At 42.9% G+C, this 57,671-nt stretch carries 41 protein-coding genes (2 of these 41 only partly in view); 12 read left to right on the forward strand and 29 right to left on the reverse strand.

Annotation, left to right across the window (positions count from 1 at the left end; translation table 11 throughout):
• Nucleotides 1–1,222, reverse strand: the 5' portion of a protein-coding gene (locus PSYCG_RS11120; protein ID WP_020444284.1) for a hypothetical protein. It extends 413 nt beyond the left edge of the window; 1,222 of the gene's 1,635 nt are visible here — the first part of the coding sequence; the start codon lies at nucleotides 1,220–1,222; its stop codon lies beyond the left edge, outside the window.
• 293 nt (nucleotides 1,223–1,515) lie between these two features.
• Nucleotides 1,516–4,470, reverse strand: a complete 2,955-nt coding sequence (locus PSYCG_RS11125) for a valine--tRNA ligase (protein ID WP_020444285.1) — start codon at nucleotides 4,468–4,470, stop codon at nucleotides 1,516–1,518.
• A 329-nt stretch (nucleotides 4,471–4,799) separates the two neighbouring features.
• Between PSYCG_RS11125 and PSYCG_RS11130 the strand changes: the two genes are divergently transcribed.
• Entirely contained in the window at nucleotides 4,800–5,885 is a 1,086-nt protein-coding gene (locus tag PSYCG_RS11130) for a formate/nitrite transporter family protein (protein WP_020444286.1), read from the forward strand.
• 288 nt (nucleotides 5,886–6,173) lie between these two features.
• On the opposite strand, the gene PSYCG_RS11135 is transcribed toward PSYCG_RS11130, so the two are convergent.
• From PSYCG_RS11135 to PSYCG_RS11160, 6 genes are all read right to left on the reverse strand, one after another.
• Nucleotides 6,174–7,097 (reverse strand): bile acid:sodium symporter family protein, encoded by a 924-nt coding sequence (locus tag PSYCG_RS11135; RefSeq protein WP_020444287.1) that lies wholly within the window; start codon nucleotides 7,095–7,097, stop codon nucleotides 6,174–6,176.
• A 404-nt stretch (nucleotides 7,098–7,501) separates the two neighbouring features.
• Nucleotides 7,502–8,038, reverse strand: a complete 537-nt coding sequence (locus PSYCG_RS11140; protein WP_020444288.1) for a YbjQ family protein — start codon at nucleotides 8,036–8,038, stop codon at nucleotides 7,502–7,504.
• 51 nt (nucleotides 8,039–8,089) lie between these two features.
• Nucleotides 8,090–8,554, reverse strand: a complete 465-nt coding sequence (locus PSYCG_RS11145) for a YbjQ family protein (RefSeq protein WP_020444289.1) — start codon at nucleotides 8,552–8,554, stop codon at nucleotides 8,090–8,092.
• Between the two features lie 139 nt (nucleotides 8,555–8,693).
• Nucleotides 8,694–9,251, reverse strand: a complete 558-nt coding sequence (locus PSYCG_RS11150; protein WP_020444290.1) for a UPF0149 family protein — start codon at nucleotides 9,249–9,251, stop codon at nucleotides 8,694–8,696.
• A gap of 337 nt (nucleotides 9,252–9,588) precedes the next feature.
• Entirely contained in the window at nucleotides 9,589–9,825 is a 237-nt protein-coding gene (locus PSYCG_RS11155; RefSeq protein ID WP_011281113.1) for a PA3496 family putative envelope integrity protein, read from the reverse strand.
• A 193-nt stretch (nucleotides 9,826–10,018) separates the two neighbouring features.
• Complete coding sequence (locus PSYCG_RS11160; protein WP_020444291.1) at nucleotides 10,019–11,542, reverse strand: hypothetical protein; 1,524 nt, start codon at nucleotides 11,540–11,542, stop codon at nucleotides 10,019–10,021.
• 451 nt (nucleotides 11,543–11,993) lie between these two features.
• On the opposite strand from PSYCG_RS11160, the gene serB reads away from it, so the two are divergent.
• From serB to hemJ, 6 genes are all read left to right on the forward strand, one after another.
• Nucleotides 11,994–13,196, forward strand: coding sequence for a phosphoserine phosphatase SerB (serB, locus tag PSYCG_RS11165; protein WP_020444292.1), 1,203 nt, complete (start codon nucleotides 11,994–11,996; stop codon nucleotides 13,194–13,196).
• Nucleotides 13,197–13,400: 204 nt separating this feature from the next.
• The gene (locus PSYCG_RS11170) at nucleotides 13,401–14,411 is read left to right on the forward strand and encodes a DUF368 domain-containing protein (protein ID WP_020444293.1); all 1,011 of its coding nucleotides are present in this window, start codon (nucleotides 13,401–13,403) and stop codon (nucleotides 14,409–14,411) included.
• A gap of 372 nt (nucleotides 14,412–14,783) precedes the next feature.
• The gene (gene aciT / locus PSYCG_RS11175) at nucleotides 14,784–15,173 is read left to right on the forward strand and encodes an AciT family ciprofloxacin tolerance protein (RefSeq protein WP_020444294.1); all 390 of its coding nucleotides are present in this window, start codon (nucleotides 14,784–14,786) and stop codon (nucleotides 15,171–15,173) included.
• 170 nt (nucleotides 15,174–15,343) lie between these two features.
• Nucleotides 15,344–15,850: a hypothetical protein gene (locus PSYCG_RS11180; RefSeq protein ID WP_020444295.1), complete on the forward strand. Its 507-nt coding sequence runs from the start codon at nucleotides 15,344–15,346 to the stop codon at nucleotides 15,848–15,850.
• Between the two features lie 209 nt (nucleotides 15,851–16,059).
• A complete protein-coding gene (gene bioB / locus PSYCG_RS11185) occupies nucleotides 16,060–17,190 on the forward strand; it encodes a biotin synthase BioB (RefSeq protein WP_020444296.1) in 1,131 nt (376 codons plus the stop codon).
• 97 nt (nucleotides 17,191–17,287) lie between these two features.
• Complete coding sequence (hemJ, locus tag PSYCG_RS11190; RefSeq protein WP_020444297.1) at nucleotides 17,288–17,722, forward strand: protoporphyrinogen oxidase HemJ; 435 nt, start codon at nucleotides 17,288–17,290, stop codon at nucleotides 17,720–17,722.
• A gap of 104 nt (nucleotides 17,723–17,826) precedes the next feature.
• Here hemJ and PSYCG_RS11195 read toward each other — a convergent pair whose 3' ends face one another.
• From PSYCG_RS11195 to PSYCG_RS11215, 5 genes are all read right to left on the reverse strand, one after another.
• Entirely contained in the window at nucleotides 17,827–18,651 is an 825-nt protein-coding gene (locus PSYCG_RS11195; protein ID WP_020444298.1) for a hypothetical protein, read from the reverse strand.
• A gap of 236 nt (nucleotides 18,652–18,887) precedes the next feature.
• Nucleotides 18,888–19,379, reverse strand: a complete 492-nt coding sequence (locus PSYCG_RS11200) for a hypothetical protein (RefSeq protein ID WP_011514466.1) — start codon at nucleotides 19,377–19,379, stop codon at nucleotides 18,888–18,890.
• A 75-nt stretch (nucleotides 19,380–19,454) separates the two neighbouring features.
• Nucleotides 19,455–20,171: a ribonuclease PH gene (gene rph, locus PSYCG_RS11205; RefSeq protein ID WP_011514467.1), complete on the reverse strand. Its 717-nt coding sequence runs from the start codon at nucleotides 20,169–20,171 to the stop codon at nucleotides 19,455–19,457.
• A 236-nt stretch (nucleotides 20,172–20,407) separates the two neighbouring features.
• The gene (locus PSYCG_RS11210) at nucleotides 20,408–22,192 is read right to left on the reverse strand and encodes an AMP-binding protein (protein ID WP_020444299.1); all 1,785 of its coding nucleotides are present in this window, start codon (nucleotides 22,190–22,192) and stop codon (nucleotides 20,408–20,410) included.
• A gap of 544 nt (nucleotides 22,193–22,736) precedes the next feature.
• Entirely contained in the window at nucleotides 22,737–24,464 is a 1,728-nt protein-coding gene (locus PSYCG_RS11215; protein WP_011514469.1) for an AMP-binding protein, read from the reverse strand.
• A 706-nt stretch (nucleotides 24,465–25,170) separates the two neighbouring features.
• Here PSYCG_RS11215 and parC point away from each other — a divergent pair.
• The 3 genes from parC to PSYCG_RS11230 all read left to right on the forward strand — a co-directional run bounded on the left by parC (nucleotide 25,171) and on the right by PSYCG_RS11230 (nucleotide 29,516).
• Nucleotides 25,171–27,489, forward strand: a complete 2,319-nt coding sequence (gene parC / locus PSYCG_RS11220) for a DNA topoisomerase IV subunit A (RefSeq protein ID WP_041772317.1) — start codon at nucleotides 25,171–25,173, stop codon at nucleotides 27,487–27,489.
• Between the two features lie 39 nt (nucleotides 27,490–27,528).
• The gene (locus PSYCG_RS11225; protein ID WP_020444302.1) at nucleotides 27,529–28,575 is read left to right on the forward strand and encodes an RES family NAD+ phosphorylase; all 1,047 of its coding nucleotides are present in this window, start codon (nucleotides 27,529–27,531) and stop codon (nucleotides 28,573–28,575) included.
• 143 nt (nucleotides 28,576–28,718) lie between these two features.
• Nucleotides 28,719–29,516, forward strand: a complete 798-nt coding sequence (locus PSYCG_RS11230) for a Cof-type HAD-IIB family hydrolase (protein WP_020444303.1) — start codon at nucleotides 28,719–28,721, stop codon at nucleotides 29,514–29,516.
• Nucleotides 29,517–29,614: 98 nt separating this feature from the next.
• On the opposite strand, the gene PSYCG_RS11235 is transcribed toward PSYCG_RS11230, so the two are convergent.
• Together PSYCG_RS11235 and PSYCG_RS11240 are read right to left on the reverse strand one after the other, a co-directional pair.
• Nucleotides 29,615–29,878, reverse strand: coding sequence for a hypothetical protein (locus PSYCG_RS11235; protein WP_020444304.1), 264 nt, complete (start codon nucleotides 29,876–29,878; stop codon nucleotides 29,615–29,617).
• A gap of 51 nt (nucleotides 29,879–29,929) precedes the next feature.
• Nucleotides 29,930–30,721, reverse strand: a complete 792-nt coding sequence (locus PSYCG_RS11240; protein WP_020444305.1) for a 3-oxoacyl-ACP reductase — start codon at nucleotides 30,719–30,721, stop codon at nucleotides 29,930–29,932.
• A gap of 265 nt (nucleotides 30,722–30,986) precedes the next feature.
• Here PSYCG_RS11240 and PSYCG_RS11245 point away from each other — a divergent pair, with 265 nt between their 5' ends.
• Nucleotides 30,987–32,111, forward strand: a complete 1,125-nt coding sequence (locus PSYCG_RS11245; protein WP_020444307.1) for an ABC transporter substrate-binding protein — start codon at nucleotides 30,987–30,989, stop codon at nucleotides 32,109–32,111.
• A 91-nt stretch (nucleotides 32,112–32,202) separates the two neighbouring features.
• Here PSYCG_RS11245 and PSYCG_RS11250 read toward each other — a convergent pair whose 3' ends face one another.
• The 11 genes from PSYCG_RS11250 to pilM all read right to left on the reverse strand — a co-directional run bounded on the left by PSYCG_RS11250 (nucleotide 32,203) and on the right by pilM (nucleotide 49,072).
• Nucleotides 32,203–33,414, reverse strand: a complete 1,212-nt coding sequence (locus PSYCG_RS11250; protein WP_020444308.1) for an FUSC family protein — start codon at nucleotides 33,412–33,414, stop codon at nucleotides 32,203–32,205.
• A 155-nt stretch (nucleotides 33,415–33,569) separates the two neighbouring features.
• Nucleotides 33,570–34,991: a glutamate synthase subunit beta gene (locus tag PSYCG_RS11255; RefSeq protein WP_011514477.1), complete on the reverse strand. Its 1,422-nt coding sequence runs from the start codon at nucleotides 34,989–34,991 to the stop codon at nucleotides 33,570–33,572.
• A gap of 197 nt (nucleotides 34,992–35,188) precedes the next feature.
• Entirely contained in the window at nucleotides 35,189–39,652 is a 4,464-nt protein-coding gene (gene gltB, locus PSYCG_RS11260; protein ID WP_020444309.1) for a glutamate synthase large subunit, read from the reverse strand.
• Between the two features lie 800 nt (nucleotides 39,653–40,452).
• Nucleotides 40,453–41,589, reverse strand: a complete 1,137-nt coding sequence (locus PSYCG_RS11265) for a hypothetical protein (protein ID WP_020444310.1) — start codon at nucleotides 41,587–41,589, stop codon at nucleotides 40,453–40,455.
• 173 nt (nucleotides 41,590–41,762) lie between these two features.
• Complete coding sequence (gene aroB / locus PSYCG_RS11270) at nucleotides 41,763–42,872, reverse strand: 3-dehydroquinate synthase (protein ID WP_020444311.1); 1,110 nt, start codon at nucleotides 42,870–42,872, stop codon at nucleotides 41,763–41,765.
• A gap of 81 nt (nucleotides 42,873–42,953) precedes the next feature.
• Nucleotides 42,954–43,514 carry a shikimate kinase AroK gene (gene aroK, locus PSYCG_RS11275; RefSeq protein ID WP_011514481.1) on the reverse strand — a complete coding sequence of 187 codons (561 nt, stop codon included), beginning with the start codon at nucleotides 43,512–43,514 and terminating at the stop codon, nucleotides 42,954–42,956.
• Between the two features lie 164 nt (nucleotides 43,515–43,678).
• On the reverse strand, nucleotides 43,679–46,057 hold the full coding sequence (gene pilQ / locus PSYCG_RS11280; protein WP_020444312.1) for a type IV pilus secretin PilQ: 2,379 nt from the start codon (nucleotides 46,055–46,057) through the stop codon (nucleotides 43,679–43,681).
• Nucleotides 46,058–46,084: 27 nt separating this feature from the next.
• Complete coding sequence (locus tag PSYCG_RS11285) at nucleotides 46,085–46,624, reverse strand: pilus assembly protein PilP (RefSeq protein ID WP_020444313.1); 540 nt, start codon at nucleotides 46,622–46,624, stop codon at nucleotides 46,085–46,087.
• The gene (locus tag PSYCG_RS11290) at nucleotides 46,624–47,355 is read right to left on the reverse strand and encodes a type 4a pilus biogenesis protein PilO (protein WP_020444314.1); all 732 of its coding nucleotides are present in this window, start codon (nucleotides 47,353–47,355) and stop codon (nucleotides 46,624–46,626) included. The genes PSYCG_RS11285 and PSYCG_RS11290 overlap by 1 nt, the downstream gene beginning before the upstream one ends.
• Entirely contained in the window at nucleotides 47,352–48,017 is a 666-nt protein-coding gene (locus tag PSYCG_RS11295) for a PilN domain-containing protein (protein WP_020444315.1), read from the reverse strand. Before PSYCG_RS11295 ends, PSYCG_RS11290 begins: the two co-directional genes overlap by 4 nt.
• Nucleotides 48,017–49,072, reverse strand: coding sequence for a type IV pilus assembly protein PilM (gene pilM / locus PSYCG_RS11300; RefSeq protein ID WP_041772319.1), 1,056 nt, complete (start codon nucleotides 49,070–49,072; stop codon nucleotides 48,017–48,019). The genes PSYCG_RS11295 and pilM overlap by 1 nt, the downstream gene beginning before the upstream one ends.
• 195 nt (nucleotides 49,073–49,267) lie before the next feature.
• Here pilM and PSYCG_RS11305 point away from each other — a divergent pair, with 195 nt between their 5' ends.
• On the forward strand, nucleotides 49,268–51,961 hold the full coding sequence (locus tag PSYCG_RS11305; protein WP_020444317.1) for a penicillin-binding protein 1A: 2,694 nt from the start codon (nucleotides 49,268–49,270) through the stop codon (nucleotides 51,959–51,961).
• Nucleotides 51,962–52,139: 178 nt separating this feature from the next.
• On the opposite strand, the gene PSYCG_RS11310 is transcribed toward PSYCG_RS11305, so the two are convergent.
• The 3 genes from PSYCG_RS11310 to rpoB all read right to left on the reverse strand — a co-directional run.
• A complete protein-coding gene (locus PSYCG_RS11310; protein ID WP_011514488.1) occupies nucleotides 52,140–52,664 on the reverse strand; it encodes a DUF6586 family protein in 525 nt (174 codons plus the stop codon).
• Nucleotides 52,665–52,891: 227 nt separating this feature from the next.
• The gene (gene rpoC / locus PSYCG_RS11315) at nucleotides 52,892–57,112 is read right to left on the reverse strand and encodes a DNA-directed RNA polymerase subunit beta' (protein ID WP_020444318.1); all 4,221 of its coding nucleotides are present in this window, start codon (nucleotides 57,110–57,112) and stop codon (nucleotides 52,892–52,894) included.
• 151 nt (nucleotides 57,113–57,263) lie between these two features.
• Nucleotides 57,264–57,671 carry the final stretch of a DNA-directed RNA polymerase subunit beta gene (gene rpoB, locus PSYCG_RS11320; protein ID WP_011514490.1) on the reverse strand. 3,711 nt of this gene lie beyond the right edge of the window, so the window shows 408 of its 4,119 coding nt (coding positions 3,712–4,119); its start codon lies beyond the right edge, outside the window — the gene reads right to left on this strand; its stop codon occupies nucleotides 57,264–57,266.

Genomic DNA, 57,671 nt, shown 5'->3' on the forward strand with positions numbered 1-57,671 from the left:
CAACATCATCGAAAGAATTTTTAATAATTCTAAATGTTTCTCTATTAGTATTTATTGGATTAATTTTAGTTTTTAAGAAATTAGGCTGTTCTTTCAAATTAGAGTTTTCAAAGTCTAATCCAGATAAAAAATTAGTACGTCTAAAGTTAGAAAAACTCATGAAAGTGGTATATATAAACTTAGCCTGATATTCTTCTGTATCCTTACCAACTACTCCGAACGTTACTTCTTCAAAGACAGCAAAGCCATTAAAAATACTCTTATAGAAATATGACTTTTCAAATTTACTTTCAAATGAGTCAAATACTTTTCCTACATTAGAGTTCCTAAAATCCAAATTTTTAATTACACTGCTTTTTATTTCAAATTTAGATTCGAATTCAGTATCTTCGATAAAAAGTTTATTTATGTGCATTGAATTCAACTTCAAACTAGATTCAAAAACACTTGATAAAATTATTAAATTCGGAATTCTACCTTTTGAATCTTCTTCACAATCAAATATATCTGCTCTAATACTCATATCGCAGATAGTTAAATCATCATTGAAAACACATCCTGAAAACAAAGTACTTTCAACAAAGTTATTATCTTCATTTGGGATAACTTGCGTTTTCCCATTGAATGTACATTCAGAGAATAATGAGTCAGTAACACTATCCAGTAGTGTTACTGGCTTAATCGAAAAATCACTTGCAAAGTAACAACTTTCAAAGAAAAAACTTATCTCCCTTATATTTAAATCGTCTAAGTAAAATACACAATTGATAAAATGTATTCCTTTAAACATTTTTAATGTCTTGAAGTAATCAAAACTATCCCTGCTATCTCTAGTTGGAAATCTTATACCTGAAAAAACTATATCAATTTCACAAAAAAACCTTTCTATTACAGTCGATAAATGAAGATCTCTACTAGTATTAAGATATGCTTTTAATTCGTAAACCAACTGGTTAGCATGGTGGTTTAGACCTTTGTAACTATAATAGTCATCCTTAAAGTAGCTCAATATATAACTATTTAATAAGTTGGTAAATTCTGATAGTAAACCATTGTACCAATCTGTGCGATAATCACCTTTTTCACAATGTAAGGCACACTTATCCAATGTGCCGAACGTAAGATTTAAGCAATCATCTATTTTACATTTTACTTTTATAGTGAATACATTTGAATGACTAAAACCCTTAGACTTGGATGGATTCACTAATGTGTATTTCATTACAACGCCTTTGACTCTTCCATCTACGCTGTCATCGTGGTCAACTGCCCCTCTAACTTAGCCAGTTTAACCTTTTCAGCATCAACCACTTCCGCAGATGCTTTACTAACGATACTTTTTGCAGCTTATATAGATATATTCGAGTTCATATTAATAGACTGTAAATAATAGCATACAAATATTCAGTATTTATTAGAACTAATAATTAGTTTGAGCACTAACCAACAGACAATAAAAAACGCCGTCATAAATTATGACAGCGTTTTTTGTTTATACAGATACTTTTATACTAATTACAACGCCTTTAACTCTTCCATCTGCCCCGCCATAGCCGTCAACTGCCCTTCTAGCTCAGCCAGTTTCGCCTTTTCAGCATCGACCACTTCCGCAGGTGCTTTACTGACAAAGCCTTCATTACCTAGCTTGCGAGCGATACCTTCGGCTTGACCTTTCAACTTATCATAAGACTTGCCCAAACGAGCCAGCTCAGCCGTTGGATCGATAAGACCTTTCATTGGCACAAGCACGCGTAGCTGACCGACCATACTTGATGACGATAGTGGCACTTCATCGCCTTCTTTGACGATTTCCAAGCTCTCGACTTTGGCAAGCGCTTTGAACTGGTTTTTGATACGTGATAGACGCGCATCTTCATCGCTAGAGATATTTTGTAGTAGCACTGGTAGACGTACCGCGTTACCCAGTTTCATCTCACCACGGATGTTACGGACGCTAGCGATTAGCTCCTGTAGCCACGCCATATCCGCCTCAACCTGCTCACTGATTTGTGCATCATCCGTTTTTGGATAGTCAGCGACCACGATGCTGTCAGTGTTTTTGCGATTCAGTAGCGGTGCAACCGTCTGCCAGATTTGCTCAGTCAGATACGGCATGATTGGATGGCTAAAGCGTAGCGCCGTCTCTAGCACGTGCAGCAGTACATAGCGGATTTGCGCTTTACGCTCGTCAGACACCGAGTCATCATTTAGGCTGGCTTTGGCAAGCTCAACGTACCAATCACAGTACTCATTCCAGATAAACTCATAGATATCTTGGCTGACCATATCGAGACGATACTGGGCGAAATGCTGATGGATATCGGTAACGGTAGAGTTCAGACGACTCATGATCCATTTTTCTGGCAATTCCCAAACGTCAGGGTTGGCCGCTTGATCGATAGGCTTGGCACTGCCTTCGCTATCGACACAGTTCATGAGTACAAAACGGCTGGCGTTCCAGATTTTATTACAGAAGTTACGATAGCCTTCGACACGCTTTAGATCAAAGTTAATATCGCGACCGGTACTGGCCAATGAGGTAAAGGTAAAGCGCAGTGCATCCGTACCAAAGGCTGGGATACCTTCTGGGAACTCTTTACGCGTTTGCTTTTCGATTTTGGCCGCATCTTTTGGATTCATCATATTGCTGGTGCGTTTTTCTACCAGTGCTTCTAGATCGATACCGTCGATAAGGTCAATCGGGTCTAAGACGTTACCTTTTGATTTTGACATTTTTTGACCATTGCCATCACGTACCAGACCATGCACATAAACGGTCTTAAACGGTACTTGCGGCGTGCCATCTTCGTTTTTCACGAAGTGCATGGTCATCATGATCATGCGGGCAACCCAAAAGAAGATAATGTCAAAACCCGTCACCAACACGCTGGTCGGGTGAAAGGTATCCATCACGCGTGGATCGGCGTTGACGTCTGCCCAGTCAAGCGTACTGAACGTCCATAGACCAGAACTGAACCACGTATCGAGCACGTCATTATCTTGGCGCAATACGATATCGTCGCTGAGATTGTACTTACTACGTACCTCGCTTTCGTCACGGGCGACATAGATTTCACCCGTCGCATCGTCATACCATGCAGGGATACGATGACCCCACCACAACTGACGGCTGATACACCAGTCTTGTAGATCGGTCATCCACGACATATACATGTTTTTGTACTGCGCAGGGACGAATTCGATGCTACCGTCTTCTACCGCGTCAATCGCAGGCTTGGCAAGCTCTTTGACTGCGACATACCACTGATCGGTCAACCATGGCTCAACGATCGTACTGCCACGCTCAGCACGCGGGGCTTTGAGTGCGTAGTCTTCGATATCTTCTAGCCAGCCCTGCTCGCCTGCTTGCTCGACAAGGAACTTACGCGCAGCAAAACGCTCAAGTCCTGCGTACTCGCTTGGCGTGGTCTCTAATTCTGGCTCACGTGTCTGCAAGTCAGGATAGACTTCCATCGCTGGCAAAATATTGGCGCGCTCATCAAGAATATTAATTAATGGCAAGCTATGACGACGACCCAATTCATAATCGTTGAAATCATGCGCTGGAGTAATTTTCACACAGCCAGTACCAAAATCGATATCGACATAATCATCAGCGACGATAGGCACGACACGACCAGTGATTGGCAAGGTAATGGTTTTGCCGACCAAGTGTGCATAACGCTCATCGCTCGGATTGACCGCAACAGCGGTATCACCAAGCAAAGTCTCAGGGCGCGTAGTAGCAACCACTAGATAGTTTTTACCATCTTGAGTCGTTAAGTCTGCATCCGTGAAATGATAGCGGAAATGCCACAAGCTGCCTTTTTCGTCATGGTTTTCCACTTCTAAATCAGACAATGCGGTTTGGAACTTAGGATCCCAGTTGACCAAACGCTTACCACGATAGATAAGTCCATCGTCGAACAGGCGTACGAACACTTCTTTTACCGCGTTAGACAGACCATCATCCATGGTAAAGCGCTCACGTGACCAATCCACCGAGCTGCCCAAACGGCGAATTTGGCTAGTGATATTGCCGCCCGACTCTTCTTTCCATTCCCATACTTTATCGATAAAGTCTTCACGCGTCATATCACGGCGCTTGATACCTTGCGCCTCTAGGCGACGCTCAACGACCATTTGAGTTGCGATACCCGCATGATCCGTACCTGGCTGCCACAGCGTGTTGTCACCATCCATGCGGTGGTAACGTGTGAGCGCATCCATGATTGCGTTGTTAAAACCATGTCCCATGTGCAGCGAGCCAGTGACGTTCGGTGGTGGCAAGGCAATAGAAAATGACTCTTCTTTGTCAAAAGTCGGCTGAAAATAGCCGCTTTCTTCCCAACCTTGATACATGCCCGCTTCGACTTCCGCAGGATTATAGGCGTTTTCAAGTTGGCTAAGTGCCGCTTGGATAGATTGGGTCAGGTTAGTTTTGCTGCTTTGAATATCAGGAGTGCTCATAATAAAAAGGTCTTTTGTGAATAATGAATGTGGTCAAATAAATACGTTAAAAATTAGGAAAATAATGAATAGAGTGATTTTAACGCAGATAGGCAGATTTTGTTAGATGCTAAGGTAATTTATCAGCCTTACAGCGCGTCATTACGCCCCTAACACCAGCAAATAGCAGAAAATACCAATAAACAACTCCAATCGGCTGAACTTCCCACAAAATAAATCCTAGTCGTGTTATAAAATACAGGTGATGCGAGAACTTATATAGTTATCGTATAGCATAATAAATGGCGTTTTTATCCTAAAATGATAGCCTGATAAATAGCGAGCCAACTGTGTCCCAAGATACTGAGCACACTTATAACAATAGCAGCCACTCTAAAGCTGACAAGATAGATGATAAGCGCTTGATTGATGAGAGCACTAATCATCCATCTAGTACTAAAAATAAAGATATTAGCGATGCGGATACGCCAGACGACACTAATGCAAAAGAAAACTTGGAATACGAAGACTTCTCTGAGGATATTAGCAAAGAAGACCAAGAAACCATCAAAAAAGTCGCCAACGATGACAATTTAAGTCAAGCAAAAAGCTATGCTAGTATCTTAGTCGAGCAAGTGATGGATGCCAGAGAAACTTTTGAGCGCTCACTTGGCTCACTATTTACCAGTGCTTTTACCGCTGGCCTTGAGATAGGTATCAGCTTCTTTATGATTTTAGCGGCTTTTGCGCTTTTGAGTGGCGTGCTACCGAGCCATTATGCGGTTGTACTCGCCTCCCTACTTTACCCGATTGGTTTTATCATCGTCGTCATCGGTCAGTCGCTATTATTTACCGAACAAACCTCACTCTTAAGCCTACCTGTGCTCAATAAAATCGAACCGCTCAATAAGCTGCTACGCCTGTGGGCAATCGTCATCGCTGGCAACGTCGTTGGCGGCTGTTTATTTGCGGCATTAATGATAGGTTTGGGTTTAAATATGCAGCTGTTTAGCGTCAGCGACATTGATATTTACGCCGAGCATATCTTAGGGTTTAGATGGTGGGTAATATTTGGCAGTGCCATCTTGGCAGGCTGGATGATGGGCGTCACCGCGTGGCTTGTAACCTCAGCGCGCGATACCCTTAGCCGCATCGTCTTGGTGACGCTTATTACTGGCAGTATCGGCTTTTTGGGTTTGCATCATAGTATCGTGGGTAATATCGAAGTATTCTCAGCCTTGCTCTATGGCAATACCGTCAGCTTGGGGCGTTATTTGCTGTTTTTAGCCGTGGTGTTGGTTGGCAATACCGTCGGCGGCGTGGTATTTGTCGCGATACTTAAAAACCGTACCTTCCTATTTGAATTAGCCAAAGTAAAGGAAGAAACAGCTAAGGATAAGTTAGAAGCACAAAACAATATCCGTGGACCTTACTAGAGATAATTAGTACGGTATTTTTAAATCGGGCGCGTAAATTCCACAACCGCTTTTAACTATAATAATTCCATTGAAAAACAGTACAAGGCTGCTGGGAGAAGTTTTACGCAGCCTCTGGCGTGCAAAGCACACAGCAAGCAAGGAAAATTTACCACAGTAGCCTTTTATAACATTTGTACTTATTTTATTTAGCACTGACTATATCGAAAGCGGTTATGCAGCTTTATAACTAAAAAATTATAATCGAGCAATTATGCCTGAGTAATTATACAAATAACTCATCCCTATTTACAGCATACGCGCTGCCAACACACTACTTTCTATCTCAGACTTTCTTAACTTATTGTGCCGAGCGCTAAATATACGCACCAAAATGCCTGCCGTTAGGAACATTACCAAGGTATAAATAGCTGGCATCATCGACATATCGTAGTTAGATAATAGCGTTAATGCCATAAATATCGACAAGGTACTGTTTTGTAGACCGACTTCTAGCGTCACCGAAGTCCTTTGCGCTAAGTTAAGACCGAACCATTTGCTACTATAATAACCGAGCGCCATGGTTGAGACGTTTAATAATACCGATACAGGGCCGGTAGCGATAAAGGCGTCGACAATGATATCGCGTTGTACATAACACAAAAACAGCACTAAAAACGTTAAAAATATCACCCCAAATCGAGACACATAGACTTGTGAGCGATCGGCGACTTTTGGTGCGTAGCGTTTAATCAGCATCCCAATGCTAATAGGTACAATCGTCAGTACCACTAAGGTAAGCACGGTTTTTACTACCGGCAATTCAAACTCACTACCGCTGCCCATAAAATAAATCAATGAAAAACTCAGTACAATGGGAATGGTAAATACCGTAATAACGCTGGCAATCGCTGTCATCGTCACCGACAGCGCCACATCGCCTTTAGCCAAATAGGTAAATAAGTTTGAGGTAGTGCCGCCCGGACACAGAACGAGGAGCATAACTCCGACGGCGTATTCTGGGCGTAATGGCATGATATTAGCTAGGGCAAAGCCAATAATTGGCAACAGTATCAGCTGATTGGTCAAGCCAATACCAACGGCTTTTGGGTATTTTAATACCCGTTTAAAATCATTGGTAATAAGGGTCAAACCCATACCCATCATGATTAAAAACAAGCAAATAGGAATAACAACGCTATTTACTAAGGTGACTAGAGCCAGACTTTCCATAACTACATCCCTGTAGATAAGACCTATTGCTAGGTCAATTTATAATGATTCAATGATGCCTGATTAGCAATCCTTGCTAATACGCTTGTCACTACCTGCTAATGCTTATAGATAACGGACATCACCCGTTTTAAACCATTCTTTTATAGCATATCTCATAGCATGCTATTGCTAACTATCAACAATAATTAAGAATTAATAAGGGGAGTATATAGGGCAAAAGCTAGGTTTAGCTGTTTTATTCAACAACTCGCCAGTCAAATGCAGAATATAGAGATTGAGTAGGAATAAAAGGGATTGTAATGAGATTAAATGAGAGTGTTTAATGTGAGCTTTTGGATAATTTGGATTTTGATAATTGGCGTTAAATACTTTTAGTTAAATAGCTATGACGGTATAAACGCTTATTTTTTGGAAATATTGATTGAGGTTTTGGCAAGAGTATTGCTGAAAGCGTTATTGGGCGCTTTAGTAGAATTTTCAGTACTCATAACTGCCGTACCGTAAGCGATCGCTTCGACCATACTACCCAATTGATTGATGTTACTGACTTCAAGACGCAAACCATAAATATGATTATAGCCTTTTGCCTGTGCTTGGGTGCGCATACGTACTAAAGCTTCACGGCGGGCGCGATCAAGCAAGGTCTCATAGGTGGTTAGATTTTTGCCAAAGAAACTCAGCACTTTGGCAATGACCATTTTAAAATAATCCTGCGCAATAACGACGCTACCAAGCACCAACTCACCCTCAGACTGAGAGACCAGTTTTGGTACATAAAAACGCTCACTTGAGACAATAATATGGCTCAACTTAGCTTCGGCAATAGTCAATCTTGCCAAATGCTGACGCTCATGACGCGCACCAAAAAACCAGCCAACTATAAATAAGACCAGCAGCGGTGCATAGTTTATCAACATTTGGCTGAACGATTGATTCATGGAACGTCTCTTATCATCAAAAAAGCTACCTGTCAGTACTTGAGCGTAGTCTTATTCACCAAAAGGATTAAAGCGTGGTAAATCATCAGGTGACTTTACTGTTGAAGGCTGAGCAACTGACGCCACAGGCTCTTCATATTGAGAATGATGATTTGATGACTGATTCGTTGATTGATAGACAGGCTGTTGTGGCATCCGTACGGCTTTGACCGCTGTACCGTAAACAAATAGCTCAGAGGCACCTTGTGCAATACTAGAGGTCGAGAAACGCAGTCCAACCACTGCATCAGCGCCCAACGCCTCAGCTTTGACGATCATACGATCAATCGCCTCTTGACGCGATTCTTCTAACAGCTCCGTATAGGCAGTGAGCTCACCGCCTACAATATTTTTTAGACCCGCAAATAAATCTTTACCAACATGCTTTGAGCGCACGGTACTGCCGTATACCACATCCAAGCGCTCAGTAATCTGATAGTTGGGCAAGTGCTCAAGATTGGAGAGTTGGACAGTCATAGTACAGCCTTATTGGTAACCTACAGAATTAGTGACTTACAGAATGATAAAAACGTATCGCCCGTTCAAGATAAAAGCACGATACTTTAAAACGCATTAAAAAGCACATTGCTCAAATAATTTATATTGAGCAAACTCTTTAGTCGTTAGTATGGAACAACAAAAACAGCTCAGTTAAGTTGCCTTCGATGCTGTTTACCATTTGTACCATTTTATCTTGATCTTTACGCATCTCAGCAAGCTCAGGATCTTCATCATCGATACCACTCAGCACAATCATCGGCAAGGTCAAAACAGCCACATCTTCTGCAGTCTCTTCGTTTTCCATCCAATCACTGGCTTCATCACCATACATTGCATCCACAAAGCCAATCGACCAAGCAACGATATCTGAATCATCAGAAAAATCGACCGCCACTTCTTCATTGCCCGCATCTTCACCAAATGGTAGCTCAATAGGCGTCTCGTTTTTTAGCTCAGCGATGATCGACTCGCGCCAGCGCTGAATACCATCAATCACGTTTGCTGGAATCTCGCTCACATTATCTTCAAACAATGCTTCTAACCAATTAGGCAGTGGACGCCCAATAACGGTCGCAGTCAAAAAACCATGAGTCGCAACACTATCAAGTACAAATGCGCTTTCTTCGTTGTCTAAATAATCGAGTAGTTCATCGAAACTAAGTTGGTTGGTCATGGTGTCGTTGTCCTTAAAAGATGGATTGCGCCATGCGCAATAAATAAGAGTTATATAAAATAACGAGAGGTATAAAGATGACGATTATCTTGAATAAGTCAATCTACCCAAAGATTTTTTAAATCAATCATTGCTAAAGTACAGCTGTGAGAAATAGCTGGCTAAATAGGTGCTGTTCACTATTGATACTATCAAAATCAGAACCCAACCAGCTTAACACAGCACACTTAGGATAATTAGTTAACGATGGTTAGCTAATAGCCATAAGAGTGCAAATCAACACTTAAAAATTATTCGCAAAATATTTGCGTGATAGCCCTATTATAGCGATGACGAATTAAAGTTCGTCATCATCCCAATCATCGCCATCTTCATCAAAATTATCGATATCGTCTAGATCATCCTTTAGCTCTTTAGCCAAACGTTTTTCTTCTAGCAGATTATCAATTAGACGACGCTTCTCAAGGCTACTTAAGCGTGTACGTACACTCGTCTCTGCTTCTTCAACCATCTTTGCATCATCATCATCAACGAAATCATCATCAAAATCGTCATCAATATCAGCATCACTCATGACCAACTCCTATCTTTTTTGGCAAAATTACTGAAAAGTTATCAATATATATATGCCTTATAAAGTCTCTATTAAGCCTTGTCAATGCTTTTTATTACTATGACGCATTTACAAGTCAACAACAAGACACTATTGGTCATTATCGCGCAGGCAATTGTAGACAATTTCTGCAAGTTAAATAGAGTATCTAATCCTACTCTTCTGAGTCATCGATCATCAATACCGCATTACGCACATCGGCCAAACGCTGAATCATCGCATCATTGCCACCATCGAATATCGCGCACTCACGCTCATAAACCGTCGTTGGACGCATGACGCTTTGTACTTGTACATGATGACTGATTTGTTTAAGACCACCATTCGGCAATAAAATCAGCATCTGCTCTTTTTTGCCGACGCTATCTAGCAGATGCGTCATGGCATCGACTTGGGCATTGTCACTCACACCAGCTTTGGCTGGCAGAGCAAATCGTGACAGCTCAATATGCTTATCATGAATAATTTTATTCAGCATCAAGTATAGCTTGGCTAGCATCACGCCTGCCAATGCAACTTTTGCATGGCTATTCTCTGCTTTAAGCATCACATAAGCACCACTTTCATCAAAGTGTGGTTCATTGATTGCGCTTACACCCAACAACAATGGCTGTTTCAGTAACTCAGTCACCGCTTGGTTTAGTAGCTGCGTACAGAGTGCCAAATACGGCAGACGTTGAGACGGTGCCAAGCGCTCAAGCATATTGAACTCATCATGAAAGACAATCTGGACGCTGACACTATCAAATGCTCTGGTGGCAGACAATCGAGAGACATGATTGTTAGCATGCTGGCTACTGTCTTCTGCTTTATGAGCAGTATGATCACTGACATCACTGTCTGTCATATTACTGGCAGTATCCGCAGTTGTACCGTTAGTATTATCATCGAGCGTCGAATCTTGATTCTGCTGGGTTCTGACATACTGATTGACAGCACTATGAATATCTAATTTACGCGTATTAGGTTGCTGGTTATACCCTGCACTTGCAGCTGCTTGACCATTAGATTGACCATCATGGACCAAACGATCACTTTGGCTAGTACCTGTCTCACCATTATCACCATTATCACCATCATCAGCAGACATTGATTGACGACGTTCTCGCTCACGAGCATAACCACGCTGATCGAGCTGCGTATATTGCTCACGATGCAAGTCTTGAACATCGCGGCTGATGGCATTGATTTGCTCTCTAGTTGGACGAGCGATATAGCTGTAAATCAGCCACAGCAATAAATGCAGCACCATCGAACCAATCACAAATGGCCATTGCATGGCGATGATTTCACCCTTGCTAATATCCTTTAGAGTCAATGCCACACTACCAATGACCGCATCGCCTTTGGTTGCAATTTGGCTAATAGTATCACCCTGCTGCATCGGCGCATTGCCGACAGGCACCAAGATATCGCCATTATTGTCTTTAATCAGGATACGGGTTACGTCTTGTTCGCTGGTATAGCGATTGGCAATAACGCTTAAGCTGACACGGTCTTTATTTTCTAAAGACAGGCGCGCTTCGTCAATGAGCTGAGCGACCATTTGCTCGCCTTTTTGCGCACGACTGTTGCTCAGCTGTTGATCGGTACTGATGACCAATAATAGGGTTTGCAAACAAAAACTAACCAGAAGAATGATGGCAAACAACCCTTGCCGCGGCGCTAAATAGGTCATGATATGGGAAACTTTTTTGGATAAATGGAGTTAAAAAACGAGGCTATTGCTCATTCGCTCATTTTTGCAAGAGTATGCAGCTATATTTGTTCAATTCAATACCGCATTGTCTAAATAATCTTTTTTTATAAGACTGATTATTTAACGCTGCTATCGTACAGTAGTTATGTTGTGCAATTATGTGTGGCGCAAGCATTTAAGCAGTATTTACGACTCGCTTACCCACTCATTGACATCTACTATATCACCATAGTAAGGGTTATGGCGTTAGCGAGTATCATAATTTTTTTGTAATGAGTAATTTCAATTTTACGGAGATTTTTTTGCAACAGTCGCCGTTTTATTTGCTGTTTTATTCGCTACTGATACTTTGCGTCTCATCTATAGTCGCTGCTTACTAAAGCTGTTATTATTCCTAATCTTATATCAGCATACAAGGGACAATTGAGCGATGCCAAACAATACCTCTTACTCGTTACCAAAAGACAGCAAAGCATGGCAACAGGCGGTTGATTCCGTGGCCTCGTTATTACCAGAGGGTACCAATTTACAGGATTTTGATGCACTACAATCCTTGCCTATTTTTGCTTTGATTGTGGTATTGCCGACGCATGTATCTTCACTTGATATCCACCAGTATGTACAATCATGGGTTGATGAGCAGCCAAATTGGCATCTGGTCACGGTTGCAGAAGATGCTGATGCCAATTTTGTAGATGTTGAAATTGCTGATGTAGACACGGCGCAACCTTTTGCCAAACGCTCATTTATCGATGTGCAAGTATTCCGTTATTTATTGGTGCCCGTGACTGATACCCTGATGCATCCTGCCAAAAAAACTGCCGCCGCACATATCATTGATGACCAATTGACCACGCGTTTGCGTCGCGACTTGACTGAAGCTTATAACAACGCTCAAAACGCCGTCGTAAGCGATCATTTGGATGTCGTCGATTGTCATATCTTATCGGTCGGTCATATGCTGCGCACTCATAAGCTTGCCTGCTTTGATATGGACTCTACCTTGATTGAACAAGAAGTCATCGTTGAGCTGGCAAAAACGGCAGGTATTGGCGAGCAAGTAGAAGCCATCACTGAAGCCGCCATGCGGGGCGAGATGGATTTTGATGAATCTTTTGCGCAGCGCGTGGCGTTATTGCAAGGTATTCCAACCAGCGTGCTTGATGAAATTTGCAGTCGCTTAACATTATCGACAGGTGCCTTGGCTACCATTAGCGCTCTAAAAGCTTTGGGCTATCATACGGTACTTGTATCCGGTGGCTTTACGTACTTCGCTCGCTATATCGCCGAGCAATTGGGTATTGATGAAGTACACGCCAACTCATTGGATATCGAAGAAGGTGAAGTCACCGGTCATATACAGTTGCCTATCGTTAATGGGGCTAAAAAAGCGGCTATCGTCGCCCATACGGCTGAGCGCCTAGGTATTACGATGTCTCAAGTGGTTTGTGTCGGTGACGGCGCCAATGACTTACCGATGATGGCACTGGCCGATTTGGGCGTGGCTTTTAATGCCAAACCTATCGTACAAGCGCGCGCCGATGCCGCTGTGAATGTCACAGGGCTTGAAGGCGTGCTATATGCGCTAGGCTATCCTGCATTTGTACGCAGCAGTGAACGCAGCAAAGTTTAGCTAATTATAAAAGATATCGAACCAAAAGCTGGGCTGATACATTTTAATTGGTCCAGCTTTTATGGTTTATTCTCTGCTTTACAGTGTTTTTTGGCGCTACTATACTGCCATGCGCGATTGTCATTTCATATTGCCATGTTTATCTTTTTCAATAACTTTTATCTTATCCAGTAACTTTATCTTGTCCAATAAAAAGGATTGTCCATGACGGCATCACAATCACCACGGCCAGATGCCCAGTCATCTTCCACCCAGTTAGATAACCAACCTGCTGCTGACGAAAGCAGCCCGATTTATAAAAATAGCCCCAAGGAATTACTGGGTGTCTATGTGCGAGGGTTGGCAATGGGCGCGGCTGACATTGTACCGGGCGTCTCTGGTGGTACGATTGCACTGATTGCAGGTATTTATGAGCGCTTAATTAACGCTTTGAGCAGTGTGGGTCCCAATCTTTGGCAGGTCTTTCGCCAAGAGGGTGGTATCAAAGGTTTAATCGCAGTATGGCGACAAGTCGATGCCACTTTTTTATTGTTCCTGTTGATGGGTATTGCCACCAGCCTTGCAACGCTTGCCGGTGTTATTAAGCATTTATTAGACAATCAGCCTTTAATGATTTGGTCATTCTTTTTTGGTTTGGTCATTGCAACTGTTTTTCTGTTATTAAGTGAGATTAAGCGCTGGAATATCGGACGGGCGCTCTTATTCCTACTTGGAGTAGCCAGCGCCGTTATCATTAGCAGCTTGCCTCTGATGAACACGACGCCAAGTTTGCCGTATTTGTTTGTTGCCGGTGCGATCGCTATTTGCGCGATGATATTACCAGGCATCTCAGGATCTTTTATTTTATTGTTGATGGGTGCTTATGACACGGTACTCGAAGCGGTTCATACTTTAAACTTTGCTATTATCTTTACATTGGTGGCTGGTATGGCAACGGGATTATTGCTTTTTACCCGTATGCTCAAATGGTTATTGTCCCGTTATTATCAAGCTACTTTAGCGCTACTTATCGGCTTTATCGCAGGCTCGTTAGTCAAAGTCTGGCCTTGGAAAACAGATGCCCTAGGGACATTAAATAGTGAAGCCATCCATAACGTCATGCCATGGCATTACCCTACTGGCGCAGAGTGGTTAACGACCTTGAGCTTGATGCTATTAGGTGCCATTCTAGTGACTGCCTTATCGCTTTGGGGTCGCCGTAGCCCTCGCCCTTAATACCTGTCTACTCTTGCTATAGTCGATTCAATTTAAAAAGCATACAGTACTGCTGGGATAAATTTTGCGAAGCCTCTGGAGTGCAAAGCGCACAGCAAGCGAGAGAAATTTATACCAGCATAATGCTATTCTTAACATAACTCTTCTATATTGAACTCACTATATTAAATCTTACCATCGAAAAAAAACGCCCAGATTAAGGCGTTTTTTTGTTGTCTAAAACTGTAAGATTTACCATTTATTTTGCTAAATACTTTTAAAAAATCAAACGTCAGCTGTTGTCGCAAAGTAGCCTTCAGAGGCTTTAGCTTTCTGTTACAAACTTACATAATAGCCTTGTTGGAATTCACCTTATGAAGAGCGAGATGAACAATGTTATTAACAATATTTTCTACATTTGGTAGCGAGGCGTTGAGTACAAGTGCCATATTGGGCTATGGTTTATTTTTAATCGCAGTTGTTGCTATTGCTGTGTCATCACAGCGCTGGTTGCTTTGGTATTTGTTTGGCGGCATGGGATACTGGTTAGCCGTAGAAATGATTCATAGTTTAGTGACACATTGGTTCTTATGGTCAGAATGGCACAATTATGTAATTGCTATGGGTATCAGTTGGCTGCCTTTGGGCGCATGGGTCTTGTATCGAGCGTTACGTTATGAGGATGTCAGTCGCAGCATGATACAAGAGCGTGAGCTACAAGCAGCGCGTTATATAGAGCATACGCCCGTCTATGACGACGACTATCAGCCACGCTTTCATTAAACCCTGCGTTATCATATTGCTGTCATCGAATGTTACAAGATACTTAAGGCTCTCTACGTAACTCCTAAAGAATTGACACCTAGCAATCGTTTATAATCTACTTATATATTTGTCACAAAAATTGTTATAAAGTACGCATTATTTGCGTCTTATTTTTTAGGAGTTTGTCTATGTTTACTGTACCGGTTTTGGATATTAAGTCTGATCCATTAGATGTTTTATTAGCTGTGATTGGTTATCGTTTGTCGATGCTAGCTGATAGCGATAATGAAGATGTTAAAAAAATACTTGCAGATCGTAAGGTTATCATTGAGCTTGCTAGCACTGAAGCAGATGTGGCACGTTATTATAGCTTTGATAATGGTAAATTTAGCCAACATAGTGGTCATGCTAAAGAAGCTGACCTGACTATCAATTTTAAAGACTCTATGACAGGCGTTAAGCTTTTAACTAAAGGCAGCCTTCCTGCCTTTATGACTGCCGTACAAGAAGGCAACTTAAGCATCGAAGGCGATTACAGCCTAATGATGTGGTTCAATAAACTTGCTAAGCATATCGTGCCAGCCATTCCAGAAGAATGTAAACCTTATATCCAAAAAGCCAAGCCATATGCTTATAAAGCACAAAAACTTGCCAACCATTGGGTCGGCGTTGCTAAGCACAAGTTGGGTAAATAATCGAATAATCAGAAGCGATAGCTAGCTAGCTGTTACTGATAGCTGAATGACTGCTTCGCTAGTTTCTGATTTTCTAAAAAGGTTGCGCTATACTATAGCGCAACCTTTTTTATTGTAGATAGTACTACTAAAAAATTAAATCAGATGAGCGACATCCGATGTTTATCTTCTATGACCATGCCTAATATCTTTATAAAAGGATTTATATTATGTCAGCACTGCTTAATATCACAGAGCCAAATAACAACGCTAATAGCAATGACAACGATTTTTTAGCATCACTAACGACCGATGCCACACAAGCCACTGCCAGCAAATACAGTCGCGAGCAAATTGCCCAATTGTTCGATTTGCCATTGATGGATTTATTATTACAAGCGCAAACCATACATCGTCAGAACTTCAATGCCAATGAAGTACAAATCAGCACCTTGTTGTCTATCAAGACTGGCAACTGCCCTGAAGATTGCGGCTACTGCTCACAATCCGGTCATCACCGCGATAAAACCAAGCTGGTCGCTGAGAAGCGCATAGAGGTGGACAAGGTGATTGCCGCTGCCAAACGCGCAAAAGCTACTGGTTCATCACGATTTTGTATGGGCGCAGCATGGAAGCACCCTAGTGCCAAAGACATGCCTTATGTGGTCGAGCTGGTCAAAGAAGTCAAAGCCTTAGGGCTTGAGACCTGTATGACTCTAGGTATGCTAGATACTGATCAGGCCGCACAACTGGCAGACGCAGGACTGGATTACTACAATCATAATTTGGATACGTCTAGAAGCTACTATGAGCAAGTAGTTAGTACGCGCAGCTACGATGAGCGTCTAGATACCATCACCAACGTACGCAACTCAGGTATCAACGTCTGTAGCGGCAATATCGTCGGTATGGGTGAGAGCCGTGATGACCGCATTGACTGGGTGCACGAGCTACTAAAAATGCCTAAAGCACCAGAGTCTATTCCAGTCAACTTATTGGTGCCGATTCAAGGCACGCCAATCGGTGATAAGGTCTTGGCAGAAGGTCAATTGTCAGTTCTTGAGTGGATTCGTACCATTGCTGTGACACGTATTTGCTGTCCAAGTAGCTATGTACGTTTATCTGCTGGTCGCGAAAGCTTATCTGACGCTGAGCAAGCATTAGCATTTATGGCAGGTGCCAACTCATTCTTTTATGGTGACAAACTGCTGACCACGGGTAACGCCAGTCAATCAGGCGATGATAGACTCATGCGCGAGCTTGGCTTAACCAAGCAGTTTGCCGCTCCTCGCGCACCAAAGCAAGTGCCCGTCATGGATGCTATGAGCGGTCATCAATCACAAGTTGTTTTGGCTAGCTGAGGCTGAGTAGTTTTGGCTTAACGCTACCATTATTAGATAATCTGCGCTAAGCTTGCCCGCGTTTATCATTGCTTAAAATAACCAAAGAGACTTCAGCATGGCAGATTATTTTAATTGGATTAAAGCGGCACACATTATATCCGTGGTGTGTTGGTTTGCAGCGATTTTCTACTTGCCGCGCCTATTTGTCTATCATGCAATGAGCGATGACAAGATCAGTCAAGAGCGCTTTACTATCATGGAGCGCAAGCTCTATCGCGGCATCATGACGCCAGCTATGATAGCGACGTGGGCTTTTGGGTTATGGATGGTGTTTTTGGGTTGGGACGTCTATAAAACCCAAGGCTGGCTACACGTAAAGATCTTTCTAGTTATTCTATTGTCCGCTTATCATGGTGCCTGTGGTTTTTATCGTAAAAAGCTGGTCGATAACCCGCAATATAAGTCGCATGTATTTTGGCGCTGGTTTAATGAAATACCCGTATTTGCTTTAGTCATTATTGTGATTCTAGTGGTGGTTAAACCGTTCTAAAATTGGCTCTAGCATAGGCAATGCTTAATAAAAAAGCGTCCCTCACTTGATGAAGTGAGGGACGCTTTTTTATGTTTGAATAAACTAGATTAAGAAGGTCTATATTAAACGTTCGGGCGCATAATTTGATAGACATTGCTCAAATCATAAACACGATAGCGCGCAGGCTCGCGGCGGCTCTCGCCAGCATAGCTTAATATCAGCGCTTGCTTTGCTTGCTCATCAACCCAGCCGACAAACAATCCGCTGTGCTCGACACCGTTATAACCATGATTGATATAGTAGAGCCAGTCACCAACTTCGATTTCACCACTATTGGCATAAGGACCTTGACCATAGGTACCTTTATGGATAGTATCGCGCGTCACCCCTGCTCGTTTAAATACTGCATTCAGATAATCCCAGCAGCCGCCTTGAATAATCGTACGCTCGTTCAGCGCCATTTTACGGGCAGTGCTGATGACTTCACGGGCAGCCAGACTACTTTGCGTTTCGGCATTGCTGAGTAACGGTAGATACTCGCTATCGACATTATCATAGTTGCCTGATAAAAAGGCCGGCAAAACTGATGATACTTGGCGTTGTACTTCAGGATAGCGATAATTAGTTTGGTTATTGCTAACATAAGCATTTTGGTTAGAGTAGGTTTTATTAGCATAGCTACTATTAGAATAACTTGGTTGTGTATTACTTGTATTTAAACGATAACTATTAGAAGTACCAGCACGTTGGATAGTGGATCGCGTACTGATTTTAGCAGCAGGGACAGCGGGGTACGATGGTGTATAGCGGGCGCTATAATCAGTTAGAGAAGATTTTTGAGCAATCAAGCTGCTCATACTATCGGCGTGAACTTGACCGACTGCACCGAGAGTAAGTAATAATGCACTGCACGACGTTGTGATTGACCAAATGGACAAACGCGACATGACTAGCTCCTTGTCAATATAGTATCAATAACCATAGTAGCGATAACCGTATTCATTATAAGTATGATGAGATTTTTTCAATCTTACTTATAAACCATTTGGACAGGATTCTGCAAGCCTTATCACGCTTAAATAAACGATAAAAGGTATAAATATAAGGATAAGCGGTAAATAAATAAGACAAGATGAGCGGGTTAAAAAACTTTAACATTAAAAAACCTTTAATAATAAAGGTCTTAATCGCTGCTCATTTTGATATTAACATGACGTTTGGTCAGTGTTTGACCTTGTAGAATCGCTTTGGTAGCAGTGGCTTCTTGGATATTATCAAAACCACTAATACAATATTTACGTCTAGAATCGCCATCAGTAATCTCTAATTGCTCGCCTACTAGACTTATCATATCGCTGTCAGTTAGCTGAATAGGCATACGCTTGCCTTGGTTGTCATGTACCAGCTCACCAGCACGCACCCATAAGATGCCGCTACTAATATTACCTGCTGTCGCTTTTTTATGCTGTTGGCGCTGCCGATTAAAAAAGAAGCTACCGATAATTAGCAGTGCAAGCGCACCAATTGACCATCGTACCGGCAACAGACTCATTGCCAGCGCGACGCATACTGCACCTACCAATAACGCCGCACCAAACCAAAACAGCCCATTGTCTAATGCTTGGGGCTGTCCTTGTAAGGTAATTTTGGCGCCGTCATCAGTCAGCTTAAGCATGCACGTTTACCTATAGAAAAGCAGTGAAAGTATTATAAAAATATCAATAGTAAGCCGTATTGCGGTCTTATATGACTACCAACCTAAGGCGGTTTTTTGCATAGCAATCAGCTCAGCGATACCTTTTTCGGCTAGAATAAGCATATCGTCAGCTTGAGCACGAGTAAATGGCTTTTCTTCCGCCGTCCCTTGTAGCTCAATGAACTCGCCTTTTTGGGTCATCACCACGTTCAAATCCGTATCACAGCTGGCATCTTCTTCGTAGTTTAAATCCAAGTACGCTTTACCATCTTTCATACCAACAGAAACGGCAGCAACCAAACCAATCAATGGATCCGCTTTTAGTTTCTTAGTTTTTTGGATGCTCTCTAAGGCATCGATAAGGGCAATCGCGGCACCGGTCACACTAGCAGTACGAGTACCACCATCCGCTTGCAAGACATCACAATCTAAGTAAATGGTATTTTCGCCAAGCTTACTCAAATCAATCATGGCACGTAAACTACGACCGATTAAACGCTGAATTTCTTGAGTACGACCTGATTGCTTACCGCGAGCCGCTTCACGTTGATTACGAGTATTGGTCGCGCGTGGCAACATGCCATATTCAGCCGTGATCCAGCCTTTGCCTTTACCTTTGAGCCAACGCGGTACGCCAGACTCTACACTTGCGGTGCACAGTACTTTGGTGTCGCCAAAGCTGACCAATACTGACCCTTCAGCATGCTTAGTGTAATGGCGCTCAAAGCTGATTGAGCGAAGTTGATTAAGCTCACGGTTGTCAATACGCATAAAATTCCCTAGTACGAAGTTGTAAAAGCAGTGTTATAAAATAAGAGGTTTATATTTAAATTTATGGTTATGTGGTTAGCCAATCAGTATTTCCAGCAAATTTATATATTAAAATAAATGACAGCTGAATGCTCTAGCAGGGCTAAATGTTAGGTTATCCTAACGTGACAACGGTGCAATAGCAAGATTCACACAAGCTATCGCACCGCTGTCTTGATTAAAAATAGCTGTAAAAGTTATTCTAAACCTTCCATCTTACGCAATTCTTTACGCAGGATTTTGCCCACGTTTGATTTTGGTAATTCGTCAACGAATTGAATATGACGTGGACGCTTATAGCCGGTCAGTTGTTTTTTGCCAAAATCAAGCAGCTCTTGCTCGGTCACATTGCCTTTTTTGACCACATATAGCTTTGGGTCTTCGCCGCGATCATCATTTGGAATCCCGATCGCGCCGCACTCTACTATCCCTGGATGCTCGCTCATGGCTTCTTCGATTTCATTTGGATAAACATTAAAACCAGAAACCAAAATCATGTCTTTTTTGCGGTCAACAATTTTGATAAAGCCTTTTTCGTCCATAATGCCGATATCGCCTGTTTTAAGATGGCCACTGTCAGTAAAGCTTTCAGCCGTTTCTTCAGGGCGGTTTTGATAGCCAATCATGACTTGTGGACCTTTGACACAGATTTCACCACGCTCACCGATAGCCACCATGTTTTCATCATCGTCAATCAAAATGACATCGGTACTAGGGGCAGGGATACCAATCTTCCCAGTAAATTCAGCAATGGTCATTGGGTTAAAGGCAACCACTGGTGAAGTTTCAGACAAGCCATAGCCTTCAACGATAGGCAGACCAGTGATTTTATGCCACTCTTTTGCCACACTTGGGAGTACCGACATACCGCCACCAATAGAGGCTTTTAGACTAGAGAAATCTAAATCTGCAAAACTTTCTTTATGTACCAAGCCATTAAACAAAGTATTTACTGCAGGAATAAAGGCCGGTTTATATTTGCCCATCTCTTTAATCAAACCATCAAGATCACGCGGATTTGGAATCAGCAAACCAGCACAACCTTGGTACATGCTATACATCCCGCAAACCATAAACGAGAACACATGGTATAGCGGTAGCGCGGTCAAAAGCACATCAGTAGCGTCTATATCCTCTTCAAAAGCGCTGTCCATGAGCGCGCTAATCTGTAACATATTGGCGATTAAGTTACCATGAGACAGCATCGCACCCTTAGCTACCCCAGTCGTACCACCAGTATATTGCAATAATGCCACATCGCTTAAGTTCAAATCAGGACGCTGATATTTGCTAGCTGATACGGCACTTAATGCCTGCTTAAAGCTCGTGCTCTCTGGCAAACGATACGCGGGAATCATTTTTTTGACATGGCGGGCGACCAGATTGACCACGGGTCCTTTGATCGTACCTAACATATCGCCAATTTTACAGACGATGACATGCTTCACTTGACCCTTATCTTGCGCATCTTGATAAGTTTTTGCAAAGTTTTCGACGATGAATAATACTTTGGTGCCACTGTCATGCAGCTGATGCGATAACTCGCGGCTGGTATACAAAGGATTGACATTGACCAGCACCATACCTGCGCGAATGATACCCAAAGCCACCACAGGATACTGCAAGATATTGGGCATCATGACACCGACTTTATCACCCTTTACGAGCCCTAATGACTGTAAATAACTGGCAATTTGACGACTGTATAAATCCAATTGCTTAAATGTAATAGAAGCACCCATGCAGATATAGGCGGTTTTCTGTCCATAACGGCTGAAATTACGCTCGAACACATCAAGTAAAGAGGTACTGTCATCTGGCATCTCAATGGTAGCATTAATGCCATAGCGCTCATAAGCACTTAACCATGGACTGTCACTCGCTATCGTCGGCATAGTAGGAAACGCGTTCGTTCCAGCCTTTGATTGAGTATTGTTCGCAGCTTTATGGTCTGTCATCTCTTTATTGATATTATCAGTCATAATTTTCCTTAAATGTGGCCGTTAAAATATAGAATATGTCTAATTAAATCACCGTGGTCGTTAGTCACTCATTTGCAAAATCAAAAACTTGTGAATAAGAAGTCTTTTCGCTCATAAGCAAACAGATCTTATCATTCACAAATCTTTTAAATCAAAATTATCACCTTCACACTCCACTCTATTATTTACTATAAAACCGTTAAAGCTAACACAGCTACAGTGCTTTATAGTGATCATTCTGTGAAAGCTCTGGGCTAAAAAATCCACACTTTTATCGTTAAGTGCAAAAAATATCGATACGGACTATATCAGCTTTATGGAGAATTCTCTATGAATACCACCAAATCATAATAGGAAAACAAAAAAATGATAAGGCCCTATATAAGCGACCTTATCATCATTGATAACCATCTTTTACAACAATATATCATAGCTATTTTTACTAACTGCCACATCAACTATTAAGCGGTTTTCATCCCTGCTTCTTACTAATAGATAAAGATGAAAGCAGATAAAAAGCGCTTTGAACTTGATGGTAAATATTCTAACCGTGGTTCTTTTCTTCAAGTACACGCAGATCTTTATGCAAAATCTTACCGACGTTCGATTTTGGCAACTCATCGATGAACTCAACATAACGCGGACGCTTATAACCAGTTAGGTTTTCTTTGCTATAGGCAAGCACTTCTTCTTTCGTCAAGCTGTCATCACTACGCACCACATAAATCTTCGGTACTTCGCCACTCTTTTCATCTTCGACACCGATGACACCACATTCCAGAATCTTTGGATGGGCTGACATCACATCTTCTACTTCGTTTGGATACACGTTAAAGCCTGAGACCAAAATCATGTTTTTCTTACGATCAACAATTTTAAAGTAGCCTTCTTCATCCATCACACCGATATCACCCGTACGGAAATAACCGTCAGACGTCATGACTTCAGCCGTAGCATCATCACGTTTCCAGTAGCCTTTCATCACTTGCGGACCACGAACACAAATCTCACCGCGCTCACCAAGATCTACTTCATTGCCTTCTTCATCCAAGATAGCCATGTCAGTCGCTGGCATCGGCAGACCGATATTGCCTGAGAATTCGCCATTACCTTGTGGGTTTGCAGACGCAACCGGAGAAGTCTCTGACAGACCATAACCTTGTACAATCACGTTACCAGTAATTTTTTGCCATTTCTCAGCAGTATCTTTTAGAACCGCCATGCCGCCGCCCATAGACATCTCAAGCTTGCTATGATCTAAGGCTTTAAATACCTCACTGTTCGCTAACGCATTGAATAGGGTATTAACTGCTGGGAAAAACGCAGGTGGGTAATCTTTATAAGCCTTGATTAAGCTTGCACCATCACGTGGATTCGGCACCAGTAGCCCGATACAGCCGCGATATAAGCCGAACATGCCACAAACGGTAAATGAGAAGATATGATACAGCGGCAATGCCGTCATGATAACGGGTTGCTCAGCCATACCGTCAAATTTATCGAAAGCGTCACCAAGATAGGTATCACACTGAATCAGGTTGGCAACTAAGTTGCCATGGGTAAGCATCGCGCCTTTGGCAACACCCGTGGTACCACCGGTATATTGCAGAACAGCAATATCATCAAGGCAGATATTATCTGGACGTTTATAATTTTTCGCCGGAAAGCGATTCAGTGCCGTTTTAAAGTTGGTGCTGCTTTTAAGGTTATAATCAGGTACCAGTTTTTTCACATGGCGCACGACCATATTGACAATAAAGCCTTTCAACGGGCTCATCAAGTCGCCCATCGAGGTTACAACGACATGGTCAACCAAGTCTTTACCAATCTCTTCATAGGTTTTGGCAAAGTTCTCTAAAATAAATAATGCTTTGGTATCAGAGTCTGTTAGCTGATGCTCAAGCTCTTTTGAGGTATAAAGCGGATTGACGTTGACCAAGGTCATACCCGCACGCAGCACACCCAATACTGCAACTGGTAGCTGCAAAATATTTGGCATCATAACGCCGACTTTATCGCCTTTTTTCAGCCCAAGTGACTGCAAGTAGGCAGCAATTTGTTTACTATAGCGATCTAAATCTTCGTAGGAAAGCTTGACGTCCATACACACAAACGCTGTTTTACCAGCATGTTTAACAAAATTCCGTTCAAATATATCGATTAAAGAAGTATTGGCGGCTGGCATATCAATATCATATTGAATACCAAGCTTTTCGTAAGTTTTTACCCATACTTTATCGTTACGACGGATCTGGTTACCTTGATTTTCCATAATCTTACTTCTCCTAATAAATAATGCGCTACTGTGAACCCATAATTATCACAATGTGATAAACGTACAAAGACTCGGTGTGCAAGCTCACCACAGTGATGGCAAGCAAGGCTGGCGGTGCAAAGATATTGTGATGAGTCAACAATTTAGCGGTAAATAGCCCTTTATTGTTTAACATACACACTTTATACAAACTACTCAATACAAAAAAATGCTACTTGAGTTCGTAAAGTAACTTGACGGTCAATATTTACATTTATATCAGTGAGTTAATTAGGATTTCGAGCAAGTAACCCACTTTTTGTTGATAAGTATTTATCGTCTATTCGTAGATAGAATCCATTAAAATCTGGAAGTGACATTGAGCAAAACGATAAGCGCTTAGCCTGTACACTGCTTGCCTGTATCGATTTTATGATTATGAGCATTATTAAGGCTATATGGGTGAAAACGTAAATGTAATAAGTAAGAGAATAAAAAGCAGTAACATGAACGACACTCATATTATTTTCTAAAAACTATCGACCAAAACATTATAGGATCATCATGCTTAATAAAACCATTAGCTTAAGCACGTCATGCACTGTCGTTTATACTAAGTAGTGGCTTTTTAATTGCACCAATATCCTTTAGGATAGCACTATCCTATTTGCACGATTGCACCGATTTTTTATACCTATTAAAACTGATAAGTGAACCCTATTTTATGTCCGATGTTATCGATCACACGCTTGACCCAATCCTTGCAAATGAACCAATGGATACGCGCTCAGTGGCAGAGTTCGCTGAGCAAGCCTATCTTAATTATGCCATGTACGTCATCATGGATCGGGCGCTACCAAATATTGCTGATGGTCTAAAGCCTGTCCAGCGCCGTATTGTTTATGCCATGAGCGAGCTTGGGCTAAAATCGACAGCGAAGGCGAAAAAGTCTGCGCGTACCGTTGGTGACGTGTTGGGTAAATATCATCCGCATGGCGACAGCGCTTGTTATGAAGCGATGGTACTGATGGCACAGCCTTTCAGCTATCGCTATCCACTCATCACTGGTCAAGGTAACTGGGGTAGCCCTGATGACCCCAAGTCCTTTGCGGCCATGCGTTATACCGAAGCCAAAATGTCTGCTTATGCCAATACCTTGCTCGCGGAACTTGGTCAAGGTACGGTTGATTGGCAAGATAACTTCGATGGTACGATGTTGGAGCCAACCACCCTACCTGCCCGCTTGCCCAATATTCTATTGAATGGAACAACTGGTATCGCCGTCGGTATGGCAACGGATATTCCGCCGCATAACCTGAATGAGGTGGTACGCGCGGCGATTCGTCTGCTCAAAAACCCTGAGCTGTCGGTTAAGCAATTAACTCAATCGATACCAGCGCCTGATTTGCCAACCCCAGCTGAGATCATCACCAGCAAAAAAGACTTGCAAGCGATGTATGAGACTGGACGTGGCAGCTATAAAATGCGGGCAACCTTTCATATTGATCCGAAAGAGAAAAATCTTGTCATCATCAATGCCCTTCCTTACCAAGTATCAGGCAATAAGATTCAAGAGCAAATCGCCAAGCTGATGACCGATAAGAAACTGCCTTGGATTGTTGATATTCATGATGAGTCAGACCACGAAAATGCCTGCCGTATCGTGCTTGAGCTAAAATCAACACGGGTCGACGTGCAGCGCGTCATGAGCCATCTATTTGCCAGCACTGATTTAGAAAGCAATTACCGCGTCAATATGAATATGATTGGCCTAAACGGTAAGCCGCAGGTCAAAAACCTCAAAGAAATTCTAGAAGAATGGCTTGTCTGTCGCCGCTCAGTAGTCACGCGACGCTTGCAATATCGCCTTGATAAAATCGATAAGCGCTTGCATATCCTCGCAGGTTTACTGATTGCGTATCTGAATATCGATGAAGTTATTCGCATCATTCGTGAAGAAGACGACCCAAAATTATCATTAATGCAAGACTATGACCTGACTGAAATCCAAGCCAATGCTATCTTGGATATTCGTCTGCGTCAGTTGGCAAAGTTAGAGGAGATTGAGCTACGCCGCGAGCAAGATGATCTAGCTGCTGAACGCGCTATCATTCAAGAATACTTGGACAATCCAGATAGCCTGACCAATTTGATGATTGATGAGCTAACTGCTGATATGAAAGAACACGGCAACGAGCGCGTATCGCAATTGGCAGAACGCGAAGAAGCGCAAGCGCTCAAAGAATCTGACCTCGTACCAAGCGAGCCTGTCACCGCTATCCTATCGAAAGCCGGCTGGATTCGTGCGGCTAAAGGTCATGACGTTGATGCTGCTGGCATGGCTTATCGCTCAGGTGATAGCTACCAAGCCCACGTTCGCGCTAAATCTAATGAGAAGATCTACGTGCTCGATAGTACCGGACGCAGCTATAGTATCGATGCGCATAGCCTCGCTTCTGCTCGTGGTCAAGGCGATCCGCTCACCAGCGTCTTAAAACCACCAGCAGGCGCGACTTTCGAGCAATTGCTAACCGGTGATAATGACCAGCGCATCATCTTAGCCAGCTCGCAAGGCTACGGTTTTATCAATACCATTGGTAATCTAGATAGCAATCAAAAAGCTGGTAAAAATATCATCAATCTAGCGGCTAATAGCCGATTGTTACCCATCGCGCGTATAGATGCTCAAGCTAATTTGATGGTAAGCCCTGATAATAATGGCATATCTGTTAGCGAAAATAGCTCTACTCCTGATCATATCGCTGTCGTGACCAATGCTGGCTATTTATTAATCTTTGCACTGAGCGATTTGCCTGAACAGGCTCGCGGTAAGGGCAATAAGATGATTAACCTAAAAGGTGATGAGGAAGTGCTTACCATCACGCCACTCAGTAAACAGGACAGCTTAGTCATTACTGCTGGCAAGCGTCATGTGACCTTAAAGCCGATGGACTTAGCCAACTATACCTCTAAACGCGGTAGCCGTGGCGGTCAGCTGCCAAGAGGCTTTCAGAATGTGACGAGTGTTGAGGTAGTGAATTAAACTCTTTGAATTTAAACTTTGATATATATTGAGTACATCATGATTTGCTGTTCAAATTGTTTTAAAGATGAAGGCTTAAAATTAAAAGCTTTCATGTTAGGAGAAGAAAGTACTGACAACTGCCCAAACTGTGAAAGCCATTCGGGCGCTAAATTAGACAAAGAAATACTTATAAGGCTAGCTCATAGTTTTTTCGTATGGGGGTCATTATATAGATGTGATTATGGATTTTCACCAGTCATAGAGTTTAATGAATCTCAAAAAACTGATATTGATGCCACGCCTACTCTCAAAAAAGATATGGAACTATTTGAAAGAGCTTTAGGTATTGGGTTCTTTTACTATGGGCCAAGGTTATGGATGGTTGGAGAAAATGAGCCACTAAAAGACTTATGTGATACAGAAAAACGTTTTCAAATTATTGAAAAGATACTTTCTTTATACCCTACTAAAACATTAACTCAAGATGAGGTATTCTATCGATTAAGAATAAACCCCAATGAGCCTGATAATCATAGTCAGTATGATAGCCCACCGAGCCAATTTTTAGGTACTGGCAGACTAGACGATGTGGCTCATCCTATATTATATGGCTCTCAAGATATTGAAGTTTGTCTCCATGAATGTAGAGTAACAGCATTAGATGATATATTTTTAGCCACTATAAGACCTAATCTAAATTTAAAACTACTAGATTTAAGCCGAATTATAGATGAAGCATCAACTGAATTTGAAAGCGTAGACTTAGCTGTTTATATGCTTTTCTTAGCGACAGATCATTCCTACGAAACTATTAGAGAAATTAGCAAGAAGGTACAACAAGCTGGCTTTGACGGTATTATTTATCCATCTTATTTTAGCCTTCTTCGTACTGGAAGCATGCCATTTGATACAACTTATGGTATGTCAAATAGAAAAATACCAGAGTATAAAGCTTTTGAACAAAGTAAAATCGTAGAAAATATAGCTTTATTTGGATACCCTATTAAAGATGGTAAAGTCGAAATTAAGTGTATTAATAAAATCATACTAACAAACGTAAAATATAATATACAATTTGGACCAGTCATAAGCCCATATGCATAGCGCTACAATGGATGAAATGAAATATAATTACGATATTTGGATAACATCGAGCAGTTTTTCACTGAGCTTGATAAGCTTTTTTAAATGAATAACATAATAATAAAACAATCATATTTACTATAAATAGGACTTTCAAAGCCATTATGAATAATAAAACACCCACCCCCAAAATCATATTTTTTGATATCGACGATACTTTAAGCCGTAACGGTATTATCGCCGCGCACAACCAAGCAACGCTTGAAGCACTCGCCCAGACTGATATTAAACTGGTGATTTCAACCGGACGTTCCAAAGCCATATTGCCTGCTGATATATTAGCCTTACTTGACGCTGATGTATTGGATGCCATTATCTGTATGAATGGACAATATAGCTTTAATAAAGAGGGCATGATTAGTCATTATCCATTAACCGATACGCAGACCAACAAGATTGTAATGCTATGCCAAAAAAGTGAACTCATCCACAAATTTGACTCCGCAACGCATATTGCATGGTCACATGAAAACGCGCGCCTGCGTGAATACAATGCGATAACGCCTAATTCTATCCTTGACCCAGATTATCATAAGGCAAATACGGTTTATCAATGCTCGGTATTCTTTAACACTCAAGAAGAGAAAATGCAGGAAATTGACTTTGCCCAAGATGATTTAAAACTGGTGCATTGGCATCATATTGGCGCAGATATATTACCAATCGAGGCATCTAAAGCACGCGGTATCATCGATTTATGCCTGCATTACGATATTGATGCAAAGGATTGTATGGCATTTGGTGATGGGTTGAATGATTTAGAGATGTTTGATTTGGTCGGCTATGCGGTGGCAATGGGCGATGCAAAACCCGAGCTGATCGCGCGTGCGGATTTTGTCACTGGGACAATTGAAGAATATGGAATACAAGCGGTACTCGATCATTTGCATATAGCATCGTGACAGTGTGGGCTTGAATAGGGTCATTTATGAGTTTAGTCAAGCAGATGAATGGTCTGCAAATAGGCAGGTTGAACCATTCATTTGATCTATCACTACATTTAACTGCGTTTAAATACTACTCTATAAAGCCAACTACCTAGTTTATAAAGTGCGACAGCGATCAAAACAAAGATCAATGCGGCGATTAAATAAGCCAAAAAAGTGGGTAAATTAGTCAACCAGCCAATAGTGAATGCCACGCCAAGATAAGCTTCCAATGGCCAGCTTAACAAGGGTGTGTTCATACCATCATTGAAAAAAGCGATGATGGCGCACAGTCCTATAATAGCAGTAATAATGCCAGCGATTTTACGATTCGTCATCTCGTCTCTCTTGTACAATCAAGTCAATTTATTTAGTAAATAATGCCATTATTAAGGCATCGTTAAACCGCCATCAACTGCGATAGATTGACCAGTAATAGCTGAGCTCAAGTCAGATGCCATCAATAGTACTGAATTTGCAAAGTCGGCAACTGAGGTCGCTTGACGAAGTGGTGTCGTCGTTGCGATATAATCAAACACTTCTTCAGTGGTTAATTTACTAGCGTCAGTCGTTTTTAATAGTCCACCTGCTAGCAAGTTCACACGAATACCATATTGCCCAAGCTCCGCTGCTAGATTACGCGTTAGACCAATAAGCGCTGATTTTGCAGTGGTATAGTCATAATAAGTGACGACCGGATTATAAACCAAGTTGGTTGAGATATTGATGATCTTACCCATCTGCTGAGTTTTCATTTGTGGCAATACCGCTTGTACTGTATTGACGGCACCTTGGACAATGCCGTCAATTTGCTGAGAAAAATGTGCCCATTTCACAGTCTCAATACTGGTATAATCAGCACTCGGGTTAAACTGATAGCTTGGTAAAGCATTGTTGACCAATATATCAATACGTCCAAAACGTTCTATGACTGCCGCTGCCATTGCTTGCATTTGTGCTAAATCAGTTACATCCCCTTGATAAGTAAAAGCACGCCCGCCTTCTGCTTCGATATCAGCAACCACTTTTTCAGCCGCCTCTTTACTATGCAAATAATTCACGTAAACGCTCGCGCCTGCCGCTGCCATCTGCATGGCGATTTGAGCGCCGAGACCACGACTGGCGCCTGTGACGATAGCAATTTTATCAGTAAGAAGTGCCGGAATAACGGTTTGAGCCATGATGTTGTATCCTTTATTATTATGTTATGGTTAGAGTATGACTATACTTAAAGAGCTCTAGCTAAAGACCAAGTCACGCTTATCATAGCATGATTGATTGCTATCATTTCATGAGCAGTACTCCTAGCATTGGCTAGTGCTGAACGCAGTTAAATCACTGCCCTATAAATTTCGACTTACCATGATCATAACCGTATAATGAATTAATTTTATGACGGATCATGCGCCCGCTTTTCACCTTTTGCCCTAATTTAGGAGAGACATTTTGTCCCATTTATCTTTATCCAATTGGTCTACTCGCGCCTCTATTAAAATACTGCCGAAAGCATTGCTCTGTGCCGCCATCGGACTCTCTATTACCAGCTGTAGCAAATCTGATAACGCGCCTATCGATAGTTCTGCTACCAGCGATGTCACGTTGAACCTTTATAACTGGTCAGAGTATATGCCGCAAGAAATACTTGACGGCTTTACTGAAGAGACCGGTATCAAAGTCAATTACACCACCTTTGACTCTAATGAAGCCATGTATGCCAAGCTAAAGCTGCTTGATGATTCTAGCCAATACGACTTGGCGATTCCATCGACGTATTATGTCGAAAAAATGGCAAAAGAAGGTCTGCTACAAGAGCTTGATAAGTCTAAATTGAGCAATTTTAAAAACCTTGATACTTCTTTTACCAATACCAAGGTTGACCCAGAAAACAAATACTCGATTCCTTATATGTGGGGCAGCACCGGTCTTGCTATCAATGGCGAGACGGTTGATCCAGCCACGGTCAATAGTTGGAATGACTTATGGCGTCCTGAGTATAAAGGTCAAGTGATGCTGATGAATGATATGCGCGAAGTGTTTGGCATGGCGCTATTAACCCTAGGCTACTCTGGCAACAGTAGAAATCCTGACGAAATTAAAGCCGCTTATGAGAAGCTCACCACCTTGATGCCGAATGTGAAAACCTTTAACTCAGATGCTTCACGTATGCCATATATGGAAGGTGAAACCAGCGTCGGTATGACGTGGAATGGTGAAGCTATCATTGCTAATAGTGAAGGTCTCACTAGCTTGGTGTATAAATACCCAACCGAAGGTGCGATATTATGGATGGACAATTTTGTCATTCCTAAAAACGCCACGCAAGTCGATGCAGCCCACAAGTTTATAGACTATCTGCTACGTCCTGAGAACTCCAAAATTGTTAGTGAAGAGATAGGTTATGCGTCGCCTAATATTGCGGCACGTGAAATGATGCCAGATGACGTCAAAAATAATCCAACCATCTACCCTAGTAAAGACGTATTGGCAAAAGCTGAATTCCAAGAAGATGTTGGTGATGAAGCATTGCAGGTGTATCAACAGTATTGGGATAAGCTAAAAACCGGTCGTTAATCGTTGTTTATTAATGGCCGATTTTTGATAGCCGTTTTTAATAATTATGATCGTAAAAAAACGCTGACTTTATAGAGTCAGCGTTTTTTATTTATAAATGCAAATCTGTTTCACCGCCATGCTCCTCTATACGTCGTTGTTCACGGCGCTGGTAGCGCAGACCAGAAGCCGCAAACCACTGCGGCTTAGTCTCTTGTAATAAGTCACTAAGCTGCTGTAATTGCACTTGTAAAGTTTGTGTTAACCAAAAGTAGCCCTGCCATTCAAAGCCTAAATTTTCTACGCTTGGATATTCTGATAAGGTAATACGCGTAATAGGACGAAACACCTCATCACTTGGGCTACGCAACACTGCTGCCATATGTTGCATCACTTGTGTTAATTCGTGCTGATAATGTATGAGCAGGATATGATTATCCTCATCGATCTCGATACTGGCCAAGCGCGGTGCTGCCGTTAGCAGCAGATCAATCGTACCAATAATATTTCGGTGGGTACGTTGAATACTCTCAATTGTCTCTTTATCGATACCAGACTCGCTCGTTGTTGCTGCCAAATGGGGGCGTACCGCTAAGAGTCTTTTATTGATCTGCTGTAGCTCTATCACTAAGGCTTTGTTAACAGGTACGGCAAAGACTGTTGGATTGACGTACTGAAAAGCACCATCAATCAATTCTTCAGCAGTATCGATATGATTGCCTACCCTAGCATAAAGATTACTACAAGCATCGAGGTTACTAGCCAGTAAGAATCGCCACATCAATGTGGACTTCAATGGCAAAATCAATGTCGCTGCAACTGCAAGCCCTGTACCAAGTAAAATATTAAGGGCACGGTAGATACCATCTTGACCGATAGTGCTTTGACCCAAATCTGAGACAATCATCAACATGGTTATACCAGTCAATAACCCTGTGTAGCCAAGATTCCTAATCGCCAGATAGCCAATAATACCACTCATCAGTCCAATGATGACATAATCTACCCACAACCATGTCCCTACGCCTTGACTAAACCATACAATACCGAGCGCAGCACCAATACCTAATAAAGTACCAAGTACTCGCTCTTTAGCCTTAGTATAGATTGCACCTTGATACTGTAGCAATCCTAGAATAATAAAAACAGTGATAGTCGTCCATTCTCCATGTGGAAAATTGGTGACTTTATTGACTAATAAAGCGAGTATAACTGCCACGCCCAAACGTATAGCATGCAGCACATCAGCATGCTGATAGCGAGCGTATGGCTCTATCACAGGAGCGGTAAATCGTTGTAAAAAAGTCGGCTTCACGCAGCACATCTCTTATCATTAATGAGAATTAAAATTAAAAAAAGCATAAAAATAACGCCTTTTACCTATTAAAAGATAAAAGACGTTAAGTGTCAAAACAAGCTCGCACATCACCAGAAAAAGGCAAAGTTAAGTGAGCATTTGGGTGTCAATCAGGCTAATTACTACACTTCTAAATAATCTAAAATCCCTTCAGCCGCTTCACGACCTTCCCAAATGGCAGTGACTACCAAATCAGAGCCACGTACCATATCGCCGCCGGCAAAGATCTTAGGATTATTGGTTTGGAACTTAAAGGTTTGTTTTTCCGCTGCCAATACTCGACCAGATTTGTCCATAGAAATCTGCTGCGCGTCAAACCAATCCGCAGGGCTTGGACGGAAACCAAATGCCATAATCACTGCATCACAGGGAATAATCTCTTCTGAGTTGGCAATTGGCTCAGGATACTGACGACCGTTTTCGTCTGGTGCGCCCAGATGCGTCGTTACTACTTTTACCGCATTAACCTTACCGTTTAAGCCAATTATTTCAGTCGGTTGGCGGTTAAATAAGAACTCAACCCCCTCCTCGCGTGCATTGACCACTTCACGACGTGAGCCTGGCATATTTTCCTCATCACGGCGATAAGCACAGAATACTTGCTCAGCACCTTGACGAATACTGGTACGATTACAGTCCATCGCGGTATCGCCACCACCCAACACCACGACTTTTTTGCCTTTTAGGTCGATATACTCGCCTGAGTCTTTTTCCCAATCATTACAGCGATTGACGTTGGCAATCAGGTAATCTAGAGCGTCATACACACCCTCCAACTCTTCACCAGCAAAGCCGCCACGCATATAGGTATAAGTACCCATACCCATAAATACAGCATCATACTCACCGAGCAGCTCATCAATACTGACATCGGTACCAATTTCTGTCTCAAGGCGGAATTCCATGCCCATGCCTTCAAAGATGACACGGCGATTACGCATGACATCTTTTTCCATTTTGAACTCTGGAATACCGAAAGTTAATAAACCACCAATCTCTGGACGTTTATCAAAGATAACGGGTTTGACGCCATTTCTGACCAAGATATCTGCGCAGCCAAGACCTGCAGGTCCTGCTCCAATGATGGCAACCTTCTTGTCTGTCCAAATTACTTTAGACATATCAGGACGCCAGCCGAGGGCAAAAGCGGTGTCATTGATATACTTCTCGACATTGCCAATCGTCACGGCACCAAAGCCGTCATTGAGTGTGCAAGAGCCTTCACATAAGCGGTCTTGCGGGCACACACGTCCGCAGACTTCAGGCAAAGTATTGGTTTGATGACACAATTCTGCAGCTTGGAAAATTTGACCCTCAGCGGCTAGTTTTAACCAATTAGGAATGTAATTATGTACGGGGCATTTCCACTCACAATACGGATTGCCACATTCTAAACAGCGATGCGATTGCTGAGCGACTGATTCACTTTCAAACGGCTGATAAATTTCAACAAACTCTGTTGAACGCGTGGCGATGTCTTTTTTGATCGGCTCAAGCCTTGGCACATCTAAAAACTGAAAACTATTTTCTAAGCGTTTTGCCATGGTATTGTCTCTTTTATATAGGGGTCTTTTATAGTGGCTAACGACAGTCGATATAGGCAGCCTCAATGAGGCAAATTTACTTATATAGGCTGTCATTTACCTGCTCAAAACATCTATAAATTCATCTTTAGAATAACGTCGTGCACCTCTAATATCTATATATTATGGTACACAACGCTATCAATAAATCAGATCAATTATTGCGGATCAGCGGTCGTGGTTTTAAGCAAAGTTGCAACGTTTGCTGCTTTTGGCTTAACCAAGTAGAACTTACGCGCATAATGCTCGAAGTCCGCTAATATGGTCTGCCCCCATGCGCTACCCGTTTTATCGACATGCCTTTCGATGACCTGCTGTAAGTAGATACGATGGCTTTCCATCTGCTCGCTTGAGATACGATTTAAATCAATCAACTCATGGTTGCAGCGATCAAAGAAATCACCTTCTAGATCGAGTACATAAGCAAATCCACCCGTCATACCTGCGCCAAAGTTAAGACCAGTACGTCCAAGTATGGTGATGATACCGCCCGTCATATACTCGCAGCAATGGTCGCCTGTGCCCTCGATAACAGCATGAGCACCTGAGTTACGAACACCGAAACGCTCCCCTGCCGTACCAGCGGCATATAGCTTGCCACCTGTTGCACCATACAAGCAGGTATTACCTACAATGGCAGTATCTTGCGTCACAAAACTTGAGTCTTTTGGTGGATAAATTACAATCTCGCCGCCTGCCATGCCTTTACCAACATAATCATTGGCATCGCCTTCAAGCTCAATATGCAAGCCACCAGCATTCCAAACACCTAGACTTTGTCCTGCTGTTCCGGTCAAGTGCAGCTTAATGGGTTTGTCACTCATGCCAAGATTGCCCCATAACTCTGCAATCTCGCCTGAGATACGCGCCCCAATCGAGCGATCACAGTTACCAACGTAATAACTATAGTCGCCACCATTGCCTTGACGAATATTCAGCAGCATATCACTAATCATCTGCTCAGCAAGCAAGCCTTTATCAAATGGCTCATTGCGCTCAACTTGACAAGTCTGCGCTTTGCCGCTACTGGCAGGATGACTAAATAATAGAGGCGATAAATCAAGATGCTGTTGCTTAGCAGTATTGCCTTCTAATATATCAAGCAAGTCAGTACGTCCAACCAACTCTTCCATCGTGCGCACGCCAAGCTTTGCAAGCCATTCTCGTGTTTCGGTTGCGACAAATTTAAAGAAGTTAATCAGCATTTCAGCTTCACCGATGAAGTGATCATCGCGTAGCTGGGCTTTTTGAGTGGCAACGCCCGTTGGACAGTTATTTAAATGGCAAATACGTAGGTATTTGCAACCGACCGCTATCATCGGCGTGGTGCCAAAACCAAAGCTCTCAGCACCAAGAATGGCGGCTTTGACCACATCAAGTCCTGTCTTTAGACCGCCGTCGGTTTGAATACGGACTTTATGACGTAAGCCATTAACGCGTAATGATTGATGAGTTTCAGCAAGACCTAACTCCCAAGGCGAGCCAGCATGATGGATAGACGACAGTGGTGATGCTGCCGTACCGCCGTCATAACCTGAGATAGTAATCAAGTCAGCATAGGCTTTTGCCACACCTGTTGCAATCGTGCCAACACCCGGACGCGAAACCAACTTAACTGACACCAACGCATCTGGATTGACTTGCTTAAGATCAAAAATAAGCTGCGCCAAATCTTCAATCGAGTAGATATCATGATGCGGCGGCGGTGAAATCAACGTCACTCCAGGCACAGAGTAGCGTAAGCGAGCGATTAAAGCATTGACCTTACCACCTGGCAGCTGACCACCTTCACCAGGTTTTGCCCCTTGAGCAACCTTGATCTGCATGACTTCTGCTGAACGCAGATAGGCGGGCGTTACCCCAAAACGACCAGAGGCAACTTGTTTAATTTTTGAGTTACGCAGTGTCCCATAACGTACAGGGTCTTCGCCGCCCTCACCTGAGTTTGAGCGACCACCAATGGTATTCATAGCGATAGCGATGGCTTCATGCGCTTCTGGCGACAGCGCGCCTAGCGACATGCCAGCAGAGTCAAAACGCGACAAAATGGCCGAGATATCTTCAACCTCATCAACGTCAAGTGGATTGTCCGTTTTAAGCTGTAATAAATCACGTAAAGTAGCGACCGGACGGCTATTGACGATTTCTGCATATTGACGGTAATTGTCATAATTACCAGTTCGTACCGCCAAATGTAGGCTATTAATCACATCAGGATTAAAGGCATGATACTCTTTATTAAAGACAAATTTTAATAAGCCGCCTTGATCAAGTGGGGCACGACGCTTAAAGGCATTTGCCGCAAGCTGCGCTTGATCTGCTGCCAAATCAGCAAAGGTTGCGCCTTTAATACGACTTTGCACGCCTTTAAAGCACAGATTAACCACTTCTTCAGAAAGACCTACCGCTTCAAATAACTGCGCACCGCGATACGATACAATGGTAGAGATACCCATTTTTGATAAAATCTTTAGCAGACCTTTATCTAAGCCTTTACGGAAATTTACCCGTGCCTGAATCGGATCACCAAGCAGCTCGCCAGTCGCAACCAAATCATCAATCACGTCATAAGCTAGATAAGGATAAACGCAGGTCGCACCAAAGCCAATTAATACCGCGACTTGATGTGAATCACGTGCCAGACCAGTTTCAATAATTAAATTGGCATCAGTACGAATACCTTGTGCAATCAGATAATGATGCACCGCCCCTGTGACCATTATGGCGTTGGCAGGGACTTTATCTACCGCAATGTCTCTATCAGATAAGACAATCAAGGTATGACCAGCACGAATGCTACTGGCAACTTGCTCGCAGATAGAGATAATGGCAGCGGAAAGCTCTAGCGTACGGTCACAATTTAAGTCGATACGTGCCATCTTAAAGGCAGGATCAGCCAAGGCTTCAAGTTGCTGCATCTTACTTGCTGACAACACCGGCGATGACAAGATAATACGATGCGCGTCGCGGGCTGATGGCGCAAACACATTGGTTTCAGCGCCGAGGCACGTCTGTAGCGACATTACAATAGATTCACGTAGCGGATCAATCGGTGGATTGGTCACCTGTGCAAATTGCTGGCGGAAGAAATCACCGACATGACGAATCTGCTGTGACAGTACCGCCATTGGCGTATCATCACCCATCGAACCAACTGGCTCTTGGGCATTTTCGGCATTAGGGCGGATGATTTCTGTACGCTCTTCATTGGTGATATGATACATTTTTTGCAATGCTTTTAGCGGCTCACCGCGACATGCCTGTGCAGCTATCTCTTCTTCTAAGCGCTCATCATCACGGATATGGGTCGCCTCGTCGCGTAACCATTTACGATACGGATGCGCCTTTTTAAGCAAGGTCGCAATGGCTTTGGTATCCATTATTTGACCGGTTTGAGTATCAATGACTAGCATCTGACCCGGTCCAACACGACCTTTAGCGAGCACGTCTTTTGGCTTATAGTCCCAAACCCCCACTTCTGAGGCGACCGTAATATAACCATTCTTCGTCGTTACCCAACGTGATGGACGCAGACCGTTTCGATCCAGCATACAGACGGCATAGCGACCATCTTGAATCACGAGACCTGCAGGACCATCCCATGCTTCCATATGCTGCGAGTAAAACTCATAAAATGCCCGCAAGTCCATATCCATGCTATCGACATTCTGCCAAGCAGGTGGCACAAGTATTGACATCGAATGAAACAAGCTCATACCGCCTGACATCAGAACTTCTAGCATATTGTCTAAGCTAGATGAGTCTGAGCCACTACTATTAACTAAAGGCGTTAACTCATTCAAATTGGGTAATTTATCTGATTTTAATTTTGGCGTACGCGCCTCAGACCAGCTGCGGTTGCCGGAGATGGTATTTAGCTCACCATTATGCGCCAGATAGCGGAAAGGCTGGGCTAGTGGCCAGCGCGGTAGCGTATTGGTTGAAAAGCGTTGATGAAACACCACAATATGCGACGCCAAACGCGCATCTTGCAAATCTAAGAAGAAAGATGGCAAGTCTGATGGCATCACCAAACCTTTATAAATAATAGTCTGACAGCTCAATGAGCAGACATAAAACAGCTCATCATCAACCAAGCGTTGCTCAGATTTTTTACGCGCCACAAACAGCTTGCGATTAAAATCATCTGCCGCTAAACCATCCGGCGCATTGACAAATACTTGCTTAAAATCTGGTAATGTCTGACGCCCAATTTCACCGACAATGCTTAAATCAAGTGGTACATCGCGCCAGCCGGCTACTTCTAAGCCTTGTGCGGTAATCTCTTCATTTAATACTTGTAGGCTATGCTGAGCCGTTGCCGTATCTGGATTGACGAATACCATACCAACCGCGAAGTTATCCGTTATCTCAAACTGTTGCTCTGCTGCAATGTCTCTAAAAAAGGCAACGGGCGTCGCTAATAATAAACCACAACCATCGCCGGTTTTGCCATCAGCTGCCACGCCGCCACGATGGGTCATACAACTTAGGCTGTGAATGGCTGTTTTTACCAAGTCATGACTGGCCTGACCCTCAATATGAGCAATCAAACCAAAACCGCAATTGTCAGAAAAGTCATCTGGCGAGGCCAAATGCGTATGGGAGGAAATCATTGACATAGCTGGTCCTTTTAAGTAAGCGGAAGTTTATGCAACCAATGTGATGCACAAACCGTTTTCCGCAAGCAGAACGGGCTGGATTATATTTACACATCCGGATTAACAAAGCGCGAGCAGAAAAATTATTGCCAGTGCGCTGGGTATGATAAAAACAATTATCAAAGTACCCTGTATGCTAGCAACATTTGAGCCATCAATTTAACGCGGACTGATAGGATAACTTGGTGAAAGTATTCAATGTCAATCGTCGCAAATCAAAATATTAAGCACTTCAACGTGACTACTTGTCGATCTTATGTTGGTTATAGGTTCCAATATGAATCTTATAATCTTCAATGACCAAACTAGTAAATAGCTGAAAAAACGCAGTTTATCCATCAAATGTGAATATAAGACGCCTATATTCAAGCGCCTTAACAATCCTAATAAGGATGATAGTAAGAGAAGTTGCGCCACTTGCGATATGCTGATCGTAGCGGATAACTAGTAACCAGCTAACAAGTAGCAGCGCTTGAGATATGATGTTTTCTGTTAATCATTTATCCTAGATCTAATAAAATCTTATTAAATTAGAAGCTAACAAATGACCATTTACGATAACTATACAGAACGTCACCCATCCTTATATTAGTGAATGATCGACAAAAAATCTAGTCTTTTCTGCCGATTCATCCGTCAGATTTTGTAAGTGTTTATATTGCTATTGGTTATATAAGATATCATAACCCATAAGTAAATGATTCATAAAAAAGCCCACTGTATTTTTGAGTGGGCTTTTTGACGTATGTGCTTACTTAAAATTAGTCTTTCTTTTCTTCGATGAGCTCTTTTATACTGTCGTTTTTGGCTTTTGGCGCTGCCGCATTGTTAGAGCTATTATTGGCATTTTTATTCGCCGAGCTTGCATTTGAATTTTTATTATCCAAATTTGTACTGTTGGGATTGGCAGTGTTATTCGGCGCCTTAGGCGTGGCAACCACTGGTGGTTTTTTCGCTGAATTAGTATCAGCACCAGATACAACAGGCTTTTTGCTTTCTTGCTCAGGCTTACGGTTATTATCATTATTCTTAGAGGCTGAGGTAGTAGGAGATTGCTCTTCTATACCGAAAATACGCTCCTCATTAACTGTCAAGGTATCAGAGGTATCAACGGACTGACGAATGCTTTCAGTCGCACTGCTATTGGTCGATTCTTGAGGAGTACGGTTGGTCGCATTGCTTGCGGATTGCTCACTGTTATTTACCGTAGGTGTTTTTTGACGTAGCGGCACTTCACGCTTGGTTGGTCTCAGATTGACGGCACGGGTACGCTTTGTACTCAAATCTTTTACAGGATCAGGGCGCTCATAATTATCAATGATGCTAACGTAGCGATTGATCTCTTCAGGCAATACTCGTACATTGGCAGGCAGCTTAAAATCTATCAGCTTAGCCGCACCAACTGCTTCTTGTGGACTACCCATCAAGCCATAAGTCAGCATATAACGGACTTGCTCGTTTTCATCAAGGTAGCGGAAATATGTAAATTTGCTACGGTCTTCACGTCCTTCTAGATAACTGACAATCACCTCATTTTCAGCGACATTCATGACCTGTACTGTCCACTTGCCTTTGTTGGCAAGCAGATAACGCTTATCTTTAAACTCATCAGGATAGCTGCGCAAATCACGAACCGTTTCATCAAAACTTATCGGTTGTACGTCAGTATCAAGCTCATGCAGCGATTCAATTTTCAATGGCTGCTCAAGCTCCGCACTCAGTGTTTTCGGCGCTGCTATGGGCGCGTTTTCTATCTTGGCGCCCATCGCTGGCGTTTGGCTAAACATCCATACCAAAGCGGTGGTCACACCCAACATCAGAGTCGCTATCAGCCAAATCAGCGCTTGACGGCGATAGGATTGACTCGCGGTGCGAGTCGTCGAGCGAGATGCTGCCATGGAGGTGTCCTTGGTAAAGATATGCTTAGGATAGGGTCATAAAAATTATACAGATAAAACCAAGCGCTCTATACTCACTTCAAAATAAAAGAGAATCGCTTTTAGTACCGTGCTATTTCTATATTGAAAAATTAACTGCTCATAGCCATTTATAATATATGTTCTTTTATAGCTTACGGTGCATGCATGGCTAGCACATCGGTGAGCAGATGCGGGTCAAAATCATTGGTTAATACTGCTTCACCCAATGATTTTAACAAAATAAGGCGGATTTGTCCGTGTTTCACTTTTTTATCATGCCCCATTAAGTCCAAAGCGGTCTGAACTTCAATAGGCGGCGGCGTGATCGGTAAATTGGCTAATGACAATATGCGCTTAACACGAGCAACCTCATCGCTCGTTAACCAGCCGATTTTTTGCGACAGCTCAGCCGCTTGTACCATGCCCGCAGCAACTGCCTCACCATGTAGCCAACTACCATAACCTTCATGAGTTTCAATTACATGACCAAACGTATGACCAAAATTTAATAAAGCGCGTACACCTGACTCTCTTTCATCTTGGGCGACAACATCAGCTTTGTACTGGCAGCAGCGATTGACCGCTTCACCCAGTACCGCTAAATCCAAAGCCATCATCGCAGGCAGATTGTGCTCAAGCCAAGTCAAGAACTCGGCATCCATAATCAGCGCATATTTAATAACTTCAGCAAGCCCTGCTGACAGCTCGCGCGCTGGCAGGGTTTTGAGTGTGCTCATATCTGCCAATACCATTTGCGGCTGCCAGAATGCGCCAATCATGTTTTTGCCTTGCGGATGATTGATACCGGTTTTGCCGCCGACACTTGAATCCACTTGAGATAGCAAGGTGGTTGGTATCTGAATAAAATTGACGCCGCGCATAAAGCTTGCCGCTGCAAATCCCGTCATATCGCCAATGACACCACCACCAAGCGCAATCAGAGTCACATCACGATTAAAATGCGCTGCCATCAGCACGTCATAAATCTGATTGATACTCGACTGGTTCTTATATTGTTCACCATCTGGCAGCACGCACACCTGCACGGTAAATTGGGTTTCTAACGGCTTCTGTAAGGCCTGTAGATAAATCGGCGCAATAGTGTCATTGGTAACAATCAATACCTGCTGACCCGTAACATAAGGGGCAATTTGGCTAGCCATACTGCTGTTTTCTGCTATTGCGTTTTCAGTAATGACGATTGGATAGTCATGACTTTGCGTATGTACTGTCAAGTCAGCATGAAACAGTGGCGTTGCCATGAAAATCTCCTTAATTCTTACGAGTAAAATTTAACTAAATAGGTATTCGATAATATTGGTCATACTAGTCATTTTTTGACATCAGTCTTTTTCAGGCTCTGAATCGACAGACGTAGAGATACAAAATGAGTTAAGCTGCTGTAATAATTGATTGACCATGTGCCGTGGATACGTATGTCCTGTTGGCATAATGATATGCGCTACTTCCCTGTACAATGGATCGCGCGCGCTATATAAACCTTGCAGTATTTTTCTGGGGTTTGGCTGCTGTAATAAAGGACGCGATTTGTCTTTCGCAGTACGAGCCATTTGTACATCGACAGGCGCGTTGAGATAAATAACGATACCGCGCTGCTTTAAATACTCACGATTTTCAGCTGCCATCACAGCACCGCCGCCAGTCGCTAAAACAATTTGCGGTTGCTGTGTTAGCTCATCGATTGCACGCGTTTCCCGTTCTCGAAAGCCCGCTTCACCTTCTTTGGCAAATATCCAAGCGATATCGGCACCGGTCTGCGATTCGATATACCAATCGCTGTCTACAAACGAGCGCCCGAGCTGCTTTGCCAGTAATCTGCCGATTGTGGTCTTCCCTGCTCCCATCGGCCCTACCAAAAATACCGACGGTAATTCCTCAACCATAGTACTCACTCAGCTAAATTAGGTATGATACAACGTCATTGATATTCTGGCTAGTAATGAGCTGTGATTATTGTTAGTAAAATCCTTGCCAGCCTAAAAATCAACCATTAAAAAAGCAAGCACTAAGGCTTGCTTTTTATGACTCAAAACCAACTAAAATCTGACTAATCTAAGCGACTAATACCATCATTGATCAGTTTCGGCGTGATAAATATCAGCAGCTCTTCTTTGGTATTGCTGCGCACGTCTTTACGGAAGGCACGACCAATATAAGGCAAATCACCTAAGAAAGGTACTTTATCGACGCCATTATTAGTACGGTTTTTAAAGACGCCGCCCAATACAATGGTTTGACCATCTTCAACAATAACGTTGGTAGAAATCGAGTCTTCAGCGATGGCAACCTGATTGTTAATAATGGTCGGTGTGCCATTGGTGATTAGCAGCTGCAAACCAATCTTACCATCTGGAGTAATATTTGGCGTGGCTTCCAAACTTAAAGCAGCTTCTTTAAAGCTAGTAGTAGTCGCGCCACTTGCTGACGCTTCTTGATAAGGAATCTGCGTACCAGAAGATACTTTTGCTGTTTGCTTATCAGAGGTCAAAATCTTCGGCGTAGAAATCACTTCACCGCGGTTGTCTGCTTGCATGGCTGACAATTCGAGATCGAGCATGAAATCAGAAATACCTAACAGACCAAAGGCAATACGACCTGCTGGATTATCAACGCCTAAGTCAACGTTTAGATTGTCAGGACGAGTAATATCGTATTTAGGATAAGAGACGGTCTGACCATTAATAGTCGTGGTCTGCACATCAAAATCTTTTAAGTCCCATAAAGTTTGGTTACTGCCACCGACCAACAAGTTGCGGTTATTGGCAGCGCCATTTGACAAGATACCCCAACGCACGCCAATCTCTTTACTAAAGCTATCAGTTGCACTAACGATACGCGCTTCAATCATGACTTGACGGACAGGAATGTCGATTTTACCAATCAGCTTATGGATATTTTCAATGCTGGCTGCCACATCTTTAACAATCAAAGTATTGGTACGCTCATCGACTGTTACCGTCCCACGATTAGAGAGCAAGCTATTGCTATCGTTAGTATTAGCATTGGCGCTGCCAGTATTGCTACCGCCAGAAGCTCCACCACTACCTTGAGAGATCAGGGTTAGGACATCTGCCGCTTTTGCGTAGCTTAGACGGATATATTCAGTACGTAACGGTGCATAAGACTCAACTGCTTGCTGGACTTCAAGCTCACGTGCTTCTTGTTCAGCAAGCTCAGTTGAAGGCGCAACCAAAATTACGTTACCGTTTTCACGTTTGCCCAAATTTTTACTTTTAAGAATGATATCAAGTGCTTGATCCCAAGGTACGTTGATAAGGCGCAAGGTAATGTTACCGGCGACCGAATCACTAGCAACGATATTCATCTCTGTAAACTGCGCTAAGATATCTAGGACACTACGAATCTCAACATCTTGAAACTCCATAGATAGCGCTGCACCGGTATAGACTTTTTCTTCAAGCGTCGGCTCACGTAGCAGCTCAGGTCGTCTGATACCAATATTTAGCTGACTGCCTGATTGATAGGCTTGATATTCAAAATCGTCTTTCATATTGATGGTAATAACACCATTTTGACCTTGGTTTTTAGTATCAATACTGTCTACCAAACCACCATTAACATTCAATCGGCGTAGCAGATTTCTAGGTACGGTACTGCCTGTCAAACGCACAACCAGCTTATTACCTTGACGCTGAACGTCTACAGGAATCGCTTCATTGGCAAGTGAGATACTAACGTTACCACCGCCATCATTCCCTGCTGAAAAATTCACAGCGCTTAGCCCATCATAGCTATACTGCTTGCTGACTTGTGCAGAGGCAAGTTGTGGGCTTAATAAAGGGTTGACACGTACGACCATGGTGTCAGCAGGTACTTGGTTTTTTGTGACTGTGGTTCTAATAGGCGCGACAGCAACGCTACTGGTTTCAACAATGGGCGTAACCACAGCCGTGGTAGTAATAGCCGAATTGCCATTTAGGACATCTTGTACAGGGTCGTTGGTAATGACTTTCGTGACCACCGGAGCAATCACTGGACGATTAGGGTCCGTAATCGTCAGCAATAATTCATTGCCATCAATCGCGGTGGTATAGTTGCCCGTCTTTTTTAGCCCAACGATAAGACGGGTGGTATTGTCACTATTTAAGGTGGTGACCTCATTGACCATACCGATATTATATTCTTTAAAGCGACTAGCAAGACCGTTTTGCACCTGTTCAAAATCCAGCACCAAACGGCTAGGATTGTCGAGCTGATAAGCGGCTGGTAATACTGGCGCACCTGAAAACCCTAAACGCATTTGCGTTACGGCTGGCGCAGTCTGCACCACAGAGACATTGTTGATGCGTTGCTCGGCATGGGCAATGCTACTTACAGCTACCATACTCATTGCCAATGCAGAGATGGCAAAAGTAGAAGATACGCGGTTGCTCATCGTCATTACCTTGTTATTGCGTACTGTCATTATTTATTCCTTAAAAAATCTGCCGACTTAGCTTATAGGGGACACCAGTGACTGGGGTTTTTCAACAAACCCAGCACGGCTGTCTGGCACAATTTCAATCAAGTTAATCTGAGTCGGTGTGATTTCAACAATACGACCGTCATTCAATCCAAGATAATTACCCACTCTAACACTAGCAACTGAGCCATCAGGCCGCTGTACTAAAGCATACTGTTGACCTTCAGGCGAGATAACCACACCGCGAAAAATCAGTTGTGTCAGCTCGTACTGTTCAAGCGGTTCTTTGACTCGGGTTATATCAGGGCGTACCCCGTCAATAAAGGTGGTCGGACCTTGTACGTTCACTAAACTCGGTGGCAAAAATGGACTACGCTGCGCACTGGCGCTATAGACAAAATCTTCTACCAGCTCGGCCTGAGGAGGAGGCTCAATCGGCTGCGCAGGCTGGTTACGGACATCAGCCATTGCCTGTTCTGCTAAACCGATACGATCCGTACAACCCGTTAGAGATAAAACAGTAGCGCTTAACAGCAATAACCTTAACTTAGGCAGTTTGTAGCTAATCATTAGTTGCCTCCTGCAGCAGCATCGGTGGGTACAGCTTCAGCCGCCGCTGCATCACCTTCAGGGACCGCTTCTTTGGAGCGATAGGTTTTGGTTTGCAATACCAAATTTAGCTCGGGTAAAACATCCAAGGTTGGCTGCGGATTACTGACTTCGAAGTCGTGCATGGTGATAATCCTTGGTAAAGCTGCCAAACCACTGATAAAACTACCAAATTGATGGTAGTCACCCAACGCTGCAATACGAATAGGCTGCTCAATAAAGAATTCATTTTCAATTTCAGGCTCGACAGATATGTCCTGAAAACGGATGTTACTGCCCACGCCCGTCATATTGATACCCTCAACCAATTCTGATACACGGGTATCTTTTGGTAGCTGGTCAAGCAAAGTATTAAACTCCGCTTCCATTTGAATCACTTGAGCTTGATAAGCTTGTAGATGGCGCGCGCGCGATTCTTTTTCACGGTAGCTATCGAGCAAGGTTTGTTGTTGGCTTTCTGCTGCTGTAATTTCATCGATTTTACTGCTGATTGGTAATGCCCATGACAAAGCAGCAATCAAAGCAATAATAAAACCAATGACGGTGACTTTAACAGGGAGCGGCCAACTACCATAGTTTTCAGAATCCAATGACTCAAAACTGCGGCGAAACTCATTTAAATCAAACTGTTTTCTTTGTCTTATCACCGTCTTTTTGAGTTTAATACGGGTTTTTTTACGGGTCAGTTTCATAACTCACCTCCAAGTACAATAGCGCCATCAGCACCTTCTACAGGAACGGCTGATTCAGACTGTACTTTAGTCGTGATCACAAACTGCACATAGCTGTCTTCAGGATAAATAGGACGCGGTTGTTCACCTGGCGTAGTGACCGTATTTTCCAAAACGGGGGCTGCTTGATAAGCGGTAATGTTTTGCTGAATATTACTTACGGCTGAATCGCCCATCCACTTACTGCTATCAAGATTACGGATCAAGCTTGATACCACGTTTGGATTGTCAGCAAGACCTGTCAATGTTAATACATCCCCTTCACGTTTTAGATTATTCAAATAAAGCGCTGGCGGAATGGCTTTAGCAAGATCATCCCATAGACGTACAGGTACAGGACGTCGACCTTGCAAGTCTTGAATAACTTGCATACGTGAGATGATATCTTCACGGCGCTGCTCTAAGCTATCAATCTCGACCAACGCTTTATCCAAGCGAGCGTTTTCTTGTTCAATCAGTGCATTGGCATCTAATTGTTCAGCAAGTTCGTTATTAAAATAACTCCACGTCGCAAATGCTGCAAGCAGAGACAACAGTGTCACTGCCACCACCAAGGTGATAAACTCTTTATTGCGGCGGGCACGCTCTTCTTCTCGCCAGGGCAGTAGGTTAATACGAGCCATTAGTCAAAGCTCCTTAACGCCAGACCGCAAGCGGCCATTAAGCTGGGTGCATCAATCGCCAGTTGCTCATGATCGATATGCGGCGCAATAGTCATATTAATGAACGGATTTGCAATACTCACAGGCACGCCCAATCGCTGCTGCGCCATGCCAGCAAGACCCGCAATAGAGCTACTGCCACCAGCAAGGACCACATGATCGATACTACTATATTGACTTGAGGAGAAATAAAACTGTAAAGAGCGAGTGATTTGTTGGATGGTATTTTCTATAAATGGTGTTAAGACATCAGTATAGTAATCATCAGGTAGAGCACGCTCGCGCTTACTAATAGAAGCTTCTTCAGCAGACAAACCATAGCGGTTTTGGATGGCTTCCGTCAGCTGACTGCCTCCAAATAACTGCTCACGACTATAGATAAACTCGCCATTTTTGGCGACATATAATGTTGTTTGATTGTGTCCGATATCAACCAGCGCCACCAAATCTGGCAAGTTTGGCAGACTGTCTGCCATTAAGCCAAAAGCACGCTCAATGGCATGCGACTCAATATCCATTACCTTGGTTTGCAAACCACCAAAGGTTAAGGCATCAACTCTTTGGTCAACGTTTTCTGAACGAGAGGCGGCAAGCAGTACTTGTACCATGTCATCATTTATAAGAGAGGGACCCAATACTTCAAAGTCCAAATTGACGTCTTCTAGCGGATAAGGTATGTATTGGTCAGCATCCAAACGAATTTGAGCTTCACGCTCAACGTCACTTAGCACCATATCCATATCGATGATTTTAGTAATCACCGCTGACCCTGAGACTGCTGTGGCTGCACTACTACCAGCCGCTTGGCAACGCCTTGCCAAGCCTGCTATAGTATTGCCTACCACTTCCGTGTCTATAATGAGTTTGTCGATGACTACGCCTTCAGGTAATATTTCAGTACCATAAGATCTTAGGTGGAAAACGCCTTGTTGGCGCTGTATGTCAACCAACTTCACTGAGGTGGTACAGATATCCACGCCAATCAAATGTCGACTCTTAGAAGTAAATAGCCTCACAAACTCTATACCTTATATTAAGTGTACAATCTGATAGTTATTTGTAATAATTTAGTACAATACTTTACTTAACAGATAGATTCAAGCATTTAAATGTCCTGTAGAGGCTAACTTACACATTTATTATTACTTGGCTATTTTGTTCAAGGTATAATGTTTTTTATCTGTTGCAAACCTTAATCGATAAGTCTGACTATGACCAAAAAAAATGCCACCGTTCGTCTCATTCACTTTTTGGTGGGGCTTTTCATTGCCTGTCTTGCGTTGGCGGTTGTATTAGCGCTTGCCGTCCCTATTGGCTTCTATGGTATGGCGATGTATTTATCGCCAACGTTGCCAAGCACGCAAGAGATTAAAACAGCAAATTTAGAGATGCCATTACAGATATATAGTAGTGATGACAAATTGATTGGGCAATATGGCAACCGTTTATCATTGCCTATTACCTTTGAAGAGATACCGGAAGACTTGACCCATGCTTTTTTAGCAGCAGAAGATTCTTCATTTTTTCAGCACAGCGGTATTAGTATTAAAGGATTAGGGCGCGCGGTCACCGAAGTGGTGACGGATGATGAAAGCCAAACAGGTGGCTCGACCATCACCATGCAGGTCGCCAAAAATTATTTTCTAAGCTCAGATCGCACGTTGAATCGCAAACTAACGGAATTGTTTTTAGCCCGTAAGATTGAAGACGAGCTGAGTAAAAACGATATTCTTACCCTTTATGTCAATAAAATTTACTTAGGTGAAGGCGCTTATGGTATTCGTGCTGCTGCCAAAAAATATTATAGTAAATCGTTAGAAAATCTCACCATTGCTGAGATGGCAATGCTTGCAGGTTTGCCGAAAGCGCCCTCTAAATACAATCCTGTTGCCAATCCAAGCCGTGCGCTCACGCGCCGTAACTGGATTATTGGTCGCATGCATGAATTGGGTTACATCGACAAAACCCAATATGACGAAGCTATTAATGCGCCCATCGGTATTAAGCTTTATCAAGAAAAGCTGGATGTTAATATGCCGTATTTGGCAGAAATGACGCGCGCAGCTTTGGTTGATCGTTATGGTGAGCAAGTTATGCATGGCGGCTGGCGTGTACGCTTGACGGTTGATAGTCAAGCGCAAATAGATGCAGAAAAGGCAATTTTATCTGGCTTGGTTGCTTACGAACATCGCCATGGCTGGCGCGGCGCCGAAGCAAATGATGAACCGCTAAAGAATTTCAGTCGCTATAGCAATATGTCGCCTGCCAAAGTGACTAAAGTGAATACCAGTAGTTTTGAGGCGACCATGCTTTCAGGAGAAAGCGTGACCGTTAATTGGTCTGGTATGCGCTGGGCACGTAAATATATCTCTGCTGATCGCATTGGTTATTTTCCAAGTAATGCCAGCCAAATAGTGAGTAAGAACGATATTATTCGCCTGATACCGACTGCTAGTGGTGGCTGGCAGCTTGGTCAAATACCTGAGATACAAGGTAGTTTGGTTTCTCTGAATCCTGATACCGGTGGCGTTCTTGCCTTGGTCGGTGGCTTTGATTTTAACCATAGTAAATTTAACCGTGCTCTGCAGGGCTGGCGTCAACCCGGTTCCACCATTAAACCCCTTGTCTATACAGCAGCATTAGAAAAAGGCTATCGTCCAGATAGTATAGTTTCGGATCGCCCGCTGCAAGTAGGTGACTGGAAACCAAAAAACTCTGATGGTCGATTCTTAGGTGATATTACGTTAAGCCGCGGACTTTATTTATCACGTAATCTAGTATCTATTCGCTTGCTGCAAGCAATTGGCATCTCTGACGCTCGCAACTTATTAGATGAATTTGGTCTTGATAAAGAAAAGCTGCCAACTACTTTGTCTTTAGCGTTGGGTACAGGTCAAGCAACCCCATTACAAATGGCAACCGCTTACGCCACCTTTGCCAATGGCGGGCATCGCATTCAACCTTATTTTATTGAACAAATTTATAATTATAATAATAAGCTTTTGTTTCAAGCCAATCCTCAGCAAGCTTGTGCCCTATGTTTCAATGAGCAGCTCGACGATGTCAATAAAAAACTAACTGAAGAATATGATGCAAAAATAGAGGAGAGTAAAAAAGTAGCTGAAGACGATAAAACAGGCGACGCTAAAGAATCGCCGGCAAGTAAAAATACAGAAACTGATATAGAGGCTGACAAGAGTAACACCCCTACTAAAGACAGTAACAAGATTGATTTGAGCATTTACGATGCCAGTCCAGAATCAGATCGCCTAAAAGCACCTGTTGTACAGTACGTACGCGCTGAACAAGCTCCGCGTATTTTAAAGCCTAAAGTCGCTTATGAGATGGCAGATATCTTACGTGATGTAATACAGCGTGGTACAGCGTTTAAAGCAAGATCTTTGGGACGTGATGATATTGGCGGCAAGACAGGAACCACCAATGAAGCGAAAGATGCTTGGTTTGCAGGCTTCCATCCTACCAATGCTACCGTCGTCTGGATGGGATTTGACCAACCATCAACCATGGGTCGTCGCGAATATGGTGGTGTGGCAGCCCTACCCGTTTGGATGGATTTTATGAAAGCCCAACTTAATGACACGCCTAGCCAATGGGTCTCTATTAATAACCGTGCCAAGTCCAAGAAACAAAAGCAAAACATTATAGAGATGATGGATGAAGGGGTCACTGAACTTGATGGCGAAGATACTGATACAGGCAAATCGGAAAAACCAGTAAAGACATCTATTCAGAAGCGCCAGCCACCTGCTCCAAAACCTGTTGAAACGCCGGCAGTTACGACCGATGTTAAACCTGCTAATAATGGTATTACTAATAGCCCAGCGCAGAAACCAAAACCATTAGTAGTCAAGCCTGTAGAACGTATGCCAGCGATGCCTGAGTAATAGACTGCTTTCTATATTGATACATTTAAAAAGGCTGGTTCAGTAAACACTGAGCCAGCCTTTTTTATAGGGCATATTTCAATTGCATTTAATTTTGTGCCTTACTCAGCTTAAAGGTAGCAGCTACTCATTAAGCACTCATAACGAAGCTTTGAAAATATAATCTAAGCCATAAGAACTAAAATTCCACCATACCAGCACGTAGCTGCTCAATCAGCTCCAAAAACTGTTGGCGCCATTCACGTATGGTCGCATCATCTGGCAACCATTGATTGGACAGTGTTACTACATTGACAATCAAATCAGGCACTTGTTTTTTGTCATTAGCCGCTTTATCCACCGAATGCTCAGATATCACGGCATATAGACAACGCTGATAGGCATGTTCTATATCAGCCAGGAATCCTTGCTGCTGTAACTGCTTTAGACGCTGCACTTCAGGTGATACTTGCGTACGCTCGATCAGTGCTTCTTCGATATCTAGCAACGTCGGCGTCGTCAGCGTTATATTATAAAAGTGACCAAGCTCTTGTAAAAAAGCTAAAAACGTACCGTATAGATGAAAAATAGCGGTCTCACAATGTGCTTGATATAACTGCTTGTCAGTTGTGTCTGCAGCGGCTTGACAGGCAAGGCGGCAAAAATATAGCTTTTGGTTGGTACGGTCAGCTTGATATTTGGCAACGCGAGTTTTATCTGCCATACGCTTATCCTTTTTAGTGAGTACTGCTAAAAATAATCAGAAATTACGAATACTTATGAATACTAGAGCCAAAATCTCTGACTATTTAAGTAATTCGGTTATGCAGTGTACTATTTTATCTTATCATTTCCCAAGAAAAAACTTGTTGTGATGGAATTTTAAAGCAAAAAAAGCCAGCAACTTAGGCTGGCTTTTTTATTTATTCAAATAACTAGACGCTATCTAATTTAATGATTACCTTGATTCAACTCTTGAGCAAAGGCTTCATCGAAGCTTGCAAAGTCTGTCGCATCAGTCGTTGCTGACATATCAAACGCCGCATTTAAGTCTTTATCTTGCAGTTTTTGCTCTGCTTTTTCTTTACGAGCTTTATGATAAGCAAGACCAGTACCAGCTGGAATCAAGCGACCAACGACTACGTTTTCTTTAAGACCACGTAACTCATCCACTTTACCAGTGACCGCAGCAGCCGTTAGGACACGAGTCGTTTCCTGGAACGATGCGGCTGAGATAAAGCTTTCGGTTGCCAAACTTGCTTTGGTAATACCAAGTAATTGACGTTCAAACTGAACTGGAAATTTGTCTTCCGCTTCTAGCTTGGCATTCAATGCTTTGATATCAGCATATTCTACTTGATCACCTTTAAAGTGGTTTGAATCGCCGCCATCAGTAATCTCAACTTTACGCAACATCTGACGAATGATAACTTCGATGTGCTTATCGTTGATTTTTACGCCCTGCAGACGATAAACGTCCTGCACTTCGTTAACGATATAGTCAGCAAGCGCGGTTTGTCCTTTCAGACGTAAGATATCATGCGGATTCTGTGGACCATCAGCAATAACCTCACCACGAGCAACAGTCTCGTTTTCGAAGACGTTAATCTGACGCCATTTCGGGATCAGCTCTTCATGAATCTCGCCATCTTCATTAGTAATAATGAAGCGATTTTTACCTTTGGTCTCTTTACCGAAGCTCACGACACCTGACATCTCTGCCATGATAGCGTGATCTTTTGGACGACGTGCTTCGAATAAATCAGCTACACGTGGCAGACCACCGGTAATATCTTTGGTACCTGAAGACGCTTGTGGTACACGACCTAGAATCGAACCGGCTGCAACTTTCTCACCGTCGCTGACGCGAATGATGGTTTCAGCAGGTAAGAAGTAAACGACTTCTTTACCTTCGTCTGTGTTCAAGATAATCGCCGGACGTAAGTCTTTTGCTGAGCTTGAACGATCTCGAGTAGCTAGAATCTCAAACGAGCTCATACCCGTCGCATCATCAACTTTTACGGTAGCAGTTAAGCCATCAGTGATTTCACTGAAACGTGCGGTACCCGCGAATTCTGTAATAATAGGATGCGTGTGCGGATCCCACTTAGCGATAGTTTGACCGCCTTCAACTTGGTCTTCATTTTTCACAAGAACGCTTGAACCATAAGGTACTTTATAGCGCTCACGCTCACGACCAAGCTCATCGGTCAAAGCGATTTCAGCTGAACGCGATACGATAACCAAATGACCATCGGTATGCTGTACAGTCTTCATGTTTTCAAAATGCGCTTGACCAGCACTACGAACTGAAATGCTGTTGTCCACAGAAGCAGAACTTGCCGCTCCACCAACGTGGAAAGTACGCATGGTCAACTGAGTACCAGGCTCACCGATAGACTGCGCCGCCATAACACCAACAGACTCGCCTATATTCACTTTATGACCACGAGCAAGGTCACGACCATAGCACTGTGAACAAACGCCATGTTCGATATTACAAGTAATCACTGAACGTACCCAGATATCATCGATTGCATTGTTATCTAGTACTTTAACCCAATGCTCATCGATCAACGTACCCGCTGGAATCAAGATTTTTTCAGCATTATCGTTATAAGTGACATCACGTGCCGTTACACGACCTAGTACTAGCTCGCCCAACTTCTCAATGATTTCACCACCTTGGATATGTGGCTTCATGAGCAAACCTTGCTCAGTACCACAGTCATCACTGGTAATAACCAAATCTTGTGCTACGTCAACCAAACGACGCGTCAAGTAACCTGAGTTAGCTGTTTTCAATGCCGTATCCGCAAGACCTTTACGCGCACCATGCGTTGAGATAAAGTACTGAAGTACGGTCAAACCTTCACGGAAATTCGCTTTAATTGGTGTTTCAATGATTGAGCCATCTGGCTTAGCCATCAAACCACGCATACCAGCAAGCTGACGAATCTGTGCGGCACTACCACGAGCACCAGAATCTGACATGATAAAGATAGAGTTAAATGACTTCTGCTCTTCTTCTTCACCTTTAGCGTTGATAATTTTATCAGTCGCTAAGTTGTCCATCATCGCTTTAGCGACTTTGTCATTAGTACGTGACCAAATATCGACCACTTTATTATAACGCTCACCAGCCGTTACAAAGCCTTGCTCAAACTGGTCTTCAATTTCACGCACTTCAGCTTCAGCGACTTCGATGATTTGCTTTTTCAGTGGTGGAATAACCATGTCATCGATACCGATAGACACACCAGATAGTGTCGCTTGTGCAAAACCAAGATACATCAATTGGTCAGCAAACATAACACTTTCTTTTACGCCCACTTTACGATAGCAAGAGTTGATCAGTTTAGAGATATTCTTCTTAGTCATCTCTTCATTACATTCGTCAAACGACATACCAACAGGCATGATGTTCCAGATTAACAAGCGACCAGCAACGGTATCTTTGATACTCGTCTCTTTAGTACGATTGCCATCATCATCAATATGCGTTTCAGTGACACGAACTTTAATCTTGGCGTTAACATGTAAATCGTTTGAACCAATCGCACGCAATGCTTCATTAACGGTAGCAAAAATCATGCCCTCGCCTTTGGCATTTACTGACGAGCGACTGATGTAATACAAGCCCAATACAACATCCTGTGATGGTACGATGATTGGCTCACCGTTCGCAGGAGACAAGATGTTGTTGGTCGACATCATGAGCGCACGAGATTCAAGCTGAGCTTCTAATGTCAATGGCACGTGAACGGCCATTTGGTCACCATCAAAGTCAGCGTTGAACGCGGTACAAACTAGAGGATGTAACTGGATGGCTTTACCTTCGATTAGTACTGGCTCAAATGCTTGCAAGCCCAAACGGTGAAGTGTTGGCGCACGGTTAAGGAGTACTGGATGCTCACGGATAACCATGGCCAGCATATCCCACACTTGTGGCTCTTCACGCTCTACCATCTTTTTGGCAGCTTTAATCGTCGTCGCCAAACCATGAGACAATAGTTTGTTATAAGTAAATGGCTTGAACAATTCAAGTGCCATTTTCTTTGGTAGACCACACTGATGTAGACGTAGGGTTGGACCAACAACGATCACCGAACGACCAGAATAATCAACACGTTTACCTAGTAAGTTTTGACGGAAACGACCTTGCTTACCTTTGATCATATCAGCCAAAGATTTCAATGGACGCTTATTACTACCAGTAATCGCACGACCACGGCGACCATTATCAAGCAAGGCATCTACTGATTCTTGCAACATACGTTTTTCGTTACGTACGATGATATCAGGAGCGCTTAGCTCAAGCAGACGCTTTAGACGGTTATTACGGTTGATCACACGACGATATAGATCATTAAGATCTGAAGTCGCAAAACGACCGCCTTCTAGTGGGACTAGAGGACGCAAGTCTGGTGGTAGTACTGGCAAGATGTTCATCACCATCCACTCAGGCTTGTTATTAGAATCACGGAAGGCTTCTAATAACTTAAGACGCTTAGACATCTTTTTAAGCTTGGTTTCAGAACCCGTTTGCGGAATTGATTCGCGCAGCTCATCAATCTCTAAATCTAAATCGATGTCTTTTAAAAGGTCTTGAACCGCTTCCGCACCCATTTTGGCAGTGAATTCATCGCCAAATTCTTCAAGGGCTTTGTAATAATCTTCATCATCAAGCAGCTGATACTTCTCTAAAGAAGTCAGACCTGGCTCAGTTACGATATAGCTTTCAAAATAAAGCACACGCTCGATATCACGTAGCGTCATGTCTAATAATAGACCGATACGGCTTGGTAATGATTTTAAGAACCAAATATGCGCAACAGGGCTCGCTAAGTCGATATGACCCATGCGGTCACGACGAACTTTAGCAGTAGTGACTTCAACGCCACATTTTTCACAGATAACACCTTGGAACTTACGGCGCTTGTATTTACCACATAAACATTCAAAGTCTTTTACTGGGCCAAAAATTTTGGCACAGAATAGACCATCACGCTCAGGTTTAAAGGTACGATAGTTAATCGTTTCAGGTTTTTTAACTTCACCATGAGACCATGATTTGATCACATCAGGTGAGGCCAAAGTAATTTGAATACTGTCAAATTCATGGTTACCGTTGCCGGTAGGGCTTTGCATGATATCGAGTAAATCTTTCAAGTTGCTTCTCCGTTATCTTTATAATCATCTGACAGCGAGCTATGAGCGCGGTTGAGATGAATGAAGGCAATGAATAGGGTTGAGACAAATCACTAAAAGCAGCAGCAATGAGCATACTGCCTTTAGTTGACAACTAAGTTAAACAACGGATTTAGTTGCTTTGTTTTAACTCAATATTGATACCCAGTGATTTGATTTCTTTGGTCAATACGTTAAACGATTCAGGCATACCTGGATCCATATATTGCTCACCATCGACGATGTTTTTGTACATACGCGTACGGCCTTCAACGTCATCCGACTTCACAGTCAGCATCTCTTGTAGCGTATATGTCGCGCCGTAAGCTTCTAGTGCCCAGACTTCCATCTCACCGAAGCGCTGACCACCAAACTGAGCTTTACCGCCCAATGGCTGCTGCGTCACTAGTGAGTAAGAACCAGTTGAACGCGCATGCATTTTGTCGTCAACCAAATGGTTAAGTTTGAGCATGTACATATAACCGACCGTTACTTTGCGGTCAAACTTCTGACCAGTACGACCATCATACAACGTCTGTTG

The sequence above is a fragment of the Psychrobacter sp. G genome (assembly GCF_000418305.1).
Classification (GTDB): domain Bacteria; phylum Pseudomonadota; class Gammaproteobacteria; order Pseudomonadales; family Moraxellaceae; genus Psychrobacter; species Psychrobacter cryohalolentis.

What these genes read in the sequence shown, in the direction of transcription:
- PSYCG_RS11235 (WP_020444304.1), bottom strand. Translation starts at nt 29,878, where the DNA reads ATGACGAATCGTAAAATCGCTGGCATTATTACTGCTATTATAGGACTG.
- PSYCG_RS11155 (WP_011281113.1), bottom strand. Translation starts at nt 9,825, where the DNA reads ATGAGTGATGCTGATATTGATGACGATTTTGATGATGATTTCGTTGAT.
- PSYCG_RS11200 (WP_011514466.1), bottom strand. Translation starts at nt 19,379, where the DNA reads ATGCTTAAGCTGACTGATGACGGCGCCAAAATTACCTTACAAGGACAG.
- PSYCG_RS11170 (WP_020444293.1), top strand. Translation starts at nt 13,401, where the DNA reads ATGACGGCATCACAATCACCACGGCCAGATGCCCAGTCATCTTCCACC.
- PSYCG_RS11250 (WP_020444308.1), bottom strand. Translation starts at nt 33,414, where the DNA reads ATGTGCTGCGTGAAGCCGACTTTTTTACAACGATTTACCGCTCCTGTG.
- PSYCG_RS11125 (WP_020444285.1), bottom strand. Translation starts at nt 4,470, where the DNA reads ATGAGCACTCCTGATATTCAAAGCAGCAAAACTAACCTGACCCAATCT.
- PSYCG_RS11215 (WP_011514469.1), bottom strand. Translation starts at nt 24,464, where the DNA reads ATGGAAAATCAAGGTAACCAGATCCGTCGTAACGATAAAGTATGGGTA.
- PSYCG_RS11305 (WP_020444317.1), top strand. Translation starts at nt 49,268, where the DNA reads ATGACCAAAAAAAATGCCACCGTTCGTCTCATTCACTTTTTGGTGGGG.
- aroK (WP_011514481.1), bottom strand. Translation starts at nt 43,514, where the DNA reads ATGGTTGAGGAATTACCGTCGGTATTTTTGGTAGGGCCGATGGGAGCA.
- PSYCG_RS11285 (WP_020444313.1), bottom strand. Translation starts at nt 46,624, where the DNA reads ATGATTAGCTACAAACTGCCTAAGTTAAGGTTATTGCTGTTAAGCGCT.
- PSYCG_RS11210 (WP_020444299.1), bottom strand. Translation starts at nt 22,192, where the DNA reads ATGACTGATAATATCAATAAAGAGATGACAGACCATAAAGCTGCGAAC.
- parC (WP_041772317.1), top strand. Translation starts at nt 25,171, where the DNA reads ATGTCCGATGTTATCGATCACACGCTTGACCCAATCCTTGCAAATGAA.
- hemJ (WP_020444297.1), top strand. Translation starts at nt 17,288, where the DNA reads ATGGCAGATTATTTTAATTGGATTAAAGCGGCACACATTATATCCGTG.
- bioB (WP_020444296.1), top strand. Translation starts at nt 16,060, where the DNA reads ATGTCAGCACTGCTTAATATCACAGAGCCAAATAACAACGCTAATAGC.
- PSYCG_RS11225 (WP_020444302.1), top strand. Translation starts at nt 27,529, where the DNA reads ATGATTTGCTGTTCAAATTGTTTTAAAGATGAAGGCTTAAAATTAAAA.
- PSYCG_RS11240 (WP_020444305.1), bottom strand. Translation starts at nt 30,721, where the DNA reads ATGGCTCAAACCGTTATTCCGGCACTTCTTACTGATAAAATTGCTATC.
- PSYCG_RS11265 (WP_020444310.1), bottom strand. Translation starts at nt 41,589, where the DNA reads ATGGCAGCATCTCGCTCGACGACTCGCACCGCGAGTCAATCCTATCGC.
- pilQ (WP_020444312.1), bottom strand. Translation starts at nt 46,057, where the DNA reads ATGACAGTACGCAATAACAAGGTAATGACGATGAGCAACCGCGTATCT.
- PSYCG_RS11150 (WP_020444290.1), bottom strand. Translation starts at nt 9,251, where the DNA reads ATGACCAACCAACTTAGTTTCGATGAACTACTCGATTATTTAGACAAC.
- PSYCG_RS11290 (WP_020444314.1), bottom strand. Translation starts at nt 47,355, where the DNA reads ATGAAACTGACCCGTAAAAAAACCCGTATTAAACTCAAAAAGACGGTG.
- aciT (WP_020444294.1), top strand. Translation starts at nt 14,784, where the DNA reads ATGTTATTAACAATATTTTCTACATTTGGTAGCGAGGCGTTGAGTACA.
- PSYCG_RS11230 (WP_020444303.1), top strand. Translation starts at nt 28,719, where the DNA reads ATGAATAATAAAACACCCACCCCCAAAATCATATTTTTTGATATCGAC.
- PSYCG_RS11145 (WP_020444289.1), bottom strand. Translation starts at nt 8,554, where the DNA reads ATGACTGTCCAACTCTCCAATCTTGAGCACTTGCCCAACTATCAGATT.
- gltB (WP_020444309.1), bottom strand. Translation starts at nt 39,652, where the DNA reads ATGTCAATGATTTCCTCCCATACGCATTTGGCCTCGCCAGATGACTTT.
- rph (WP_011514467.1), bottom strand. Translation starts at nt 20,171, where the DNA reads ATGCGTATTGACAACCGTGAGCTTAATCAACTTCGCTCAATCAGCTTT.
- PSYCG_RS11140 (WP_020444288.1), bottom strand. Translation starts at nt 8,038, where the DNA reads ATGAATCAATCGTTCAGCCAAATGTTGATAAACTATGCACCGCTGCTG.
- PSYCG_RS11135 (WP_020444287.1), bottom strand. Translation starts at nt 7,097, where the DNA reads ATGGAAAGTCTGGCTCTAGTCACCTTAGTAAATAGCGTTGTTATTCCT.
- serB (WP_020444292.1), top strand. Translation starts at nt 11,994, where the DNA reads ATGCCAAACAATACCTCTTACTCGTTACCAAAAGACAGCAAAGCATGG.
- aroB (WP_020444311.1), bottom strand. Translation starts at nt 42,872, where the DNA reads ATGGCAACGCCACTGTTTCATGCTGACTTGACAGTACATACGCAAAGT.
- PSYCG_RS11180 (WP_020444295.1), top strand. Translation starts at nt 15,344, where the DNA reads ATGTTTACTGTACCGGTTTTGGATATTAAGTCTGATCCATTAGATGTT.
- PSYCG_RS11195 (WP_020444298.1), bottom strand. Translation starts at nt 18,651, where the DNA reads ATGTCGCGTTTGTCCATTTGGTCAATCACAACGTCGTGCAGTGCATTA.
- PSYCG_RS11310 (WP_011514488.1), bottom strand. Translation starts at nt 52,664, where the DNA reads ATGGCAGATAAAACTCGCGTTGCCAAATATCAAGCTGACCGTACCAAC.
- PSYCG_RS11255 (WP_011514477.1), bottom strand. Translation starts at nt 34,991, where the DNA reads ATGGCAAAACGCTTAGAAAATAGTTTTCAGTTTTTAGATGTGCCAAGG.
- PSYCG_RS11295 (WP_020444315.1), bottom strand. Translation starts at nt 48,017, where the DNA reads ATGGCTCGTATTAACCTACTGCCCTGGCGAGAAGAAGAGCGTGCCCGC.
- PSYCG_RS11160 (WP_020444291.1), bottom strand. Translation starts at nt 11,542, where the DNA reads ATGACCTATTTAGCGCCGCGGCAAGGGTTGTTTGCCATCATTCTTCTG.